General features: G+C 65.6%; 54 protein-coding genes and 1 riboswitch (1 of these 55 only partly in view). Of the genes, 41 read left to right on the top strand and 13 right to left on the bottom strand.

Annotation, left to right across the window (positions count from 1 at the left end; genetic code table 11):
- From accC to scpA, 4 genes are all read right to left on the bottom strand, one after another.
- On the bottom strand, positions 1–1,643 hold the 5' portion of the coding sequence (accC, locus tag VJ673_RS10285; protein WP_324126001.1) for an acetyl-CoA carboxylase biotin carboxylase subunit. The gene continues 349 nt to the left of window position 1, outside the view; the window shows 1,643 of its 1,992 coding nt (coding positions 1–1,643); the start codon lies at positions 1,641–1,643; the stop codon falls past the left edge of the window.
- 22 nt (positions 1,644–1,665) lie between these two features.
- The gene (locus VJ673_RS10280; RefSeq protein ID WP_324126000.1) at positions 1,666–3,198 is read right to left on the bottom strand and encodes an acyl-CoA carboxylase subunit beta; all 1,533 of its coding nucleotides are present in this window, start codon (positions 3,196–3,198) and stop codon (positions 1,666–1,668) included.
- 59 nt (positions 3,199–3,257) lie between these two features.
- A complete protein-coding gene (gene meaB, locus VJ673_RS10275) occupies positions 3,258–4,286 on the bottom strand; it encodes a methylmalonyl Co-A mutase-associated GTPase MeaB (protein ID WP_324125999.1) in 1,029 nt (342 codons plus the stop codon).
- Between the two features lie 144 nt (positions 4,287–4,430).
- The gene (scpA, locus tag VJ673_RS10270) at positions 4,431–6,596 is read right to left on the bottom strand and encodes a methylmalonyl-CoA mutase (RefSeq protein WP_324125998.1); all 2,166 of its coding nucleotides are present in this window, start codon (positions 6,594–6,596) and stop codon (positions 4,431–4,433) included.
- Positions 6,597–6,968: 372 nt separating this feature from the next.
- Between scpA and VJ673_RS10265 the strand changes: the two genes are divergently transcribed.
- A complete protein-coding gene (locus VJ673_RS10265) occupies positions 6,969–7,640 on the top strand; it encodes a GntR family transcriptional regulator (RefSeq protein ID WP_324125997.1) in 672 nt (223 codons plus the stop codon).
- Positions 7,641–7,643: 3 nt separating this feature from the next.
- On the opposite strand, the gene fumC is transcribed toward VJ673_RS10265, so the two are convergent.
- Positions 7,644–9,044: a class II fumarate hydratase gene (fumC, locus tag VJ673_RS10260; RefSeq protein WP_324125996.1), complete on the bottom strand. Its 1,401-nt coding sequence runs from the start codon at positions 9,042–9,044 to the stop codon at positions 7,644–7,646.
- 184 nt (positions 9,045–9,228) lie between these two features.
- On the opposite strand from fumC, the gene VJ673_RS10255 reads away from it, so the two are divergent.
- Positions 9,229–10,932, top strand: a complete 1,704-nt coding sequence (locus VJ673_RS10255; protein WP_324125995.1) for a sensor histidine kinase — start codon at positions 9,229–9,231, stop codon at positions 10,930–10,932.
- Positions 10,933–10,945: 13 nt separating this feature from the next.
- On the top strand, positions 10,946–11,629 hold the full coding sequence (locus VJ673_RS10250) for a response regulator transcription factor (protein ID WP_324125994.1): 684 nt from the start codon (positions 10,946–10,948) through the stop codon (positions 11,627–11,629).
- A 147-nt stretch (positions 11,630–11,776) separates the two neighbouring features.
- Here VJ673_RS10250 and VJ673_RS10245 read toward each other — a convergent pair whose 3' ends face one another.
- The gene (locus VJ673_RS10245; RefSeq protein ID WP_324125993.1) at positions 11,777–12,202 is read right to left on the bottom strand and encodes a GNAT family N-acetyltransferase; all 426 of its coding nucleotides are present in this window, start codon (positions 12,200–12,202) and stop codon (positions 11,777–11,779) included.
- A gap of 71 nt (positions 12,203–12,273) precedes the next feature.
- Here VJ673_RS10245 and VJ673_RS10240 point away from each other — a divergent pair, with 71 nt between their 5' ends.
- The 16 genes from VJ673_RS10240 to VJ673_RS10165 all read left to right on the top strand — a co-directional run bounded on the left by VJ673_RS10240 (position 12,274) and on the right by VJ673_RS10165 (position 27,051).
- Entirely contained in the window at positions 12,274–12,696 is a 423-nt protein-coding gene (locus VJ673_RS10240; RefSeq protein ID WP_324125992.1) for a response regulator, read from the top strand.
- A gap of 242 nt (positions 12,697–12,938) precedes the next feature.
- The gene (locus VJ673_RS10235) at positions 12,939–13,118 is read left to right on the top strand and encodes a Flp family type IVb pilin (RefSeq protein ID WP_324125991.1); all 180 of its coding nucleotides are present in this window, start codon (positions 12,939–12,941) and stop codon (positions 13,116–13,118) included.
- 97 nt (positions 13,119–13,215) lie between these two features.
- Positions 13,216–13,395 (top strand): Flp family type IVb pilin, encoded by a 180-nt coding sequence (locus tag VJ673_RS10230; protein WP_324125990.1) that lies wholly within the window; start codon positions 13,216–13,218, stop codon positions 13,393–13,395.
- 99 nt (positions 13,396–13,494) lie between these two features.
- Positions 13,495–14,064 (top strand): A24 family peptidase, encoded by a 570-nt coding sequence (locus tag VJ673_RS10225; protein WP_324125989.1) that lies wholly within the window; start codon positions 13,495–13,497, stop codon positions 14,062–14,064.
- A 23-nt stretch (positions 14,065–14,087) separates the two neighbouring features.
- On the top strand, positions 14,088–15,395 hold the full coding sequence (locus tag VJ673_RS10220; RefSeq protein ID WP_324125988.1) for an ATP-binding protein: 1,308 nt from the start codon (positions 14,088–14,090) through the stop codon (positions 15,393–15,395).
- Positions 15,396–15,519: 124 nt separating this feature from the next.
- Positions 15,520–16,383, top strand: coding sequence for a Flp pilus assembly protein CpaB (gene cpaB / locus VJ673_RS10215; protein WP_324125987.1), 864 nt, complete (start codon positions 15,520–15,522; stop codon positions 16,381–16,383).
- A 35-nt stretch (positions 16,384–16,418) separates the two neighbouring features.
- Entirely contained in the window at positions 16,419–18,155 is a 1,737-nt protein-coding gene (locus VJ673_RS10210; protein ID WP_324125986.1) for a type II and III secretion system protein family protein, read from the top strand.
- Between the two features lie 11 nt (positions 18,156–18,166).
- The gene (locus VJ673_RS10205; RefSeq protein ID WP_324125985.1) at positions 18,167–18,448 is read left to right on the top strand and encodes a pilus assembly protein; all 282 of its coding nucleotides are present in this window, start codon (positions 18,167–18,169) and stop codon (positions 18,446–18,448) included.
- A gap of 23 nt (positions 18,449–18,471) precedes the next feature.
- The gene (locus VJ673_RS10200) at positions 18,472–20,046 is read left to right on the top strand and encodes a pilus assembly protein TadG-related protein (RefSeq protein WP_324125984.1); all 1,575 of its coding nucleotides are present in this window, start codon (positions 18,472–18,474) and stop codon (positions 20,044–20,046) included.
- 12 nt (positions 20,047–20,058) lie between these two features.
- Entirely contained in the window at positions 20,059–20,550 is a 492-nt protein-coding gene (locus VJ673_RS10195) for a TadE/TadG family type IV pilus assembly protein (protein ID WP_324125983.1), read from the top strand.
- Positions 20,551–20,559: 9 nt separating this feature from the next.
- Entirely contained in the window at positions 20,560–21,120 is a 561-nt protein-coding gene (locus VJ673_RS10190; protein WP_324125982.1) for a TadE/TadG family type IV pilus assembly protein, read from the top strand.
- 34 nt (positions 21,121–21,154) lie between these two features.
- Entirely contained in the window at positions 21,155–22,324 is a 1,170-nt protein-coding gene (locus tag VJ673_RS10185) for a CpaE/TadZ family protein (RefSeq protein ID WP_324125981.1), read from the top strand.
- A gap of 36 nt (positions 22,325–22,360) precedes the next feature.
- Positions 22,361–23,716, top strand: a complete 1,356-nt coding sequence (locus tag VJ673_RS10180; protein WP_324125980.1) for a TadA family conjugal transfer-associated ATPase — start codon at positions 22,361–22,363, stop codon at positions 23,714–23,716.
- A gap of 9 nt (positions 23,717–23,725) precedes the next feature.
- A complete protein-coding gene (locus VJ673_RS10175; RefSeq protein WP_324125979.1) occupies positions 23,726–24,700 on the top strand; it encodes a type II secretion system F family protein in 975 nt (324 codons plus the stop codon).
- A gap of 27 nt (positions 24,701–24,727) precedes the next feature.
- A complete protein-coding gene (locus VJ673_RS10170; protein ID WP_324125978.1) occupies positions 24,728–25,681 on the top strand; it encodes a type II secretion system F family protein in 954 nt (317 codons plus the stop codon).
- Between the two features lie 17 nt (positions 25,682–25,698).
- Entirely contained in the window at positions 25,699–27,051 is a 1,353-nt protein-coding gene (locus VJ673_RS10165; RefSeq protein ID WP_324125977.1) for a LytR C-terminal domain-containing protein, read from the top strand.
- A 95-nt stretch (positions 27,052–27,146) separates the two neighbouring features.
- Here the strand turns inward: VJ673_RS10165 and VJ673_RS10160 are convergent, their stop codons facing one another.
- Both VJ673_RS10160 and VJ673_RS10155 read right to left on the bottom strand, forming a co-directional pair.
- Positions 27,147–28,823: a cation acetate symporter gene (locus VJ673_RS10160; RefSeq protein WP_324125976.1), complete on the bottom strand. Its 1,677-nt coding sequence runs from the start codon at positions 28,821–28,823 to the stop codon at positions 27,147–27,149.
- The gene (locus VJ673_RS10155) at positions 28,823–29,143 is read right to left on the bottom strand and encodes a DUF485 domain-containing protein (protein WP_414635645.1); all 321 of its coding nucleotides are present in this window, start codon (positions 29,141–29,143) and stop codon (positions 28,823–28,825) included. The genes VJ673_RS10160 and VJ673_RS10155 overlap by 1 nt, the downstream gene beginning before the upstream one ends.
- A gap of 207 nt (positions 29,144–29,350) precedes the next feature.
- Between VJ673_RS10155 and VJ673_RS10150 the strand changes: the two genes are divergently transcribed.
- Positions 29,351–30,133: an enoyl-CoA hydratase/isomerase family protein gene (locus VJ673_RS10150; RefSeq protein WP_324125975.1), complete on the top strand. Its 783-nt coding sequence runs from the start codon at positions 29,351–29,353 to the stop codon at positions 30,131–30,133.
- 12 nt (positions 30,134–30,145) lie between these two features.
- Here the strand turns inward: VJ673_RS10150 and VJ673_RS10145 are convergent, their stop codons facing one another.
- Positions 30,146–31,612, bottom strand: a complete 1,467-nt coding sequence (locus VJ673_RS10145) for a cobyric acid synthase (RefSeq protein WP_324125974.1) — start codon at positions 31,610–31,612, stop codon at positions 30,146–30,148.
- 58 nt (positions 31,613–31,670) lie between these two features.
- Between VJ673_RS10145 and cbiB the strand changes: the two genes are divergently transcribed.
- From cbiB to VJ673_RS10130, 3 genes are all read left to right on the top strand, one after another.
- Entirely contained in the window at positions 31,671–32,606 is a 936-nt protein-coding gene (gene cbiB / locus VJ673_RS10140; RefSeq protein ID WP_324125973.1) for an adenosylcobinamide-phosphate synthase CbiB, read from the top strand.
- Between the two features lie 89 nt (positions 32,607–32,695).
- Positions 32,696–33,688 carry a tRNA modification radical SAM protein MnmL/YtqA gene (gene mnmL / locus VJ673_RS10135; protein ID WP_324125971.1) on the top strand — a complete coding sequence of 331 codons (993 nt, stop codon included), beginning with the start codon at positions 32,696–32,698 and terminating at the stop codon, positions 33,686–33,688.
- Entirely contained in the window at positions 33,670–34,587 is a 918-nt protein-coding gene (locus VJ673_RS10130) for a cobalamin-binding protein (protein WP_414635644.1), read from the top strand. The genes mnmL and VJ673_RS10130 overlap by 19 nt, the downstream gene beginning before the upstream one ends.
- Here VJ673_RS10130 and VJ673_RS10125 read toward each other — a convergent pair whose 3' ends face one another.
- Positions 34,588–35,721, bottom strand: a complete 1,134-nt coding sequence (locus VJ673_RS10125) for a M48 family metallopeptidase (protein ID WP_324125970.1) — start codon at positions 35,719–35,721, stop codon at positions 34,588–34,590.
- A gap of 308 nt (positions 35,722–36,029) precedes the next feature.
- Here VJ673_RS10125 and VJ673_RS10120 point away from each other — a divergent pair, with 308 nt between their 5' ends.
- On the top strand, positions 36,030–37,571 hold the full coding sequence (locus VJ673_RS10120; RefSeq protein WP_324125969.1) for a DEAD/DEAH box helicase: 1,542 nt from the start codon (positions 36,030–36,032) through the stop codon (positions 37,569–37,571).
- Positions 37,572–37,592: 21 nt separating this feature from the next.
- On the opposite strand, the gene rquA is transcribed toward VJ673_RS10120, so the two are convergent.
- Positions 37,593–38,282 (bottom strand): rhodoquinone biosynthesis methyltransferase RquA, encoded by a 690-nt coding sequence (gene rquA, locus VJ673_RS10115; RefSeq protein ID WP_324125968.1) that lies wholly within the window; start codon positions 38,280–38,282, stop codon positions 37,593–37,595.
- 147 nt (positions 38,283–38,429) lie between these two features.
- Positions 38,430–38,651, top strand: a riboswitch (cobalamin riboswitch).
- 181 nt (positions 38,652–38,832) lie between these two features.
- Between rquA and cobM the strand changes: the two genes are divergently transcribed.
- From cobM to VJ673_RS10030, 17 genes are all read left to right on the top strand, one after another.
- Positions 38,833–39,639, top strand: coding sequence for a precorrin-4 C(11)-methyltransferase (gene cobM, locus VJ673_RS10110; RefSeq protein WP_324125967.1), 807 nt, complete (start codon positions 38,833–38,835; stop codon positions 39,637–39,639).
- Entirely contained in the window at positions 39,639–40,589 is a 951-nt protein-coding gene (locus VJ673_RS10105; RefSeq protein ID WP_324126041.1) for a sirohydrochlorin chelatase, read from the top strand. The genes cobM and VJ673_RS10105 overlap by 1 nt, the downstream gene beginning before the upstream one ends.
- 3 nt (positions 40,590–40,592) lie before the next feature.
- On the top strand, positions 40,593–41,279 hold the full coding sequence (locus tag VJ673_RS10100; RefSeq protein ID WP_324125966.1) for a precorrin-8X methylmutase: 687 nt from the start codon (positions 40,593–40,595) through the stop codon (positions 41,277–41,279).
- A 24-nt stretch (positions 41,280–41,303) separates the two neighbouring features.
- Positions 41,304–42,467, top strand: coding sequence for a cobalt-precorrin-5B (C(1))-methyltransferase (locus VJ673_RS10095; RefSeq protein WP_324126040.1), 1,164 nt, complete (start codon positions 41,304–41,306; stop codon positions 42,465–42,467).
- Positions 42,446–43,768 carry a precorrin-6y C5,15-methyltransferase (decarboxylating) subunit CbiE gene (cbiE, locus tag VJ673_RS10090; protein ID WP_324125965.1) on the top strand — a complete coding sequence of 441 codons (1,323 nt, stop codon included), beginning with the start codon at positions 42,446–42,448 and terminating at the stop codon, positions 43,766–43,768. Before VJ673_RS10095 ends, cbiE begins: the two co-directional genes overlap by 22 nt.
- A complete protein-coding gene (gene cobI / locus VJ673_RS10085; protein WP_324125964.1) occupies positions 43,761–44,576 on the top strand; it encodes a precorrin-2 C(20)-methyltransferase in 816 nt (271 codons plus the stop codon). Before cbiE ends, cobI begins: the two co-directional genes overlap by 8 nt.
- The gene (locus VJ673_RS10080) at positions 44,573–45,346 is read left to right on the top strand and encodes a cobalamin biosynthesis central domain-containing protein (protein ID WP_324125963.1); all 774 of its coding nucleotides are present in this window, start codon (positions 44,573–44,575) and stop codon (positions 45,344–45,346) included. The genes cobI and VJ673_RS10080 overlap by 4 nt, the downstream gene beginning before the upstream one ends.
- Positions 45,343–45,771 (top strand): cobalamin biosynthesis protein, encoded by a 429-nt coding sequence (locus tag VJ673_RS10075; protein ID WP_324125962.1) that lies wholly within the window; start codon positions 45,343–45,345, stop codon positions 45,769–45,771. Before VJ673_RS10080 ends, VJ673_RS10075 begins: the two co-directional genes overlap by 4 nt.
- A gap of 40 nt (positions 45,772–45,811) precedes the next feature.
- Positions 45,812–45,997, top strand: coding sequence for a CbtB domain-containing protein (locus VJ673_RS10070; protein WP_324125961.1), 186 nt, complete (start codon positions 45,812–45,814; stop codon positions 45,995–45,997).
- Positions 45,998–46,011: 14 nt separating this feature from the next.
- Positions 46,012–46,806, top strand: coding sequence for a CbtA family protein (locus VJ673_RS10065; RefSeq protein ID WP_324125960.1), 795 nt, complete (start codon positions 46,012–46,014; stop codon positions 46,804–46,806).
- 115 nt (positions 46,807–46,921) lie between these two features.
- Positions 46,922–47,887, top strand: a complete 966-nt coding sequence (cobJ, locus tag VJ673_RS10060) for a precorrin-3B C(17)-methyltransferase (RefSeq protein WP_324125959.1) — start codon at positions 46,922–46,924, stop codon at positions 47,885–47,887.
- Between the two features lie 79 nt (positions 47,888–47,966).
- Complete coding sequence (locus VJ673_RS10055; protein WP_324125958.1) at positions 47,967–48,311, top strand: (2Fe-2S) ferredoxin domain-containing protein; 345 nt, start codon at positions 47,967–47,969, stop codon at positions 48,309–48,311.
- Positions 48,312–48,481: 170 nt separating this feature from the next.
- Positions 48,482–49,777 carry an acetyl-CoA hydrolase/transferase family protein gene (locus tag VJ673_RS10050; protein ID WP_324125957.1) on the top strand — a complete coding sequence of 432 codons (1,296 nt, stop codon included), beginning with the start codon at positions 48,482–48,484 and terminating at the stop codon, positions 49,775–49,777.
- A gap of 388 nt (positions 49,778–50,165) precedes the next feature.
- Positions 50,166–50,306 (top strand): hypothetical protein, encoded by a 141-nt coding sequence (locus VJ673_RS10045; RefSeq protein WP_324125956.1) that lies wholly within the window; start codon positions 50,166–50,168, stop codon positions 50,304–50,306.
- Positions 50,307–50,316: 10 nt separating this feature from the next.
- Positions 50,317–51,198, top strand: coding sequence for a TraB/GumN family protein (locus VJ673_RS10040; protein WP_324125955.1), 882 nt, complete (start codon positions 50,317–50,319; stop codon positions 51,196–51,198).
- Between the two features lie 11 nt (positions 51,199–51,209).
- Positions 51,210–52,352 carry a DNA polymerase IV gene (dinB, locus tag VJ673_RS10035; RefSeq protein WP_324125954.1) on the top strand — a complete coding sequence of 381 codons (1,143 nt, stop codon included), beginning with the start codon at positions 51,210–51,212 and terminating at the stop codon, positions 52,350–52,352.
- Between the two features lie 128 nt (positions 52,353–52,480).
- The gene (locus tag VJ673_RS10030) at positions 52,481–53,239 is read left to right on the top strand and encodes a carbonic anhydrase (RefSeq protein WP_324125953.1); all 759 of its coding nucleotides are present in this window, start codon (positions 52,481–52,483) and stop codon (positions 53,237–53,239) included.
- A 48-nt stretch (positions 53,240–53,287) separates the two neighbouring features.
- Here VJ673_RS10030 and VJ673_RS10025 read toward each other — a convergent pair whose 3' ends face one another.
- Positions 53,288–54,793, bottom strand: a complete 1,506-nt coding sequence (locus tag VJ673_RS10025; protein WP_324125952.1) for a YdgA family protein — start codon at positions 54,791–54,793, stop codon at positions 53,288–53,290.
- A 114-nt stretch (positions 54,794–54,907) separates the two neighbouring features.
- Complete coding sequence (gene scpC / locus VJ673_RS10020; RefSeq protein ID WP_324126039.1) at positions 54,908–56,371, bottom strand: succinyl-CoA:acetate CoA-transferase ScpC; 1,464 nt, start codon at positions 56,369–56,371, stop codon at positions 54,908–54,910.
- Positions 56,372–56,430 lie beyond the last annotated feature (59 nt).

Here is a 56,430-nt window from a genome sequence, read left to right as displayed (position 1 = left end):
GGCACGCCATTGACGGTGCCCTGGAACAGCAGGTCGCCGAAGGTCCAGTCGGAGACGATACGGTAGGTCTTATCGCCATAGGTGATTTCCATGCCGCTATCGATGCGATGCGCCGTGACCGGGTATTGCTTGTCACCCATCACGACCACCCACTCGCTGCCCACCTTGCGGCCGTGACCGGCGAGTTGGCCGTCGATCTGCACGGCGCGGTCGATGTAGCGCAGGCGCGTGAAGGTCGCGACCGCGGCGAGCAGCGCCGGATCGTCGTGCGGCACCATCGACGCGTCGAAGCCCTGCGGGTACTCCTCGGCGATGAAGCCGGTGTTGAAGTTGCCCGAGCAGAAGCGCGGATGCTGCAGCAGCGCCGCCTGGAAGGGGATGTTCGAGCTGATGCCGCGGATCACGAAGGCGTTGAGCGCATCACGCATGCGCTCGATCGCCTGTTCGCGGTTCGCGCCGTGCACGATCAGCTTCGCGATCATCGAGTCGTAGTACATCGAGATCTCGCCGCCTTCATACACGCCGGTATCGACGCGCACCTGGCCCGGGATCTCCTTCGGCGCCTGGAACTTCACGAGGCGACCGGTGGAGGGCAGGAAGCCACGGAACGGGTCTTCGGCGTTGATGCGGCACTCCATCGACCAGCCGTTGATGCCGACATCCTTCTGGGCAAGCGGCAGCTTCTCGCCGTTGGCGACGCGGATCATCTGCTCGACGAGATCGAGGCCGGTGATGAGTTCGGTGACCGGATGTTCCACCTGCAGGCGCGTGTTCATCTCGAGGAAGTAGAACTCCTTGGTCGCGCCGCTGACGACGAACTCGACCGTACCGGCCGATTCGTAGTTCACCGCGCGCGCCAGCGCCACCGCCTGCTCGCCCATCGCCTTGCGCATCTCGGGATCGACGAAGGGGCTCGGCGCCTCTTCGATGACCTTCTGGTGGCGGCGCTGGATCGAGCAGTCACGCTCGTTCAGGTACACATAGTTGCCGTGCGAATCGCCCAGCACCTGGATCTCGATGTGACGCGGCTCGAGCACGTACTTCTCGATGAAGACGCGGTCGTCGCCGAAGGAGTTCTTCGCTTCATTGACGCAGGACGAGAAGCCTTCGAAAGCCTCCTGGTCGTTGTACGCAACGCGCAGACCCTTGCCGCCGCCGCCGGCGGAAGCCTTGATCATCACCGGATAGCCGATCTTCTTCGCGATCTCGACCGCTTCAGCCGGACCGGCGATCGCGTCGTTGTAGCCGGGGATGGTGTTCACGCCGGCTTCGATCGCGAGCTTCTTCGACTCGATCTTGTCGCCCATCTTGGCGACCGAGTAGTGCTTCGGCCCGATGAACTTGATGCCTTCCTCTTCCAGCCGGCGCGAAAACTCCGCGTTTTCCGACAGGAAGCCGTAACCGGGATGGACCGCCTCGGCGCCGGTCTGCTTGCAGGCGGCGATGATCTTGTCCATCACGAGGTAGGACTCTTTCGACGGCGCCGGGCCGATGCATACGGCTTCATCGGCGAGCTCGACGAAGAGCGCGTCCTTGTCCGCCTCGGAGTGCACGGCGACGGTGGCGATGCCCATCTTGCGGGCGGTCTTGATCACGCGGCAAGCGATTTCGCCGCGGTTAGCAATGAGAATCTTCTTAAACATATTCCTCAGTCTCCCTGGGCGATCAGAGCGGGATGTTGCCGTGCTTGCGCCACGGGTTTTCGAGTTCCTTGTTCTTCAGCATCGACAGCGAGCGGCACACGCGCTTGCGCGTCTCGTGCGGCATGATCACGTCGTCGATGAAGCCACGCGCGCCCGCGACGAACGGATTCGCGAAGCGGGCCTTGTACTCGGCCTCACGCTGGGAGAGCTTCGCCGGGTCGTCCTTCTCGCTGCGGAAGATGATCTCCACCGCGCCCTTCGGGCCCATCACCGCGATTTCGGCCGACGGCCAGGCGAAGTTCACGTCGCCGCGCAGGTGCTTGGACGACATAACATCGTAGGCGCCGCCGTAGGCCTTGCGGGTGATGATCGTGACCTTCGGCACCGTGCATTCGGCGTAGGCGTAGAGCAGCTTCGCGCCGTGCTTGATGATGCCGCCGTATTCCTGCGTCGTACCCGGCATGAAGCCCGGGACGTCGACGAGCGTCACGACGGGGATATTGAACGCGTCGCAGAAGCGCACGAAGCGTGCGGCCTTGATCGAGCTCTTGATGTCGAGGCAGCCCGCGAGCACCAGCGGCTGGTTCGCGACGATGCCGACCGGCGAACCTTCCATGCGCGCGAAGCCGATGATGATGTTCTTGGCGTAGTCGGGCTGCAGTTCGAAGAAGTCGCCGTCGTCGACCATCTTGACGATGACTTCCTTCATGTCATACGGCTGGTTCGGGTTGCTCGGCACCAGCGTGTCGAGCGACATGTCGAGGCGCTCGGCCGGATCGACCGCCGGCACCGTCGGGGCCTTCTCGCGGTTGCTCGACGGCAGGAAGCCGACGAGGCGGCGCGTCATCATCAGCGCCTCGACGTCGTTCTCGAACGCGAGGTCGGCGACACCCGACTTGGTGTTGTGGGTGATCGCGCCGCCCAGTTCCTCGGCGGTCACTTCCTCGTGGGTCACGGTCTTCACGACTTCCGGACCGGTCACGAACATGTAGGACGAATCCTTCACCATGAAGATGAAGTCGGTCATCGCGGGGCTATACACCGCGCCGCCGGCGCAGGGGCCCATGATCAGCGAGATCTGCGGCACGACGCCGGAGGCCATCACGTTGCGCTGGAACACGTCAGCATAGCCGCCGAGCGAATCGACGCCTTCCTGGATCCGTGCGCCCCCCGAGTCGTTCAGGCCGATCACCGGCGCACCGACCTTCATCGCGTGGTCCATGACCTTGCAGATCTTCTCGGCGTGGGTCTCGGACAGCGAGCCGCCGAACACCGTGAAGTCCTGCGAGAACACGAACACGAGGCGGCCGTTGACCGTGCCGTAGCCGGTCACCACGCCATCGCCCGGGGTGTGGTCGCCTTCCATGCCGAACTCGGTGCAGCGGTGCTCCTTGAACATGTCCCACTCTTCGAAGCTGCCTTCGTCGAGGAACAGTTCGATGCGCTCGCGCGCAGTGAGCTTGCCCTTCGCATGCTGGGCGTCGATGCGCTTCTGACCGCCGCCGAGGCGCGCCTTGGCGCGCTTCTCGTCGAGCTGGCGAATGATTTCGTGCATTGATGACCTCCTTAACGGTTCTGCTTGCTACGCCCGGCTTCATGCGGCCGGGCTTCAACTCAGTTCAGATAGCCGAGCAGGCGCAGCGCCGCGGCCGAAGGCGTGGTCGCGCCCTCCTCCACCGCGCGGGCGAGCCCCGGCAGTTCATGCTTCACTTGCGGATGGCTGCGGAAACGGCTGCGCAGCCCGGCATCGATTAGGTCCCACATCCACGCGAGCGCCTGGTGGCGCCGCTTGGCTTCGAATTCGCCGGATGCCGTCATCGCCTTGCGGTAGTCGCTCACCGCCGTCCAAAAATCGGCGATGCCCTGCTTCTGTAGTGCGGAGAGCGTCAGCACCGGCACGGTCCAGTTCGGGCTCGCCGGACGCAGCATGTGCAACGCGGTCTTCATCTGCGACTTCGCGCGCATTGCGGCGCCGGCGTCGATGTCGGCCTTGTTGATGACGATGAGATCAGCGATCTCCATGATGCCTTTCTTGATCGCCTGCAGGTCGTCGCCTGCGTTGGGCAACTGCAGCAGGCAGAAGATGTCGCTCATGCCGGCGACAGCGGTTTCAGACTGTCCAACCCCGACGGTCTCGATGATGATCACGTCGAAGCCAGCGGCCTCGCAGACGAGCATCGTCTCGCGCGTCTTCTCGGCCACGCCGCCGAGGCTGCCCGCAGACGGGCTCGGGCGGATGAACGCGGCGGTGTTCTGGCTCAACAGCTCCATGCGCGTCTTGTCGCCGAGGATCGAGCCGCCCGTGAGCGACGACGAGGGATCGACCGCCAGCACGGCGACGCGCAGGCCTTGTTCGATCAGGTAGAGGCCCAGCCCCTCGATGAAGGTCGACTTGCCCACGCCCGGCACGCCCGAGATGCCCACGCGCATCGCGCCGCCGGTCTGCGGCAGCAGCGCTTCGAGCACGTGACGCGCCCGCGCCTTGTGATCCTCGCGCTGCGACTCGATCAGCGTGATCGTCTTCGCGAGCGGGCGCAGCTGGCGCGCGAGCACGCCCTCGACCAGCGCGCGGTCGGCGGCGTCGAGCTCGGGCACGAAGTCGGCCATCGATTCGGGCAGGTGTTCGGGTTTGTTCATCGGCATCGATTCGTCGCGTACATCACTTCGCAGGACGGCAACAGTTCACGTAGGGCAGACGCCGAAGCGCGTCCCGCCGATCTCGGGGCGGGCACGGGTTCAACCGCCGCGCGGCGGGCGGCGCAGTGCCGTCCCGCCCTACACGAGCGTTCAGCCCTTGGCGCGCGCCGCGCGGATCTGCTTGAGCACTTCGCGGGCAGACGTCTGGATCGCCGTGCCCGGCCCGAAGATGCCTTTTGCCCCGGCAGCATACAACGCATCGTAGTCCTGCGCCGGAATCACGCCGCCGACGAAAACGACGATGTCGTCCGCACCCAGGCGCTTGAGCTCATTCACGATCTGCGGCACCAGCGTCTTGTGGCCCGCGGCGAGGCTGGAGCAGCCGACCGCATGCACGTCGTTCTCGACCGCGTGGCGCGCGGCTTCTTCCGGGGTCTGGAAGAGCGGGCCGATGTCGATGTCGAAACCCAGATCGGCGAACGCCGACGCAACCACCTTCGCGCCGCGGTCGTGGCCGTCCTGGCCGAGCTTGGCGATCATGATGCGCGGGCGGCGGCCCTCTTCTGCGACGAAGGCTTCGATGTCGGCCTTCAGTTCCTTCCAGTCGGCATCGTTTTCCACGACGGCTCCATACACGCCGGACACGGCTTGCGGGTTGGCACGGTAGCGGCCGAAGACCTTCTCGAGCGCGTCCGAGATCTCGCCGACGGTCGCACGCAGGCGCACCGCCTTCACGGCGAGGTCGAGCAGGTTGCCCTCATTGGTCTCCGCACACTTCGTCAGCGCGTCGAGCGCAGCCTGCACGGCGGCGGCATCACGCGTCGTGCGGATCTTGTTCAGACGCGCGACCTGCGACTCGCGCACCGCATGGTTGTCGATGTCGAGGATCTCGATCGGGTCTTCCTTCGCCAGCTTGTACTTATTGACGCCGACGATGACGTCCTTGCCCGAGTCGATACGCGCCTGCTTGTCCGCGGCGCACTCCTCGACCTTCATCTTGGCCCAGCCGGACTCGACCGCCTTGGTCATGCCGCCCATCGCCTCGATTTCCTCGATCAGGCTCCAGGCCTTGTCGGCCATGTCCTGCGTGAGCTTCTCCATCATGTAGGAGCCCGCCCACGGATCGACGACGTTACAGATGTGCGTCTCTTCCTGGATGATGATCTGCGTGTTGCGTGCGATACGGGCCGAGAACTCGGTCGGCAGCGCGATCGCCTCATCCAACGCGTTGGTATGCAGCGACTGCGTGCCGCCGAAGACCGCGGCCATCGCCTCGATCGTCGTGCGCACGACGTTGTTGTACGGGTCCTGCTCGGTGAGCGACCAGCCGGAGGTCTGCGAGTGCGTGCGCAGCATCATCGACTTCGGGCTCTTCGGGTTGAACTGCTTCATGATCCGCCACCACAGCAGACGCGCCGCGCGCATCTTGGCGATCTCGAGGTAGAAGTTCATGCCGACCGCCCAGAAGAAGGACAGGCGGCCCGCGAAGGTGTCGACGTCCATGCCGCTGTTGATGCCGGTGCGCACGTACTCCATGCCGTCGGCGAGCGTGAACGCGAGTTCGATCGCCTGGTTCGCGCCCGCTTCCTGGATGTGATAGCCGGAGATCGAGATCGAGTTGAACTTCGGCATGTGCTGCGCGGTGTACCCGAAGATGTCGGCGATGATCTTCATCGACGGCGTCGGCGGGTAGATATAGGTGTTGCGGACCATGAACTCCTTGAGGATGTCGTTCTGGATGGTCCCGGAGAGCTTGTCCTGAGACACGCCCTGCTCTTCGGCGGCGATGATGTAGCCGGCGAGGATCGGCAGCACGGCGCCGTTCATCGTCATCGACACCGACACCTTGTCGAGCGGAATCTCGTTGAAGAGGATCTTCATGTCCTCGACCGAGTCGATCGCCACGCCCGCCTTGCCCACGTCGCCGGTCACGCGCGGATGGTCCGAGTCGTAGCCGCGGTGGGTCGCGAGGTCGAACGCGACCGACACGCCCTGGCCGCCGGCGGCGAGCGCCTTGCGGTAGAAGGCGTTGGAAGCTTCCGCCGTCGAGAAGCCGGCGTACTGGCGGATCGTCCACGGCTTGACCGCGTACATCGTCGGCTGCGGGCCGCGCAGGAAGGGCTCGAAGCCGGGCAGCGTGTCGGAATGCTGCAGGTCGGCGGTGTCGGCCTTCGTATACAGCGGCTTGACCGCAATGCCTTCCGGAGTGACCCAGTTCAGATTCTGGACGTCACCCCCTGGTGCGTGCTTCGCCGCAGCTTTGTTCCAGGTATCGATATCCGTTTGCGGATACGCCGGCATCTTGGCGTTCGACATGACAAATCCTCTCTGTGAATCCGGTTGGCCGCGGGGGCGGCACGTGGCTCGGTGCGGTCGGGACGCAGTAGGCGCAGTCCCGTGCCCGCAGACTTATCCGATACTCGTCGGCTGCGACGACGAGACCGCCCGCGGGACTCACGCCCACGGACGGTCGCCGACGCCCCAGCTTGCGGCGTAGCTCCCTCTCCCTCAATCCGCCCGCGCTGACGAAGCAGCGCCGGCGGATTCTCCCATTCCTACGCCGTGCCGGGATGTTGACTTGTACTGGCGAGCGAATAATACTTTATCCATAATTATGAATGCAACTGCCTGTAAGGCGGTTTTTCAACGACAATCCCGGTCGCTCAAATTCAGCGAAACAGATCGCCAATGACTGCATCCCGCATCGCCCCGCTCGCGCTCTACCAAGAGGTAGCCGAAAGGCTGCGCCAGCGCATCTTTTCGCATGAATTACAGGCCGGCACCTGGATCGACGAACAGGCGCTCGCCGACGATTACGGCATCTCGCGCACGCCGCTGCGCGAAGCGCTGAAGGTGCTCGCCTCCGAAGGTCTTGTCACGCTGAAGCCGCGCCGTGGCTGCTACGTCACCGAAATCTCGGAACGCGATCTCGACGAAATCTTCAGCGTGATGTCGCTGCTCGAAGGCCAGTGCGCCCAGATCAGCACGAAGAAGGCGACCGACGCCGACCTCGACCGCCTCCGGCAGATCCACGCCCAGCTCGAAGAGGCCGCTAAGAAGGAAGACATCAACGGCTTCTTCGAAGCGAACCAGGCCTTCCACACGGCCCTGCAGGAGATCGCCGACAACCGCTGGCTGCTCCACTGCATCGAAGACCTGCGCAAGGTGATCCGACTGTCGCGCCATCATTCGCTCTTCAGCGAAGGTCGGCTGGAGCAGTCGCTGGAAGAGCACCGCGGCATCCTCGCCGCGCTGACCGGGCGCGAGCCCGATACCGCGGAATTGCGCATGCGCGAACACATCCTCAGCGGGCGCGCGGCGCTGGTGCGCATCGCGAAGGCGAAGAATAAGGTCGCCTGAACCTCACCCTCCCGGACGCGTCATCGCCTCCGGATCGACCCACAAGTCGAACTCCTCCGCCGCGACGTAACCCGACGCCAGCGCCGCTTCGCGCAGCGACAGGCCTTCGCGGTGCGCCTTCTTCGCGATCTCGGCCGCGCGGTCGTAGCCGATATGGCGGTTGAGCGCCGTCACGAGCATCAGGTTCTTCTCCAGATTCGCACGGATTCGCGGCAGGTTCGGCATCAGACCGCGTGCGCAGTGTGCGTCGAAGGCATCGCAGGCGTCGGCAAGCAGCGCGATGCTTTCCAGCACGTTGTGCGCCATCACGGGCTTGTAGACATTGAGCTGGAAATTACCCTGCGTACCGGCGAAAGCGACCGCGGCGTCGTTGCCGAACACCTGCACGCACACCATCGTCATCGCCTCGCACTGCGTCGGATTGACCTTGCCGGGCATGATCGACGAGCCGGGTTCGTTCTCGGGGATCAGTAGCTCGCCGATACCGCAACGCGGCCCGCTCGCGAGCCAGCGCACATCGTTCGCCATCTTCATCAGCCCGCCGCTCAGAGTGCGTAACGCCGCAGATGTCGCGACGAGCGCGTCGTGGGCGGCGAGCGCGAAAAAGCGGTCCGGCGCACTGCGGAAGGGCTGTCCGGTGAGCGTCGCGATCGCAGCCGCGGCGCAATCGCCGAAACGCGGATGGGCGTTGAGGCCGGTGCCGACGGCGGTGCCGCCGACCGCGAGGTCGTACAACGCCGGCAGGCTCGCACGCACCCCGCTCAGCCCGAACTCGATCTGCGCGACCCACGCCCCGATCTCCTGCCCGAGCGTAATCGGCGTCGCGTCCTGCAGGTGCGTGCGGCCGGTCTTGACGATGTCCTCGTAGGTCTTCGCCTTGTCGGCGAGCGTGTCGTGCAGCCGCGTGACCGCGGGCAGCAGGCGGTTCGTCAGCTCCCCGACGATCGCGATGTGCATCGCGGTCGGGAAAGTGTCGTTCGACGACTGGCCGCGGTTGACGTGGTCGTTCGGATGCACCGGCCGCTTCGAGCCGATCTCACCGCCGGCGAGCTCGATCGCACGGTTGGCGATCACCTCGTTGGCGTTCATGTTGGACTGCGTGCCGGAGCCGGTCTGGAACACGACCAGCGGGAAGTGATCGTCGAGCGTGCCGTCGATGACCTCGTCCGCGGCGCGTACGATCAGATCGGCGATTTCGGCCGGCAATTCGCCGAGCTCCGCGTTCGCCTGTGCCGCGGCCTTCTTCAGGATACCGAGCGCGCGGATCATCGGCCGCCCCCAGCGGAAGCGGTCGGTGCCGATCGGGAAATTGCCCACGGAACGCTCGGTCTGCGCTCCCCAGTAACGGTCCGCGGCGACCTGCACGGGCCCCATCGAATCGGTTTCGGTACGCGTCGCGCTCATCGCCTTCTCCCGTGTCGTCTGCGGATACATCGCGTTTGACGCGGCGGATCGTCCGGGATTCCGCGCATTTCGCACGTGCGGCAAATCGTGATTTTGTCACTTCGTTGCATTTGAAACATGCCGATAAGATGGCCGGCGTCGGTAGACACAAAATGTGTCAAGACCGAAGGGAGAGAAAACGAAAATGGATCGCGTCAGCACGACCGCAGAGTCGATGCCCGCTCCCGGCCAGATGTTCGCCCATGCGAGCAACAGCCCCGAGCTGCGTCGCGTCCTTGCGAACATTCGCGTGCTGGTCGCGATCGTCGCGGCGACCGAAGCGTTTTCGCTGTCGAACGAGACGCGCTCGCCGATGATATTTGCCGTGCTGGCCTACGCCGGCTGGGCGGGCTGGCTGTGCTGGGCCGAGCTGAATGGCCGCCACGCGTTTCGCTCGTCCCTCACGTGCTGGATCGACGCCACCTGGATCCTGCTCTTCGGTTGGATCGCCGGTACGCAAAGCAGCCTGTTCACGCTGCTGTTGCTCTTTCCGGTGCTCTTCGCGTCGCTGAGCTTCGGCTTCGTGTCCGGACTGCTGGTTTCGCTGTACTCGACGGTCGGGGCGGCCGCGATGCAAATCCTTCACGGCCAGCAAGCAGGCGTCACGGCGCCAGAGGTCCTCCTGCAACCGCTGTCCATCCTCGTTCTCGGGCCGCTGGTCGCAGGACTTGCTCAAGCCGGCGTGCAGATGAACGAACAGGTCCGAATCGCCGACCGCCTGCAAGGCCAGCTCGACCCGCGGCTCGGCGTGAAGCGCGTCGGCGAAACGATGCTGTCCTCGCTCGCCCGGCACTTCTCGGCCGACCTCGGACTTCTGCTGATCTGGCTGCCCGGCGGCGAGCCGCGCGTGTTCCGCTTCGACCGCAGCGGCAGAACAGCCGAGCTGTCGGGCGAACTGCACGCGAGCGTCCTCGAACTGTTGATCCGCCTGCCGCCCGACATCGCCAGCGTGCATCACCAGGCCCATTTCCTCGGCCGCTACCCGATCCGCTACCACGGCGGCTTCCACCTGGTCGGCAAGACGCCCTCCGGCGCGGCCCGTTCCCCGGTCCAGGCACTGGCCGAATCGCTCGATGCGCGTTCGATGATCGCGGCGCCCATCTGCCGGCGCGGGCCGCATCCCTGCCGGCTGGTACTCGAATCGGGGCAACGTCATTACCGGCTGCGCGACGCCGAACTGCTGTCGGGCGTGATGGAGCAGCTCGGGCCGATCATCGAGAATGCCGGCCTGCTCGAGCGGCTCGCCGATGAAGCGATGGCGACGGAGCGCGCACGCATCGGGCGCGACCTGCACGACACAGCCATCCAGCCGTATCTCGGGATCAAGTACGGCATCGAGGCGCTGGTGCGCAAGGCCGGTCCGAACAATCCGCTGCGTGAGGACATCCGCGCGCTGCAGGAAGTCACTGTCACGGAATTGCATGAGCTGCGCGAACTCGTCAGCGGCATGCGCACCGGCGCCAAGGGCGCGGACGATGCGCTGGGCCCGGCACTGCGCCGCCAGGCGCGACGCTTCTCCGAGCTCTTCGGGATCGAGGTCGGCGTGCGCTACGAAGGCGAACCCGCCGTCAGCCGTAAACTCGCCGCCGCGATCTTCCCGATGGTCAGCGAGGCGCTGACGAACATCCGCCGTCACACGCGGGCCACGCGCGCCGACATCGTCCTAAGCGAAGACGCGCACGATTACATCCTGCACGTCACGAACGCCCACGACCCGCTGTCGCCGCCGCAGTGCTTTATTCCACGCTCGGTCGTGGAACGTGCCGAAACTGTAAGTGGATGTGTAGTAGTCGACGTACAGCCATCCGGCATCACTGATCTAATCATCTCCATCCCGAAAACGTCCTGAGGGGCGAACGACCATGGTAGAGACCACCGAAAGGCCGATCCGCGTATTCCTCGTCGACGACCATCGCTCCACCCTGTGGGGCCTGGAACGCCTGATCGGCGCCACGGAGCGGATGAACCTCATCGGCAGCGCGACCAGCGTCACCGAACTCCTCTCCTCCCAGGCGAGCCGGGAGGCCGATGTGATCGTCGTCGATCTCGACCTCGGCGGATGCGATTCCACGGAATCCTTTGCCGAACTGCTGCACTCGCGCGATGCCAAGGTGCTGGTCCTGACCGGCGCCCGCGACCTCGACGCGCATCGGCGCGCGGTGCTCGCCGGCGCACGGGGCGTGGTGCGTAAGGAAGAGCCCGTCGACGTGCTGCTGCGCGCGATCGAGCGCGTGCATGCAGGCGACGTGTGGGTCAATCGCGCGCTAATCGGCGACATCATGGACATGCTGACCGGCAACAAGCCGAAGGCCGCCGCCGCCGAGGATTCGCGCATCGCCAGCCTCACGCCCAAGGAGCTCGAAGTCATTGCCGCCGTGGTCCAACACAAGGGCGCCAAAAGCCTCGTCGTCGCCGATGACTTGGGCATCAGCGAACATACGTTGCGCAATCATTTGACTGCGATCTACCACAAGCTCGAAGTGCATGGACGGCTGGAACTCTACGTCTACGCGAAGGAGCACGGGATCGGGGCGACCGTCGCGTAGGCGGTGGGGTGCAGGACGGCGCCTATCCCGACTCATCAACAGGACCGGCAGCGCCTTCCACACCCGCATGGTGTGCGAGGCGGGCATGGTCACGTGCTCGGACGGTCTTCTGACGTTGCAACGACACGAACAGGTTATGCGGATGATCTACCATCTGTTCAAAGCCGTATCGTTTTCAAAATCGACGGCTGATGACTTCGCATTTACCACGAGGCCAATGCCACCCACCTCGTGTGCAATGCGCGTCACGCGGTCAATGGCATCGAGAAGCATGTGCTCTCCGATGCCTTTGCCCCCGTGCCCTTTCGCGGTTGCCAACCTGCCAAGACGGAATACACGCACTTTGGTCGGCACCCGCTTCCGATATTGCGCGGGCAACTCCGTATTCACCAATTCAGCCAAGCTGACGGCGTAGAAGCCAAGCACTTCCGAACTGGCTTCGTCAGCCACGGCGACAAAGGTCGAAGAAACGCCCTTTTCCTTGTGTTGCCGGGCGACCTGAGCGAACCAACTATTCAGTTCCGCAGTTCCGCGCGACGCCCCGCTTGAAGCGGTCCAACTCGATTCAGGCACTTTGTCACGTTAGTACCGCGCGGTTCTTCCTATGGGCACGACTACCCGCTTTCCAGTATTGTGAAATCACCGTGGCCCATGCCGCTCGAGTGGAGCACGACATCGTGCCCTGCGACACCCTCGCCCCTCCGATCGAAGTCTTGCTCGTTGATGATCAGCGCGCGATTCTCGCCGGCGTGACGGCATTGATCGACAGTGAGGCGCCGACAATGCGGGTCGTCGGTCATGCCACTTCGGGTCGGCAAGCGGTCAATCTGGCATTGAATGCGCAACCGGACGTCATCGTTCTCGACATCGATCTCGGCGGAGAGGACGGACTGACTTTGATTCCGGAGCTACGCAGCCGCTGCGGCGCCCGAATTGTCATATTCACTTGTGGTGACAACCCCGACGCGCGTCGCCGTGCCCTCCGCCTGGGCGCCGCATCGGTCATCTCGAAGGCCGGCCCCGGTGAAGATCTGATCACCGCGATATGCGGGGCCTCTGCCGGGTGACTGGCAGCGCGACTTCCCCCTCTCCTGCCCAGTACCGGAAACATGCCGCACATGACCATCGTTCCGCGATGCCATGACGGCTGTGCCAGTTTCTGCCATCGACACGGTGGGTTTCCTCCCCATGACAAGTGTCACGAGTTCATCCCGTCTCATCCGCCTAGTGCATTTGGGCGCAAGCGCCGATGCCGGGGAAAGAGGGGAAGCCTAATCTGAACTCAACACGCACAGGACGGAGCAAGGCGATGAAAGAAGGTCGACTCAAGCAATCGCTCCTCTCGTTCTGGACGGAGCAGGATGGCGTTACCTCGATCGAGTATGCGCTGCTGGGAGTCCTCATTGCAGTTGCGATCGTCGGCTCAGTCAGCCTGCTGGGGCAGACGGTCAAGGGCCTGTTCGACAGCGTAGTAGCGGCGTTCCCTTGAGTTCCACTCGGACAAGCAGTGGAGCGCTAAACGTAGTGGTATTCCGGAACGGGCCTCCCGCTCCGGTTGAAGGCCGGGAGGTCCGGCGTTTTTTTCGATGAAGGAGATGATCATGTTGGGAATGCTCAAGCAATTCGTGCGTGAAGAAGAAGGCGTCACCGCAATCGAATATGGTCTGATTGCGGCGCTAATTGCGGTCGTCATCATTGTCAGCGTGCGGTTGGTCGGCACGAAGTTGGACGGCGTATTCGGAACGATCGCGGCCGCGCTTCCCTGATCGCAAACTGAATGAACGTTCGGACAATGTCCATCATTGTCCGAACGTTCTTTGCCATTGGCATTAGATCAATTTGGCGTGCACAAGAGGTAGAACAAAATGCATTTCGCACTCGCCGTCATGTTCGTTGCACTTGCGGCGTCAGTTCTGACTGATATACGTGCACGCAAAATCCCAAATCAGCTGATTGTCGCAACGCTGATTTCAGCGCTGGCCTTTCAGGCCCTTGCCAAGCCGGGCGACAGCTTTCTTGCGGCCGATGGGGGCGCCATCGGCCTCACGTCCGCCCTCGCCGGTATCGCCGTCGGCTTCGCGGCGCTGTTTCCTCTCTACGCCCTGCGCGCGATGGGAGCCGGCGACGTCAAGCTGATGATGATGGTCGGCGCCTTTCTCGGCCCGCTGCAGACGCTCGGCGTCGTCGTACTGACCTTCGCCGCCGGCGGCGTGCTCGCACTTGTCATGGCGTTGTGGCAACGCTCGTTCAAACAACTCGCGATCAACCTGCGCTTCATGCTGACGACCAGCGCAGTCAGCGCAGCAACCGGCAACAGCCCCAGATTCGAACCGCTGCAGCAGACCGCCGGCCGCATGCCCTATGCGGTTGCGATTGCAGCGGGCACCCTCCTGCAGCTCTTCCTGGTCCGCTCCGGAGGCTGGGCCCTGAGCTGATTCGACCGTCACGGAGCATCGCCATGAACGCACCCACGAGCGCCCAAGTCATCCCTTTCGATGAGCCGGCAACCTTCCCGCGCGCGCCACGCACGCTGGAAGACACCGGCCTGCCCTTGCTGTTTCTCGTCGAGCTCGCAACCAAGCTGCTGTTCGTCCGTGGCCAGATGCGCCTCACGGAGATCTCGCATCGCCTGCACCTCCCGGCAACCGTGCTCGAAAGCCTGCTGGCCTTCATGCGCGCAGAGCGGGTTTGCGAAGTGATGCGGCGGGGCGAAACCGATGGCGATATCTTGTTCGAACTGACCGACGGGGGCCGCGCGCGGGCCGCCGAATACCTCGGTCGCTGCAAATACGCGGGCGCGGCCCCGGTAAGCCTCGCGGCCTATGTCGCCCAGGTGGAGCGCCAGTCGGTGACGAAGATGTGCGTCACGCGCGAGCGTGTAAACGACGCCTTTCGTGGACTGGTCATCAATTCCGAAGTGCGCGACCAACTCGGCGCCGCGATGGGCTCGGGACGTGCGGTGTTCCTCTACGGCCCGGCAGGCGCCGGCAAGACCTTCCTCGCCGAACGCCTGTCGCTGCTCCTCGACGGCGACATCGCCGTGCCGCACGCGATCCTCGTCGACGGGGAGATCATCCAGGTGTTCGATCCGCTGATCCATGCCCCCGTGGACGCCGACGGGCACCAGGGCGGCCTGGACAACCTGATGCGACCGGACCTGCGCTGGGTGCGCTGCCGCCGCCCGATGGCCATCACCGGCGGCGAGCTGACGCTGCGCATGCTGGACCTCGACTACGACGCGAGCACCGGCTTCTACCAGGCGCCGCCGCATGTGAAGGCAAATAATGGCTTATTCATCGTCGACGACCTCGGCCGCCAGTTGATCAAACCCGAGCAGTTGATGAACCGGTGGATCGTGCCGATGGACCGCCGCCACGACTACCTCGCACTGCATAGCGGCACGAAGTTCACGCTTCCCTTCGACGTCGTCCTCGTGTTTTCGACCAACCTGATGCCATCCGAAGTGGCCGACCCGGCATTTCTTCGTAGGCTTGGTTACAAAATTCACATCGGCCCGATGAATGAGGACGAATACAGGAACATCTTCACGGCGGTCTGCGAAGAAAGGGGCGTACCCTTTAATCAAACGGCATTCACGACACTGCTCAACGAATACCACAAAGTTCATAGGCAGCCGCTGCTTGCATGTTACCCGCGTGACATCATCAACCAGATCGCGGACCTCGCCCGCTACCGCGGCGAACCGGCCAGACTGACTCCGGACGCGCTGCACTGGGCCTGGCATAACTACTTCGCGTCCCGATAGAGGTTGCGACAAGAGAGGGGGCGCCGGCCGCGGCATCGCGGCACCGGCGCCCAACCGCCCGCGCAAGCGGGCACTTGCAGGGCCGGCGGCGAACCACTGACGGTCCGGAAACTAGGGGACTCTCATGAAGACCAAAGGTCTCGTCTTTCTGTTCGTCGCGATGCTGGCCGGGCTTGCCGCCGTCGTGCTCGGAACCAAGTGGCTGCAGGCCCGGGCGACTCCCACTGACAACCGCATCGCGGTGGCGGCCGTCGAGCTGCCGTTGGGCGGCCGCATAGCACCCGATGCGATCCGCCTCGTCGAGTGGCCATCGGGCAGCGTTCCGAATGGTGCCTTCAATGACGTTTCGAAACTCGACGGCCGCGTTGCGATCACCGGCATCCAGCCCGGCGAGCCGATACTCGAATCACGCCTCGCTCCGGTCGGCACAAAGGGCGGGCTTTCCGCGGTGGTACCGGACGGTAAGCGCGCCATCACCGTGCGCGTCAATGATGTCGTCGGCGTCGCGGGCTTCGCGCTGCCCGGCAACTATGTCGACATCATCGTCAACACCGAAAAGGTGGGCGATCACGCAAACGACAAGGACCAGATGATCTCGAAGATTGTGCTCGAGCACATCCTGGTACTCGCCGTCGCGCAGGAAGCGAATCGCGACGAAACGAAACCGAAGGTCGTCAATGCTGTGACGCTGGAAGTGACGCCCGAGCAGGCCGAGCGCCTGGACCTCGCCCGCAGTGTCGGCAATCTGTCGCTCGTGCTGCGCAACCAGGTCGACGGCAAACCGACGGATACCGCCGGCATTACGAAGGCGATGCTGTTGCGCACCGCCGTCATGGCTCCCCCGACGCCGGCACCGGCCCCGGTCAAGGTTGCCACCACGCCGCGACGCGTCGCCGCGAAGCCTCAGTCCGCACCGGCTCCTGCACCGACCTCCCGCGTATGCGTCGAGGTGATCCGCGGAATCAACAAGGTCAACGAATGTTTCTAGCCACATTCAAACCCGACTGCACGCATGAGGACATCATGACCACGAAAAAGAACAAACAGAGGCTCAGGGTCGCAATGTATGGCACGCCGGCAATGCTTGCACTGCTGCTCTCCGGGACCGCGCAGGCAGCCGTCGCGACCGCGCCACCCGCGTCGAAGCCGGCTGCCGTGGCGGTCTCCAGCGGATCGCCCTGCGGACATGTCGAGATCGCGCCGATGGTGACGATTCCGGTCGGCAAGTCCTCGGTAATTCGGCCCCAGACACCGGTGACACGCATTCTGCTGGGCAACCCCGAGAATGCCCGGGCAGCGCGCCCGAGCGTCGAAGCCCCGAAGGACGACAAGGGAGCGCAGCAGCAGACACAGCAGGATGACGGCCGCCCCGGCGTCGCCCAGGTCGACGTGCTGCTCTTGAGCCCTAACGAAATTTACCTGCTCGGCAAGTCGGTCGGTGCGACCAACGTGGTCTTGGTGGACCGCGCCGGGGGCTGCACCGCACTGGACGTGACGGTCGCGATGGACGTGACCTCGGTACAAAGCGCGCTGGCAACGCTGCTACCGACCGAGACGGGCATCAAGGTGAGCTCGGCATACGATTCACTGGTGCTCAGTGGAACGGTCAGTGACGCGACGAAGGTCGATCGCGCCATCGAAATTGCTTCGGCGTACGTACGCGACACCGACACGAAGCAGCAGAAAGGTCGCAACCTGCGTGTACTCAACCTACTGCAGGTCGGCGCCCCACAGCAGGTGATGCTCGAAGTGAAAGTCGCCGAGGTATCGAAGGCAATGCTGGATCGCTTCGGGATCGATTTCAGTCGTGCCTTCGCTTCCGGTGACGGCCTGGCGATCCAGTTCCTGTCCGGCATCCTCGGCGGCCAATCCGGCACGCTTGGGCGGATCGCCGGCGCCGGCCCGAAGGGCGCACCGCTCAGCTCGGTGGGCACCGTCGTCGGCGGCACTGTTCCGAGCAGCATCGGCAGCGCGGGCAACGTGACTCAGGAACTGACCCAGGTGGGCGACCAGCTCGTTCCCAAGTTCACGACGACTTTCGGCACCGTTCCCGCACGCGGCGTAACCAACCTCGGGCTGGACATGCAGAAGACCGACGGCCTTGTGAAGATCCTTGCCGAGCCGACGGTAATGGCGATCAGCGGCCAGGAAGGGAGTTTCCTGGCGGGCGGCAAGATCTTCATTCCCATCGCACAGAACAACAATGGCGGCCAGACGATCACGCTGGAGGAGAAGGAATTCGGCGTGTCGGTGAAGTTCACGCCGACTGTGCTGGACGGCGGGCGCATCAACTTGGCCGTGCGGCCCGAGGTGTCGGAATTGAACCGCGAAGGCGTCGGCATCACGGCCCCGGGGGTCAACGGCTTGGCGATCCTGCCGTCCTTCACGACGCGCCGCGCCTTTACGACGGTGCAGCTCAACGACGGCCAGAGCTTCGCGATCGGCGGACTGATCAAGAACAACGCGACGACCAATATCAAGGCCTTCCCGGTCCTCGGCGAGTTGCCCGTCATCGGGGCGCTGTTCCGTAGTACCGAGTTCCAGACGGACAAGTCGGAACTGGTGTTCGTCATCACGCCCCGGCTCGTGAAACCACTGCCCCCCGGCTACACGCTGCCGACCGATAACTACGTCGAGCCCAGCCGAGCCGACGTCATCTGGCGCGGGAAGCTCGAAGGCGACCGTCCGGCGATCGCCGAGCCTATGGAAATGCCTGCAAACCCCGCCAACCCTGCCGGCGGCGGCTTCGATAACAAATGAGGACGCGGAACATGAAAAAGCAATGGAAGCTTCCCGCAGCGGTCGCAATCCTGAGCCTGAGCGGCTGCGTCGCAACCTCCCCGGACTATGACGCACGCTTCGGCGACGCCGTCAGAACGGTATCCGCCGAGCAGGTGATCGCCCCCAACGCGTCCCGCAACATGGACCCGGTCAAGGGCATCGACGGCAAGGCTGCCGAGGGCACGATGCGCGAATACGCGAAAGGCTATGCGCAGCCGCAGCAACAGTCGGGCGTCTTCACGATCGGGGTTGGCAGCGGATCGAGCCGCTGACAGCCACCTTCAGGAGAGCGGTCATGGCAAAGCATCCATCCCTGCGTTGTCGCCAGCGAGGTGTCACCGCTGTCATGACGGGCCTGATGGCCGTTGTGCTGTTCGCTTTCGGGGGCCTCGTGCTGGATCTGGGGCACCTCTATATCGGAAAGTCGGAGTTGCAGAATTCGGCCGACGCGGCAGCGCTGGCCGGTGCCAAGGAGTTGAATAACACCGCTGCCGGCATCACCGCCGCGGTAGACAAGGCAATCGCAATTTCCGGACAGCATCAGTACAACTTCTCCAGTCCGGTCACGATCACTATTGCGAACATCAGGGTTGGATCCTGCCCGAACGCGAGCAACGCAAATTCATTCGGCCGGCCGAATCTCCGCAACCCCAGCTGTACCTTCGTCCCCGCTGCGAGCGTCACGAGCGACGCTGCAGCAGCGGGCCTCAGCTTCCTCGAGGTAGACTCCGGCACCCGGACCCTGAATACATACCTGATGCGGGTCGCCGGCGCCGCATACAACACGACCAGTACTTCGGGCTACGCCGTTGCCGGACGCTTCGAGACCCTTGTGACGCCGATTGGCGTCTGTGCCGTCGATCCCGCCAATCGCACCAGCAAATACACGCACTCGAATGGTCAGACCGAACTGGTGGAACTGGGCTTCCGCCGTGGCGTCACCTATAACCTGTTCCAGCTCAACCCGCTTGCAAGCGGCCCGTCGGACCCCTATCTGATCAATCCGATCGATGCTCCCCCTAATGCGTGCGACCCGGGACATGCGAGCGCGAACTTCACCGCGCCCTTCATCTGTACGGGCAAGACACCCATAACGCTCGACCTTACCAGCGGAACCGGCAAGGTCTACACCAACACCGGCATGACCGCGTCGCTCGACAGTTCGCTCAACTCGCGCTTCGACGACTACAAGTCGCCCTCGGTCTGCGACCCTTCGAGCGCGCCGCCGGACGTGAATGTCCGCGAATACCGCTGCCATCCGAAATCGGCCGGCTCGGCGTGCGACAACAGCGGCGCAGACACGACGCCGACAGATTGGCTGGAACCGGGCGCGAGCACGCTTCCCGACCGCGAATTCGTCGATACCGACCCCACCAACAACAAGCCCCGCTATGCGCTGCCCCCCGGCCCGACCGGCATTTCCTTCGCCCAGTACGGCCCGTTGTGGTCCTATTCCCCGGCCTATCATGCCGACGGCAGTTCCCCGCCCAAGGCGGGTACGCCTTACGCGGTGGCCGACGCAAACGGCAGCAACATGTACCACACGACCACCGGCGTGAATTTCTTCGACACGACGGCAAATGGCTACCCGACGACCGGAACGCCGTACAGCCAGACCGCCGGCAAGTACTTCAAGGCGCCCAGCCATACGGGCACGAAGAACCGGCGCGTCCTCAATATCGTGATCGTCGACTGCCGGACCCCGCCGAGCGGATCGAGCTCTTGCGGCCTGATGACCGTACTGGGCGTCGGCAAGTTCTTCATGCAGACCAAGGCCGATTTCAGCGGCGGCCCCAATCGTTACCTGGATACGGAGTTTGCCGGGCTGGTCGATCCGGTGCCGCCCGGGGACATCCGGCTCTATCGCTGACGGGAGGCAAAGATGAATATGCCCATCGCCTTGACTCGCCAGCGCGGCGTCGCCGCCGTGGAGCTCGCGCTCGTCATCATCTTCCTGTTGCTGCTGGTGGCAGGCATCGTCGAGTTCGGGCGGGCGTTCTGGTACTACGATGCCCTGACCAAAGCCACGCGGGACGGCGCACGCATGCTCAGCGTCGCGGACCGGGCGACCTTTACCAGCGGTACTTTCATCGGCGACGCCAAGGACCGCGTGGTGCACACCGCGAATGCGGCAAACGTAAAACCGGCACTGACGAGCTCCCAGGTGTCGGTGACCTGTCTCGATGCCTCATTCAACGCCATCGGCTGCGCCAGCGGCGCCGGCGCACCGGCCAATGTGCGGGTGGCGATCAGCGGATATTCGATCACCATCGGTGGAATGATCCCCTTCCTGTCGCCGACTGGAGGGAGTCCCAAGGTGTATTCGGGCGTCGCGCTGGCTCCGCAAACCACCATGCGCTACATGATCGATTGAGGTGCGGCCATGAGGACGAATTTCCACAGTGCCGGAAGCAACGCCCGACAACGCGGCGCAACCGCCGTCGAGTTCGCGATCGTCGCGATGCTCTTCATTACCATTGTGCTGGGCATCATGGAGTTCGGCCGCGTCATGTACATCTGGAACACGGTCCAGGAGGTCACGCGACGCGCCGCACGAGAAGCCGTGGTCCGTGATTTCGCCGACGCCTCCAAGATTCAGCGTTCAGCCATATTTGCCGATGAAAATGGCACCGGTACCGCGAAATTGCCGGCCGGACTGGAAATCGCTAACACAAGCATCCGGATCAATTATTTGAACGGGGCCCTCGCCGTCGCGAGTCCGATGCCCTCCGACGCGACGGACAACGTCTCCGCCTGCAACGACATCACGCGCACGAGCAGTTGCGTCCGCTTCGTCGAGGCTTGCGTCGCGGCAGCCGGCAACTGTACTGGAACGATCAATTACGCCCCCATGGCGGGCCTCTTTCCCTTTCTGGCGATCGGCATCCCGATTTCGAGCGTGATCATGCCCGCAGAGAGCCTTGGCTTCACCTATACACCGTAGTCCCGGCGCATACAGCACTTAAGAGGTACCCGAAATGAGCAAGACAAGAATTACTGTCGTCTCTTCGGACGCGCAACATCTAAGCCAGATCACCAGCGTTCTCGAGAGGGATTCCAACGTCGGCGAAATCTCGGCAGTCCGTTGCGACGCCGCTCAATTGGAAGCGATTTCGGATATGCCCGACGTATTGATCGTCAATGGCGGATTGCCCGAGAACGGAGGTCTGGAGAGCCTCGCACGACTGCGGCAAAGCCATCCCGATGCCGCCTTCATCGTCGTCAGCGACAATCAGAGCCCGGAGTTCCTGCTCAAGGCGATGCGCGCCGGCGTGCGCGAGGTGCTACCCACCCCGGCGGTGAGCGATCTCCTGCATGACGCGATCGGCCGCATCGCCCCGAAGCGCAAGGCTGGCGGAGGCGGCCAGGACGGCAAGATCCTCGCCATGACCTCTTGCAAGGGTGGCAGCGGCGCGACCTTTCTGGCAACCAATCTGGCATGGGTGCTGGCAACGAATCACGGCAAGCGCGTGGCGCTGATCGACCTGAACCTGCAGTTCGGCGACGCAGCGATGTACGTCACCGACCAGACCCCGGCGAGCAACCTCGCGCTCGTCTGCCAACAGATACACCGGCTCGACGCAGCGTTCCTGGCCTCCGCCATGATCGACGTCGCACCCGGCTTCAGCCTGCTTGCAGCGCCCGACGATCCCGCCCACGCAACGGATGTTCGCGCAGAACACGTCGAAGCCATCCTCAAGCTTGCGCGTGCCAACTACGATTTCGTGATCGTCGACGTCGGCCGTTCGCTCGACGGCGTCAGCCTGCAGCCCTTCGACATGGCCGACATGATCTTCCCGGTGGTGCAGCTCACGCTGCCCTTCATCCGCGAAGCCAAGCGCCTGGTGCAGGTCTTCCTTTCGCTCGGTTATCCGATGAATAAGGTCGGACTGATCGTCAATCGCTATCAGAAATCGGGCGACATCAGCCTGGAGGACCTCGAAAAGACGGTCAATGCCAAGGTCTACAAGGCGGTTCCGAATGCTTACGAGGCCGTGGCGGCATCCGTGAATCAGGGCGAGCCGATTGCACGTCTTGCAAAGAACAGCCCGGTCACAAAGGCATTGCGCGAGATCGCGGAAAGTCTCGCCGCCGAACCGGAAAAGGCTGGCAAGGGCTGGCTTTCACGTCTGTTTGCCGCCCACTAAGCCCCATACAGGGGCCTCTGCAGAGAGGAGCAAGAAATGAGCTTGCGTCAGCGACTCGAATCGGTCTCGGCGGAACCCTCCCTGCGTACGCAGGCGACCGGTCCCGACGCCGGCGCTACCAAGGCTTACCAGAGCCTGAAGATGCGCATCCACCAATTACTGCTCTCGCGTATCGACCTGGAGGCGATGGAGAATCTTTCGCCCGAGCGACTGCGTGAAGAGTTGCGTCTGATGGTGGAGCGTCTGCTCGCCGAGGAAAACGTCGTCGTCAACACCAACGAACGTCGAGATCTTGTCCGTGACATCCAGTACGAGATGCTCGGTCTCGGGCCCATCGAACCGCTGCTCGCCGACCCGACCGTCTCTGACATCCTGATCAACGGGTCGCAACAGATCTACGTTGAACGCCGGGGCAAGATCGAACTGACGGACGTCACCTTCAGCGACGACGCCCACCTGATGAAGATCATCGACAAGATCGTGTCGCGCGTGGGGCGACGCGTTGATGAGTCGAGCCCAATGGTCGACGCGCGCCTGCCCGACGGATCACGCGTGAACGCGATCATTCCGCCGCTCGCACTCGACGGACCGGTGGTATCGATCCGGCGCTTCGCCGCGGTGCCCCTGACGATGGTCAAGCTGATCGACTACAAGTCTCTCACCGCGCAGATGGCCGACCTCCTCGCCGGGCTGGTGAGAGCCAAGGTGAACATCCTGATCTCGGGCGGCACCGGCAGCGGCAAGACAACGCTGCTGAACATCCTGTCAGGCTACATTCCCGCCGACGAGCGCATCGTGACCATCGAGGACGCCGCCGAACTGCAGCTTCAGCAGCCGCATATCGTGCGCCTCGAAACGCGGCCGCCGAACATCGAGGGCAAGGGAGAGGTCACGCAACGATCACTTGTCCGCAATGCTCTTCGCATGCGCCCGGATCGCATCATCCTTGGCGAGACGCGCGGCGCGGAAGCCTTCGACGTGCTGCAGGCGATGAACACCGGCCACGAAGGCTCGATGACCACAGTTCACGCCAACACGGCACGCGACGCGCTCGGGCGCATGGAGAACATGATCGGCATGGCCAGCGCAAACCTGCCGCCCAAGGTTGCACGCGCACAGATCGCGGGCGCCATCGGCGTCATCGTCCAGGCCAACCGCCTGACCGACGGCAAGCGCAAGCTGACCAGCATCCAGGAGATCACGGGCATGGAAGGCGACGTGATCACGATGCAGGAGGTCTTCGCCTTCCGCCAGACGGGAATCGCCGACAACGGCGTCGTTCAGGGCTACTTCGCCGCGACCGGGGTCCGCCCGCACTTCGCCGAACGACTGCGGTCCTTCGGCATCCGCTTGCCCGAAGAGATGTTCGACCCGGGCAGGCGCTTCGAGTAGGGGGTTGAAATGGACATCCTGACGCTGCTGTTTGCGCTGGCCACCTTCATCGCGGTGGTCCTGTTCCTCGAAGGCGCATATCTGTGGTGGGCGTCGGCCCACAGTGCAGAGGTCAAGCGCCTCAATCGCCGCCTGGAGGAAGTCGCAACCGGCGTCCAGGCTGCACAGAAGACCTCCCTGTTCAAGGGAGAGAGCGCCTCGGGCTCCGCCGCGGGAGACCGGTTGCTCGACATGGTCCCGCGGCTTGGCGGGCTGAATCGGCTGATCGTGCAGTCCCGGCTGAACCTGACCCTCGCTCAGTTCATCGGCTGGACGCTCGCGCTCGCAGCAATCGGTTTCACCATACCCCTGCTCTTGAATCGCCCCATCATCCTCGCGGTGATCGGGGGCGCCGTTCTCGCGGCATTGCCGACGATCCATGTCGCACGTGCCCGCTCGCGCCACATGCAGCAATTCGAGCGCCAATTGCCGGAGGCGCTGGACCTGATGGGTCGGGCACTCCGCGCGGGCCACGCCTTCCCGACGGCGATCAAGATGGTGGCCGAGGAAATGAAGGATCCGATTGGGGGCGAATTCCGCATCCTGTTCGACGAAATGAACTATGGCGTGCCGCAACAGACCGCGCTGCTGAATCTCGCATCCCGCACTGACAGCACCGATCTGAGCTATTTCGTCATCGCGGTACTGATCCAGCGCGAATCCGGCGGCAACCTGGCCGAGTTGCTTGACAACATCGCTGCCATCATCAGGGCGCGGCTCAAACTGTATGGGGAAATCCGCACGCTGTCGGCCGAGGGGCGGCTTTCGGCATGGATCCTGGGATGCCTGCCGTTCGCGACGGCGGCGATGATCAACATCGTGAATCCCGGTTTCATGAAGGTCCTGTGGGAAGACCCCGCAGGCATCAACTTCATCTATGGCGCACTGATGATGATGGTTCTTGGCGTCCTCTGGATGCGCAAGATCATCCGGATCAGGGTGTAGCTCTACGGCAAAGAGGAGAACGCAGACATGGATTACACGCAGATCGCGTTTCTCGGACTGCTGTTCATTGCAGTCACGGCCGGCGCATATTTCGTGATGAACCTGTTCACCCGCTCGGCGACGGCGGCGCGGCTCGAAGCCCTCGGGCCCGGAGGCAAGGCCAAGGCGACGTCGCCAGGCGCCGATGCCTGGATTGAACGCACCGTAAAACTCACCGGCCCCTTTGCGAAGCTATCCACTCCGGAAGACAACGAGGATGCCTCGACACTGCGGGCGCACTTCATGCACGCCGGCATTCGCAATCCATCCGCCCCACTCGCCTTCTTCGGGATCAAAACGGTGCTCGCGCTAGGCCTCCCGCTGCTGGCCTACTTCACGGTGCTGGTGTCCAGACCGGAGCTGGAGTTCCAGGGCACGCTCCTCGTCGTGCTGCTTGCGGCAGCCCTCGGTTACTACCTGCCGAACCTGGTCCTGAACCGGATGATCTTCGTTCGCCAGCGCGAAATCTTCGAAACTTTCCCGGATGCACTGGACCTGATGACGGTCTGCGTTGAAGCTGGACTCGGCGTCGAAGCGGCACTCGTGAAGGTTGCCGACGAAATGCAGCACAAGAGCGAGGCGCTCGCCGAAGAACTGCATCTCGTCACGCTGGAATTGCGTGCGGGCCTGGAGCGCGCCCGAGCCCTGCGCAACCTCGCCATGCGTACAGGAGTGGAAGAGGTCGAAGGGTTTGTCGCGATGATCGTCCAGGCGGAGCGCTTCGGCACCAGCATTGCCGCATCACTACGCGTGCATTCCGACATGCTACGCACTCGTCGCCGCCAGCGGGCAGAGGAAGCCGCCGCGAAGATCGCGCTGAAGCTTTTGTTTCCGCTGATTTTCTGCATCTTTCCGTCATTGATGCTGGTGCTGCTCGGACCGGCGATGATCCAGATCTACCGCGTTCTGCTGCCGACCTTTGCCGGCACCACCGGCGGCTGACAAGAGGAGAAACGGCCATGAAGAAGCTCGCGTTCACTCTGAAACCAGTGCTGGCCGCCCTCGTGCTGGGCGCCTGCAGCACTGGCCCAAGCATGCCCGAACGGGCGTGGAAGATTTCGCCGGTGCAGACCGTCAATCACGGCGGCTCGGCCGCCGCAGGCTACTTCGCTCTCGGCCGCGTCAAGGAAGGCCAAGGCGTGACCGAGCAGGCGATCGTCGCCTATCGCAAAGCCCTCGATGCCGACCCCACCTACACGGCCGCATGGAACGCACTCGGAGCCTTGCTCGCACAGCAAGGCAAGTACGAAGAAGGTCTGGCGGCGCTTGAAAGGGCCGTGAGCCTGTCACCAACCGCGAGCCATCTGCACAACAACCTCGGTTACGCTCAGCTACTTTCCGGTCGCGACGAAGCCGCCGCGGCATCGCTGCGCCGCGCTGTCGATCTGGACGCGGACAACCGCCGCGCATGGAGCAACCTTGCGACGGCCTACCGGCGTCTGGGCGCGAATGAGCGTGCGGAGTTCGCCGAAGCCCGCGCGAGCAATACCTGGGCCGCGATGCAACCTGCGGTGGCCGCGGCCGTTCCGCCGCAGCCGCGTGCAGATGCGGACACCGCCCAGCCCGCTCCACCCACCGCCCCGGCACCTGTCGTGTCTGAGCTTGCAGCCACCTCCGCGCCAGCGGCAGTAGCGGCGATCGCGCCAAGCACGCGCGTCACTACACCTCCGGTCCCGGCCGCAGAGCTCACGCCCGCTCCACGGACCACGCTCGTCAAGGTCGCCGAAAACGTCTTCGAGCTGCACAATGCGCCTCCGCCCCGCACGGTCGCCGTCGCCGAAGCCGCCGCCATCATTGCCGCGGCAACCAAGCCTGCCACGCCGCCGATCACGCAGGAACCGCGGCGCGCAGCGGCTGGACCAGTAACTCCCCTCACCGCCAACCCGGTTGCCTCGTCGAACCCGACCAATACCGCATCCGCACGCCCCGCCCGCTTCGAAATCACCAATGGCCACGGCGGCGAAGGACTTGCCCGCAGGCTCGCCGCACTGCTCGGCCAGCAAGGCATGACCCGCCCGCGGCTGACGAACCAGTTGCCCTACACTCAGACCGCGTCCTACGTCGAATATCGCAACGGCTACCGCGATGCAGCGGAAGCGTTCGCCGCACAGCTGCCGTTCCGACCCGCGGTTCAACCTGCTGCCGCCGGCAAGCTGCTGGTCGACGTCCGGCTCATGCTCGGCCACGACCTGACCACGAGCGACGCCTGCGCTGCACTCGGCGTCTGCACGCACGTCGCACGCGCCGCCCCCGTGCGCGCGGAGCCCGCACGCGTCGCCGCAGCATCGGTCCGCCGACCGTCCGGCGACTGATCCCCGCCCCAAAAACGACAACCCCCGCCTGGCCAACGCCGGGCGGGGGTTGTCGCGTGCCGCAACCAAAGCTGCGGCACCTGTTACTTCAAAGCTTAGTGCGATGCAGCCGTCGCCGCGCCGACACCGGTCTGCGCACGCACATACTGGTCCTCGAACGCTTCGATTTCCTTCTTCGCGGCAACGCTCGAATCGAGCTTCGACACGATGATCGCGAGCAGGAAGGCGATCGGCATCGAGAACAGCGCAGGCTGCGTGTAGGGGAAGATCGCCGCGGCGTTGTGTAGCACGTCGACCCACACCGACTTCGACAGCACCACGAAGGCCACTGCACTCGCGAGACCCGAGTAGCCGCCGAACAGCGCGCCGCGGGTTGTCAGGCCCTTCCAGTACATCGACAGGATCAGCACCGGGAAGTTGGCCGAAGCTGCGACGCCGAAGGCCAGTGCGACCATAAACGCAATGTTCATCTTCTCGAAGGCCATGCCGAGCAGCACGGCGACGATGCCCAGGCCGATGGTCGCGATCTTCGAGACCTTCAGCTCGGTCGTTTCCGACGCCTTGCCCTTCATGATGACGCGCGAGTAGATGTCATGCGAGATCGCCGACGCGCCGGCCAGCGCCAGGCCGGACACCACCGCGAGGATGGTCGCGAAGGCCACCGCCGACAGGAAGCCGAGCAGCAGGTTGCCGCCGACGGCTTTCGCGAGGTGCATCGCAATCATGTTGCCACCGCCGATGACTTTGCCGCCGAGCACGCCACCTTCGAAGAACTCAGGGTTGGTGCCGACGATCAGGATCGCGCACAGGCCCATGATGGCGATGACGTTGAAGAAGTAGGCGACGATGCCCGAGGCGTAGAGCACCGACTTCCGTGCTTCCTTCGCGTCGGTCACGGTGAAGAATCGCATCAGGATGTGCGGCAGACCAGCCGTGCCGAACATCAGGCCGAGGCCCAGCGAGATCGCGGTCACCGGATCGGCCAGCAAGCTACCCGGGGCGAGCAGTTTGCCACCCAGCTTGTGGATTTCCATCGCGCGGGTCGTCAACTCGTCGAAGCTGAAGCCGAACTGGCTGAACCCGAGCAGCATCACGATCGTGCCGCCGACCAGCAGCATGCAGGCCTTGATGATCTGCACCCAGGTCGTCGCGACCATGCCGCCGAAGGTCACATAGACCATCATCAGCGCGCCGACCACGAACAGCGCATAGACGTAGTCGAGACCGAACAGCAGCTTGATCAGCTGGCCGGCGCCGACCATCTGCGCGACGAGGTAGAAGCACACCACCGTCAGCGAGCTCACCGCCGCCATCGTACGCACCTTGCCCTGGTCGAGGCGGTAGGCGGTGATGTCGGCGAAGGTGAATTTGCCGAGGTTGCGCAGGCGTTCGGCCATCAGGAACAGGATGATCGGCCAGCCGACGAAGAAGGCGATCATGTAGATATAGGCATCGACGCCCTGGGTGTACATCATCGCGGTCAGACCGAGCAGCGTCGCGGCCGACATATAGTCGCCGGCGATCGCGAGGCCGTTCTGCCAGCCGGTGATGCCGCCGCCCGCGGTGTAGAAGTCGGCGGTCGACTTGGTGCGGCTGGCCGCCCAGTAGGTGATACCCAGCGTCATCAGCACGAACATGAAGAACATGCCGATGGCGGTGAGATTGAGGCCCTGCTTTTCCGTCTGAGCGATGGCATCACCGGCGAGCGCCGAGGCGGCAACCGACAGCGTGACCAGGCCCGTGGCAAGGCGCGACAGGAGAGACTTGTTCATTATTTTTCGTCCTTCCATGCGGCATGCACGATTTCGTTGTTGATGTCATCGAATTCCCCGTTGGCGCGACGCACGTAGAGCAGCGTGAGCACCCAGAAGAACACGAACTGGAACAATCCGGCGGCGACGCCGAAGGTCAGGTTGCTGCCTTCGGATAGGCGCTTCGCAATCAGCTCGGGCGCGAAGGCCACCAGCATCACGAAGCCGTAGAACAGCGTGAGCACCACGACCGACAAGATCGTCGCGAACCGCGTCCGCTTGGCGACCAACTCCGCGAAACGCGGATTGCGCCGGATATGCGCGTACATCGAACTAGACATTTCCTTCCTCCTCGAGAATACAACGTGAAACACGTCATCTCCTCCACTCTCCCAAGTGGAGTCGGCCCGACCGTCTGCGCAGTGGTGCCGGCTGATATATCATCTATATGACTCCATACCACACAGTATGGATATGTTTTTTGCGCAGTGCAACATATTGGCGCAAAACAAAAAGGCAGAAATATTCAAGTACTTGGGGAAATAGGCATGAGTGGCCAGATCACACTGACGAACGACGGGGGCATCGCCACCCTGACCCTTTCAAACCCCGACAAGCTCAATGCCATCGATTCGACGATGTGGATCGCGCTGCATGCGGCAATGGATGAAATCGCCGCTCGAGACGACCTGCGCTGCGTGATCCTGCGCGGCGCCGGTGACAAGGCTTTCGCCGCGGGCGGTGACATCGAGGAATTCCTGACCGTGCGAGCGACGGTCGATGACGCACTGCACTACCACGACACCCTGGTCGCGACCGCGCTCGACGCGATCCGCGCCTGCCAGATCCCGACCGTCGCCGCGATCCAGGGCGCCTGCGTCGGCGGCGGACTGGAAATCGCCGGCTGCTGCGACCTGCGCATCGCCGGCGAATCGGCACGCTTCGGCGCCCCGATCAATCGCCTGGGATTTTCGATGTATCCCGGCGAGATGGCGGGACTACTCGACCTCGTCGGTCCGGCGGTGCTGCTGGAGATCCTGCTGGAAGGACGGATCCTGGACGCGCGAGAAGCCATGCAGAAAGGCCTGCTGACGCGCGTCGTCGATGACGAGAAGGTGATCGACGAGGCAATCGGGGCGGCAAACCGCATCAGCGCCGGCGCGCCGCTCGTCGCTCGCTGGCACAAGCAGTGGGTGCATCGCCTGATGGACGGCCGTCCGCTGAGCGTCGCCGAGAAGCGCGCGGCCTTCGACTTCCTCGCGACGGACGATTACCGCGAGGGGCTGGAGGCCTTCTTTGCGAAGCGCAAGCCGCGGTTCACGGGTCGCTGACCAGCAGCGAATTCACTCCAGCCACTCGGCCGGCAACACCGAGCTGAGGTCGAGGTGCTGCACCATGCTGTCGGCGAGCCGATTGAGATCGGCCTCGCGCCGTGCGGCGAGATCGACCGCGTCGAGGCCTTCCGCGCCCGCCCACGCAAGCAGCGCGGACAGAGCCGCCGGGTCGTCGAACAGACCGTGCAGATAGGTGCCGAGGATCTGCCCGTCCTCGGACATCGCGCCATCGGAGCGCCCGTCGGCCAAGCGCACCGCGGGGTTCGCGAGCGCCGCACCGCGACTGACGCCCATGTGGATCTCGTAGCCGGCAACGGCAGGAGCGCCCGGCAGACACAGCTCGCCCGCGGCGTTCTCAAGGCGCTTCTCGGCTTCGAGCACGGTCTCCATGTCGAGCAGGCCGAGGCCGGGCGCAGTCGTCGGCACACCTTCGATTCCCAGCGGATCGGCAAGCGTCGCCCCTAGCATCTGGAAGCCGCCGCAGATCCCGATCACCTTGCCGCCGTATCGCAGATGGCGCCGGATGGGCGCCTCCCAGCCCTGCGCGCGCAGCCACGTGAGGTCCGACTGCACGCTCTTCGAACCGGGCAGCACGATCAGGTCCGCGGGAGGGATGGCCTGGCCGGGCCCGACCCAACTGAAATCGATCTGAGGATGCAGGCGCAGGACGTCGAGATCGGTGTGGTTCGAGATGCGCGGATAGACCGGCGCGACGACCCGCAGCCGCGACTCGCGCTTGTCGACGCTGGCCTTGCCGAGCGCATCCTCGGCATCGAGGAAGAGCCCGTGCAGATAGGGCAGCACACCGAGCACCGGCTTGCCCGTGCGCTCCTCCAGCCAGTCGAGGCCCGACTGGAGCAGACCGATGTCGCCCCGAAAACGGTTGATCACGAAGCCTTTTACGCGCGCCTGCTCGGACGGCGAGAGCAGTTCCAGCGTGCCGACGAGGTGTGCGAAGACGCCGCCGCGGTCGATGTCGGCGACGAGGATCACCGGTACGTCGGCCGCCTCGGCGAATCCCATGTTGGCGATGTCACGGTCACGCAAATTGATCTCGGCGGGACTCCCCGCGCCTTCGACCAGCACGCACTCATAGGCGCTCGTCAGGCGATCCCAGGACTGCATGACGGCTGCCATCGCGCGCGGTTTGTACGCGTGGTAGTCGCGTGCAGACAGGTTCGCGACGGCGCGACCGTGGATAATGACTTGCGCGCCGACGTCCGTCGAAGGCTTCAGCAGGATCGGGTTGAAGTCGGTGTGCGGAGGGACGCCCGCTGCGAGCGCCTGCAAGGCCTGCGCGCGGCCAATCTCGCCGCCATCGACGGTCACCGCCGAATTGAGCGCCATGTTCTGCGGCTTGAACGGCGCGACGCGCACGCCGCGGCGCGCAAGCATGCGGGCAAGCCCCGCGACGACGGTGCTCTTACCCGCATCGGAGGTCGTTCCCTGCACCATCAGGGTGATTGCTTGTGGCATCGCGTAAAATCCCGACTTTTTTCAACAGCGGCGGATTATCGCCGAAACCCCCTCAACGATGATTTCCCTGTGCGTCAAACTCGTATCTGGCATCGTCATCGACCGACTGCTCGGCGAGCCGCGCCGCTACCACCCCCTGGTCGGCTTCGGTCGCTGGGCCATCTGGATCGAAGGTCGGCTGCACGGACGCCTGCCGGGACGCACAGCCGGCATCGCGGCGTGGATGCTCGCCGTGCTGCCTTGGGTGGGGCTCGCCGTCGCCCTGCACGCCGCACATCCGGCGCTCGGCTGGATCGCGGATGTCGGTCTGCTGTATTTCGCGCTCGGCGCGCAAAGCCTCGCGCAACATGCCGAGGCGATCGCGAAGCCGCTCGCCGCCGGCGATCTCGACGCCGCCCGCAAGCGCGTCGGCTGGATCGTCAGCCGCGACACGCGCGCGCTCGACGCGACCGGCATCGCCCGTGCGGGCACCGAGTCGGTATTGGAGAACGGCAACGATGCGGTGTTCGGCGCGCTCTTCTGGTTCTGCGTCGCCGGCGGCCCCGGCGTGCTGCTCTTCCGTCTCGCGAATACGTTGGACGCGATGTGGGGCTACCGCAACGAGCGCTACCTCCACTTCGGCTGGGCCGCGGCGCGCATTGACGACGTGCTCAACTGGCTGCCTGCGCGCCTCACGGCGCTCACCTACGCGATCCTGGGCCGTACCCGCGAGGCCCTCGCCTGCTGGCGCTCGCAGGCACCCACCTGGGACAGCCCCAATGCCGGCCCGGTGATGGCCGCGGGCGCCGGCGCGCTGGGCGTGAGCCTCGGCGGGCCGGCGATCTACCACGGTCGCGAAGAGCAGCGCCCGCCGCTCGGCGGCGGCCCCGCTCCGGATGCGACAAGCTTGCGCTCGGCAATCGCGCTCGTTCGCCGCGGCGTGCTGCTGTGGCTCGGCGTCGTCGCACTTGCCGCTGTCGTGGTCACGTTCGTCGGAGCCGGCGGCCATGCTTGAACATCGCGGACGGCCGCACACGGTCGCGCAACGCTACGGCAGAACGTTGCACGCTCCATCACCGTGCCAAAGCGCCGCATAGGCTGATCATGCAACTCGACCACTACGTCAACACGATCGGCCGCCATCTGCGAGGCCGCTTCGGCGAGCGCGTGCACAAGCTGCCGCTGCACGCCCGCTTCACCTGCCCGAACCGCGACGGCACGCTCGGCCGCGGCGGCTGCACCTTCTGCAACGTGCGCTCCTTCAGCGACGCCTCGGAAGCCCCGATCGCGCAGCAACTCGCAGAGGGTCGTACGAAGATGGACCGGGCGCGTCGCTACCTCGCCTATTTCCAGGCCTACACCAGCACCTACGCGGAGGTCGAAACGCTGCAGCGCCTCTACGCCGAGGCACTGGAAGCCGCCGACATCGTCGGCTTGTGCGTCGGCACGCGGCCCGATTGCGTGCCCGATGCGGTACTCGATCTGCTCGCCGGCTACCGCGAGCAGGGCTACGAAGTGTGGCTCGAACTCGGCCTGCAGAGCGCCTTCGACGAGACCCTCGCCCGCGTAAACCGCGGCCATGGCTTCGCCGCCTACGCGGACGCTGTCTCTCGTGCCCAGGCGCGCGGTGTGCCAGTGTGCACGCACCTCATCGTCGGCCTGCCGGGGGAGCCGCTCGAACGTAGTTTCGACACCCTGGACCGCGTGCTCGAGCTCGGCGTCGCCGGGCTCAAGCTGCATCCGCTGATGATCGTCAAGGGCAGTCGCATGGCCGCCGCCTGGCGCCGCGGAGAGATCGCACCGGCCGAACTCGGCGCCTACGCAGAGATCGCCGCCGAAATGATCCGCCGCACGCCGGCAGCGGTCGTCTATCACCGCGTCTCGGCGACGGCGAACGCTCCAACGCTGCTCGCGCCGGCGTGGTGCGCGAGCCGCTTCGAAGGCATCCAGGCGGTCGCCCGGCGCTTGGCGGGAACCGGTACCCAGGGCAGCCTGACGGACAATCCGCTCGGCCCGCACGCCGCGGCGGACAAGGCGCACTACCTCCCCCACCCCGCGCCACCAGCTTCCGAGGCCCCATGCGCCCCCACCTGCTGACTCGACTTTCCGCCGCCCTCGCCACAGCCCTCGTCGCCTGCATGTGCCTCGCCCCGTCCGCATATGCGGACGTCGAGTTGCAGGACGACGCGGGCCAGCGCATCCGCCTTGCGCAGCCGGCACGACGCATCGTCAGCCTCGCGCCGCACGTCACCGAATTGCTGTTTGCGGCGGGGGCAGGAGATCGGCTCGTCGGCGCAGTGGACTACAGCGACTACCCGCCGGCCGCGCGCAAGCTACCGCGCGTCGGGGGCTACAGCAACATCGATATGGAGGCGGTCGCGGCCCTGAAGCCCGATCTAGTGATCGCATGGAAGAGTGGCAACCGTGATGCCCACCTCGACCGGCTGGCGGCCCTAGGCATCCCGGTCTTCATCAGCGAGCCGCACAGTCTCGACGACGTCGCACGCAGCCTCGAAAATTTCGGGAAGGCCGCCGGCAGCGAGCGCGAGGGGCGTGCCGCAGCGGATGCCTTCCGTCAGCGCAAGGCCGAACTCGCGCGGCGTTATGCCGGCCGCCCCCCGGTGCGGATGTTCTACCAGATCTGGGAGAAGCCGCTGATGACCGTCAACGACGAGCACCTGATCTCGGACGTGATGCGGCTCTGCGGCGGGGTCAACGTCTTCGGCAAGCTCGATCAACTGGCGCCGACGATCGGCGTGGAAGGGGTGCTTGCGGCGAACCCGGAAGTGATCGTCGCGAGCGGCATGGGGGACGCGCGGCCGGATTGGCTCGACGCGTGGAAGCGCTGGCCCAGGCTCGCTGCAGTCAGCAGTGGCAACCTCTATTTCGTGCCGCCGGAACTGATCCAGCGGCACACGCCGCGCATTCTGGAAGGCGCTTCGATGCTATGCGAACAGCTCGACACGGCACGGCGCAAGCGTCGCGGCGGCGGCTGATCAGGCGCAGCGCGCGCGCCGGTAGCGCTGACGCCAGTCGCGACGCGAATCCTCCCACCACGCGCGATCGAAGACCCACGACAGCGTGGGGAGCAAGGGGCCGAGGCAGACATTGGCCAGCGTGTTGGCGCCGGCGCGCGGCACGACCGGCGCAACGCGCAGCGCACGCAAGCGCTCGTTGAGTGTCGGATGGAAGTCAGAAGCAGACGCCTGCTGGCCATAGACGTGGCGGATATCGACGCTGCCCGGCATCGGGCGACGGAAACCGGCCATCACGCCGAGCCCCATCTCACGGAAGGGTCGGATCACCGGCCGCGGCTCGAAACTGCTCTGCTCCATGATCTTGCGCCAGTAGTCCTCGCTGAGGAAGCGCTCCTTCAGCGCGACCTCGACCAGCGCCTCGCCGACCAGCGGCGCGCCGACGACCTGGGCAGCGAGCGCATCGGCTTCGAACTCCTCCAGCCGCGACAGGCGCATCGCGTCGCGCAGGTCGGTGGACGACCAGCGCTCCAGCACGCCGCCGAGCCAGGTCGCATCCTCGACGCAGCGGTCGAGCGCGCGGAACCACCAGGCGCGCAGATGCCCCCACCACGCCTGCAGGCCGTGGCGCTGCAGCACCAGGTGCGCGAACTCGTGGGCGAGAATGGCGCTGAACTGGCGTCGCGAGACGCTGTGTGCGAGCGACAAACCAATCAGCAGATGCGTTTCCATCGGGCCGCCCCAACCCCAACGGGGCCGCTGCAGGATCGCGGCGTTCATGTCGTCGACGATCCAGACCGCGTCGATGCGCGCGCCGCCGAAACGGCGGCCCATGCGCTCGATCAGACGGTACAGCGGTTCCGCCGCTTCCCGCGGCAAGCGTACGCCGTCGGGGCGGGCAGCGGGCGCAAATAGCCAGCCGGCCGCCACCGCGCCCATCGCAACCGCCACCATGAAGGTCGCTGCGGCGAGCAGCGCATCCACGACGTGCCCCGCAACCAAGGCCTCCCAGGTTCCGGCCACCAGCGACGCGGCGATCCCGAAGAACCCCAGCGCGATCGACGTCAGCAGGAACAGCCCGGCGGCAGCGCGCAGGCCGAGGCGGCGAGCGAGTCGCGAACGGATACGGGACAGGTGGTTCGATTGTGTTGCCATGGGTAACACTCCGTAAAACCATGATGGCGACACGGACTATAGCGACCCCAATTTTGGGTGAAAATTGGACTTTAGTAATAGGCAACCCAACAATTTGCATGAAAATCAAGGCATAAGGCTTGTCGACACTGGAAAGTCACGCCGGAAAACTTTTTTTGCAGCGCGCAAAAAAAACGTACAATGCGCACAGTCGCGTACCTGGCCAATCGGTCGCGGCCTTTCCTTTCAGGACCATCCGGTCCCTTTTCCCCGCCCGCCTCGATTGGTGCCGCTCCGCAGGAGCGTCAGGCCGTCGCTGGAGCATCTTTTTGAACACACCCGAAGTTTCTTTCGCCGGCCTCGGCTTGGCCGAGCCGCTGCTGCGCGCCATTTCCGAATCCGGTTACACGCGTCCGACCCCCATCCAGGCCCAGGCGATTCCGCTGGTGCTCGCCGGGGGCGACCTGCTCGCCGCGGCCCAGACCGGCACCGGCAAGACCGCCGGCTTCACGCTACCGCTGCTGCACCTCCTTTCCACGAAGCCCGCCGCCACCCCGAAGGCCGGACGCCCGCGCTGCCTGATCCTGACCCCGACGCGCGAACTCGCCGCGCAAGTCGAGGAATCGGTGCAGACCTACGGCAAGCACCTGCCGCTGACCTCGATGGTCATGTTCGGCGGCGTCAATATCAATCCGCAGATCGCTGCGCTGAAGAAGCGCGTCGACATTCTCGTCGCCACTCCCGGCCGCCTGCTGGACCACGCAGGGCAGAAGACGATTGACCTGTCGGGCGTCGAAATCCTCGTCCTCGACGAAGCCGACCGCATGCTCGACATGGGCTTCATCCGCGACATCCGCAAGGTGCTCGCGATGCTGCCGAAGCAGCGTCAGAACCTGCTGTTCTCGGCGACCTTCTCGGACGAAATCCGCTCGCTGGCGAACGGCCTGCTGAACAATCCGGGCTGCGTCGAAGTCGCGCGCCGCAACACGACCACCGAACTCGTCGAGCAGTCGGTGTATTTCGTGCCGCAGAAGCAGAAGCGCGACCTGCTCGTGCATCTGGTGAAGGAGCACGACTGGCATCAGGTGCTGGTCTTCACGCGCACCAAGCACGGCGCGAACCGCCTCGCCGAATACCTCGGCAAGCATGGCATCCCCTCCGCCGCGATCCACGGCAACAAGAGCCAGTCGGCGCGCACCAAGGCGCTGTCGCAATTCAAGGACAACTCGCTGCCGGTGCTGGTCGCGACCGACATCGCGGCGCGCGGCCTGGACATCGATCAGCTGCCGCAAGTCGTGAACTTCGAGCTGCCGAATGTGCCCGAAGACTACGTGCACCGCATCGGCCGCACCGGGCGCGCGGGCTCGAGCGGCAAGGCGATCTCCTTCGTCGATAGCGAGGAGAGGTCCTACCTGACCTCGATCGAGCGCCTGATCAAGCGCACCATCGAGCGCACACCGGTACCGGAATTCGTGACGCACGCGCCCGATCCGGGCGACGACGCCTCGCGTCCGGCTCGCGATCCGCGCCAGTCCGGCCGCCGCAACGACAGCCGCGCACCGCGCCAGCCGCAGACCGAGCGTCCGGCCCCGCGCGCGCAAAGCCATGGACAAAATCGCCAGCCGGCACGGCAGGGCGAAGCGGCCTCGTCGGGGGGCCGTCCGGCGCGCCCCGAAGGGCAGAACAACCGCAACCCCCGCGGCGGCGAGGCGAATGGCAACCGCGCGCCGCGTCAGCAGGACGCCAGTGCCAACCGGGCGCCGCGTTCGACTGAGGCACCCCGTTCGCAGCAGCCCCGCTCGGACGCTGGTCGCCGACCGGCGCCGCGTGCAGCGCTATTCAACGCGAAGCCGGGTTCCCGCGGCGACTAAGCCTCCGTGTCACGGTGCGGCTCAACTGCGCCGCACCCCCACGAGCTTTTGATAAAGACCACCGAACAAGGTGGTCTTTTTCCATTCGAAGTCGCCCGAATGCGCGGACAGTGCCGGGATGTGCGCGTCCAGCAGCGAATCGGCGAAAGGTTCGAGCCAGCGGAACACCTGGGCCATGATCGGCCGCAGCGGATGCCACGGATGCGTGCGGTGGTAGTCGACGAACACAATCTTACCCCCGGGCCGCACCGCACCCAGCAGGTTGTGCACGATGCACGCGCGCTCGATGGGCGGCACTTCGTGCAGCAGGAAGAAACAGCACACGGCGTCGTAGGCTTCGGCAGCGACGGTGTCGGGCACAGCGAGATCGCCTTGTCGCACCTGCACCTGCGGCAGGCCGTCGAGTTTGCGGCGCACGTTGGCGATCTGGATCGGCGCCACGTCGACCACGTCGAGCATCCCCTCGGCGCCGACTTGGTCGGCCAGCATGCGCGAGAACGGGCCGTAGACGCAGGCTGCCTGCAGGAGTCTCTGGCCGGCCTGGAACTCCTCCACCGCCGCCTGCATCAGGCGCGCCGCGTTGCCCCACAGGATCGTCGACACGACGAGCGAACGATCCAGCCAAGGCAGCGTCCGGTGGTCGAGATAGGCCCAGTGATAGGTGCGCGAGAGGTAAAGCGGTACTGCACTGACGCGTGGCAGTGTTGGCATTAACGAATCCCGGTATCAGCAGTCTTCATCGCTACCAGCATAACCGTAGATTCGGCGGCTTGGAACGCCTTCTGCATACGCTAGCCAAATGTGCAGTGCAGCAAGCTCTCCGTGCAACTTGCATTGCGTAAAGCCGATCGCTATGCTCGCACTTGTTTTCGATCCGGGTTCCCCGCCATGCGACCGCGTGGAGGGGTGAAACGGGAAGTCCGGTGACGTCCGGGGACATGCTCCCCCGACCAGTCCGGCGCAGCCCCCGCTGCTGTAAGCCTGACGGATCCGCCACACGCCACTGAGCATTGCGCTCGGGAAGGCGGCGGAGTCCGGGAGAAGGCAAGCCAGAAGACCGGCCCGATCGAGTTAGTAGGTTTGTGCCCCGGGGTGAGGGCTTGCCGACTGGAATCCGATCGCGTCTGCCGCAGTCTTCTGCTCCACACGCCCTCATCGACCCAGCCACAAGTACCGATCCGACTACGTCCGCTTGGAGCGGCCACGGTCGGTCGTCGTCCTTCCCCGGAGCGCTCGTTCAACGCACTCGCGGGGAGTCGTCATGCATTCCGAAACCGCGTCGGGGACCGTCTGGTTCGTCGGCGCCGGTCCGGGCGATCCGGACCTGATCACCGTCAAAGGTCGTCGCCTGCTCGAACACGCGGGCGGCATCCTGTTCGCCGGGTCGCTCGTCGACCAGGCTGCGACGCTTTACGCGCCCGAAGGCTGCGCGATCCGCGACTCGAAGGACATGACGCTCGAGGAGATGAGCGCGTGGCTGATCGACGCCGCATTGCGCTGCGAAACCGTCGTGCGTCTGCAGACCGGGGATCCGGGCCTTTACGGCGCGCTGGTCGAGATGACGCGCCTGCTCGATGCGGCGGGCGTGCCGTGGAAGGTCGTGCCGGGCGTGTCCTCGGCGCTCGCTTCCGCGGCCGCGGCCGGCGAGACACTGACGCTGCCCGAAGTCACGCAGACGGTGATCCTGACGCGCGTCGCCGGCCGCACGCCGATGCCCTCGGGCGAGGAGCTCGACGCGCTCGCGGCGCACCGCACGACGCTGTGCATCTTTCTGTCGATCACGCTGCTGCACGAGGTGCAGGACGCGCTGCGCCGCGCCGGCTGGCCGGAGGATGCGCCGATCCTGGTCGTGCAGAAGGCGAGCTGGCCGGGCGAAGAGAAGATCGTCCGCGGCACGCTCGCCGACATCAAGAAGAAGTGCCAAGCGGAGAAGATCGCCTCGCAGGCGATGATCATCGCGAGCCCCGCGCTGGGCGCCCGCGACTGGCCCGAGATCGCCCGTTCCAAACTCTACGACCCGAGCTTCAGCCACCGCTTCCGCCGGGCCTCCGTCACGGAGAACGCATGATGCAAGACACCACGATCCTGCTGGTTGGCCACGGGTCGCGCAAGCGCGCGGGAAATGACGAGATCGAACGCTTCGCCGCCGAGTGGCGCGTGCGTCGCCCCGAATGGCGCATCGAGGCCTGCTTCATCGAGTACGCGGACGTGCTGCTCGACACGGGGCTCGATCGCGCAGCGCACGGGGCGAAGCGCGTGATCGTAATCCCCTTCATCCTCAACGCCGCGGGCCACGTGAAGATGGAGATCCCGGCCGCGATCGAGCATGCGCGCGAGCGGCATCCGGGCGTTGCCTTCGAATGCACGCGCCACCTCGGCATGGGGCGCGAGATCTTCGACGTGCTCGCGGGCCAGCTCGACCGCCTGATGCAAGCGCTGCACATGCCCGATCCTTGCACGACCGGGGTGATCCTGCTCGGGCGCGGCTCCTCGGACGCAGGCGCGAACGGCGAGCTGGCGAAGATGGCGCGCTGGATCTTTGAAGCGACCGACCACGAGTTGATCGACCTCGCCTTCACGGGCGTGACCTGGCCGCGGCTGGAAACGGCCGTACAGCGCCAGGTGCGCCTGGGGATGACGCAGATCGCGATCGTGCCGGTGTATCTCTTCACCGGCGTGCTGATCGAGCGCATCGACGCACAGCTCGAGCGGCTGCGTGCGCAATACCCGCAGATCGCCTTCGCACTCGGCACCCATTTCGGGTTCGACAAGGGGATTTTCGAACTGGTCGAGGCACGTGTCGCAGATGCGGAAGCCGGGGACGCCCCGCTGCTCGAATGCGACGGCTGCAAGTACCGCCTCGCCGCCGAGGCCGAGCATCTGCACGACCATAGCCATACCGCCGGTCATCACGGGCACGGCGGGCACGACCACGCGCACCACGGCCACGATCATGGCCATGCCTGCTCCCACAACCATGCGCCGCACGCCGGCTGCGCTCACCACGCCCACGCCTGAACCATGAACACGAACGTCGTCACCGAACAGCTCACCGCCGCCGGACGCGCGATCGAGCACGATTCCTTCGCGATCATCGACGCCGAGGTCGGCCGTCACGACTACCGCCCCGAGCAGTGGCCGGTCGTGCGCCGCATGATCCACGCCAACGCGGACTTCGAATTCAACGGGTTGACCGAATTCCACCTCGAAGCGGTCGCCGCCGGTCTCGACGCGATTCTCGCGGGTGGCACGCGTGTGGTCGCGGACGTCGAGATGATCTGCGTCGGGCTGTCAGCCTCGCGCCTCGCGCACTTCGGCATTACGACCCACCAGTTCATCTCCGACACCGACGTGATCGAGCAGGCGAAGGCCGAGGAGACCACTCGCGCCGTACAGGCGATGAGAAAGGCGCATCGTCAGGGCCTGCTCGACGGGGCGATCGTCGGCATCGGCAACGCGCCGACGGCGCTGATCGAGGTCGTGCGCCTGATCCGCGAGGAAGGCGCGCGGCCCGCGCTCGTGATCGGGATGCCGGTCGGCTTCGTGTCGGCGGCCGAGTCGAAGGACCTGATGGCCGAAGTGCTGGAGGTCCCCTGGATCGTGATCCGCGGCCGCAAGGGCGGCTCGACGCTGGTCGTCGCCGCGATCCATGCGCTGCTGGGGCTCGCCGAAGCACGCCAGCGCGAACAGCAGGCGCTGACGGCCTGATCGGGTAACGAGCGGAGTCGAATGATGGCAGCAGGCCACGTCTTGCCGGAGAAGGTCAGGAAGGGCGACGCGAAGCGCGAGCGCGGCAACCGCACGGGCTTCACGACCGGTGCGAACTCGGCCGCCGCGGCGACCGCGGCGACGCTCGGCCTCGTGCACGGCGAGGTGCCGGCCGAGATCGAGTGCGTGCTGCCGAACACAATGCACGTGACTTTCCGCATCAGCGACGGGCGAGTCGACGGCGACCGCGCCCACGCGGTGAGTATCAAGGACGCGGGCGACGATCCGGATGCGACCGACAAGGCGCATCTGACCGCCGACGTGCGCCGGATCCGCGATGGCGGGGGCGAGGTGATCCTGAAGGGCGGGCCGGGCGTCGGCGTCGTCACGAAACCGGGCCTCGGGCTCGAAGTCGGCGGGCCCGCGATCAACCCGGTGCCGCGCAGGAACATCTGCGAGAACGTCGCGCGGGCGGGTGCTGCGATCCTCGCCACGGGCGACAGCCTGGAGGTGACGATCTCGGTGCCGGGCGGCGAGGAGATGGCGAAAAAGACGCTCAACGCGCGCCTCGGCATCCTCGGCGGCATCTCGATCCTCGGCACGACCGGCATCGTGCGCCCGTTCTCCACGGCCGCGTGGCGGGCGAGCGTGGTGCAGGCGATCGAAGTCGCGGCGGCGCAGGGGCAGACTACGGTGGTTCTGACTACCGGCGGGCGTACCGAGAAAGGCGCGATGCGCGTGTTCCCCGAACTCGACGAAGCCTGTTTCGTCGAGTTCGGCGACTTCGTCAAGGCCTCCTTCACCACGGCGGTGAAGCTCGGCATGCGCCACATCGTGCTCGGCGCGATGGTCGGCAAGCTCACGAAGATCGCGCAGGGCCTGTCGGTGACGCATGCGTGGCGCGCTGAAATCGACCGCGCGCTGATCGCCGACGCCGCGATCGAAGCGGGCGCACCGCCCGAGGTCGTCGAGCAGATCCGCTCCGCCGAGACTGCGCGCTTCGCCGCCGAAAGCCTCGCCGAACTCGGGCTCACCGTGCCCTTCCATCGCGCGCTCGCGTTGCGCGCGATCCGTACCTTGCGCGAACGCTATCCCGGCCCACACCGCCTGACCGTGCTCGCGTTCAACTTTGAAGGCGTACCCATCGTCACCGTGGAGGACTCCGAATGTCTAAGCCCCGCTGCCTGATCCTGGGCATCCTCGACGACGGCTGGGAGGGGCTTTCCGCCACCGGCCGCGCACGCCTCGCCGCGAGCCGCGTCGTGATCGGCGCACGCCGCACGCTGGATCTCGTCTCGCCGCATCTCGGGGCCGACGTCGAACTGCGCGACATGGATGGCGCGCTCGGAAAGACGCCCGAATGGGTGCGCGCCGCGCTTGGCGACCATCTCGCGGTGACCGTGCTCGCGACCGGCGACCCGCTGTGTCATGGCATCGCGCGCTTCCTGATCGACAAGATCGGCGCGGATAAGGTCGAGGTACTGCCCGCGCCGTCGACGGTCGCACTCGCCTGCGCGCGGCTGAACAAGACCTGGCAGGAAACTGCGATTCGCTCCTGCCACGGCGCCGACGCCGGCGAATGGTTCAACGGTGCGACGCCCGGACATGGCCTTTACGGCATCGTGCGTGCGGTCGCCGAACATGCGCGCGTTGCGGCCTTCACGGGGCCGGCGAACAGTCCCGATCGCATTGCGCGCGCGCTTCTTGCTGCCGGTTACGGCGACGACGTCCGCATGTCGGTCGCGGCACGCCTGTGCCTGGCGGACGAAGCGATCTTCGCCGATCTCAAGCTTGAAGAAGCCGCTGCGCGTGAATTCCCCGATCCGAACATCGTCGTCATCGACCGCGCAGCCGCTTCCGCCCCACGCGCCGTGTTCGGCTTCGAGGATTCCGACTTCGTGCAGCGCCAGCCCGAAAAGGGCCTGATCACCAAGATCGAAGCGCGCGCGGTGTCGCTGGCGAAGCTGGGGCTGCGGACCGACAGTCTCGTCTGGGACATCGGCGCCGGGTCGGGCTCTGTCGGGCTGGAAGCCTCGCGCATCGCCCGCCTCGGCCACGTCTGGGCCATCGAGAAGAACGTGGGCGATGCCGCGAACGCGCGCGAAAACGCCCGCCGCCTGCAGGCGACGAACTACACGCTCGTCGAGGGCAAGGCGCCGGAGGGCCTCGACGCCTGGCCCGATCCGGACGCAGTCTTCGTCGGCGGGTCGGGCGGCGAGCTCGCGCACCTGATCGAACTGATTCTCGCGCGTCTAAGACCCTCCGGGCGGCTCGTGATGAACTTCGTGACGATCGAAAACCTCGCGACCGCGACCGCGGCGCTGGCCGCGGCCAGCGCCGCGTGGGAAGTGACGATGCTGTCGGCGGCCCGCAGCCAGCCGATCCTCGACATGCACCGGCTCGCCGCGCAGAACCCGGTGTGGATCGTCACCGCGTATAAGAACACCTCTAAGAACACCTCTTCCCAAGCAGAGAAGAACAATGAATGACGCGCTCCCCACGCCCCGCTACGGCCGCCTAATCGGCGTGTCGCTCGGCCCCGGCGATCCCGACCTGATTACGCGCCGCGGCTGGACCGCGCTGCAGTCGGACGCGCGCTGGACCTACCCGGTGAAGAAGGCCGAGGAACGCTCGTACGCGCTCGACATCGTCGTGCGTGGCGGCCTCGAGGTGCCGGCCGACGCCGTCGAACTGGTGTTCCCGATGACGCGCGACGCGGTCGCACTCGCGAAAGCGTGGGCGCGCGCCGCGGTCCGCACCGCCGAGCTCCTCGCCGAAGGGCGCGACGTCGCCTTCCTCGTCGAGGGCGACGCCTCGACCTACTCGACCTTCCGCCACCTCGCCCGCTCGGTGCGCGAGCTTGTGCCCGAGATCGAAGTCGAGACCATCCCCGGCGTGAGTTCCTTCGCCGCAGCGGCCGCCTGCGCCGACGTCGCGCTCGCCGAAGAGGACGAGACCGTCGCCGTGATCCCCGCGGCTTACGGCGTGTCGGTGATCGACCACCTCCTCGACGAGTTCGACACGCTGGTGCTGATGAAGGTGAAGCCGCTCCTCGACGAAGTGCTGGAGCTGCTCGAAGCGCGCGATCTCCTCGCGACGAGCTGCTTCATCGAGAAGGTCGGCTCGCCCGAGGAGCGCGTCGTCAAGGACGTCGCGAGCCTGCGCGGAGAGAAGGTCAATTACCTATCGCTGCTGCTCGTACAGAACCCCAAGCGCGCCCGCGGAGAGCTGCGTCGCGGCTGCCGCAAGCGTGCGGAGAACGGAACAGTTGTGACGACGGCGGAGGAAGCCGCATGAGCGTCCAGCTGCCCTTCCCCAACGAGCGTGTCGCGGTCGTCTCGATCACGAAGCACGGTATCGCGCACGCCGGCAAGGTCGTCGCCGCGATCCCCGGCGCGCAGCTCTTCGCCCCCGAGAAATTCCGCGCCGAGGCCGAAGCCGCGGCCCCCGGCGCCGCCACCTGCTACACGGGGAAGACCGGCGACCAGATCCCGGCGCTCTTCGCGAGCTTCGACGGCATCGTGGCGATCGTCTCGCTCGGGGCCATCGTGCGCCTGATCGCGCCGCACCTGAAGGACAAGGCGCAGGACCCCGGCATCGTCGTGCTCGACGAAGGCGGGCGCTACGCAATCCCGATGCTCTCCGGCCACCTCGGCGGGGCCAACGCGCTCGCCGGCGTGCTCGCCGCGGCGCTCGACGCGCAGCCCGTGCTCACGACCGCCTCCGACGCTCGCGAGACGCTCGCCGTGGATCTCCTGGGGCGCGAACTCGGCTGGACTTTCGACGCGAGCCATGACGAGATCGTGCGCGCAAGCGCCGCGGTCGTGAACGACGAGCCCGTCGCCCTCGTGCAGGAAGCCGGCAGCGGCGATTGGTGGGTGCGCCACGCCAACGGCCGCAGCGGCCCGCTCCCGGCGAATCTCAAGCGATTCGAACGCCTCGAGGACGTCGATCCCGAGAAATTCGGCGCCGTGCTGTGGATCAGCCAGCGCGATCTGCCTGCTGGCTGGCCCGAACGCCTCGCCGGGCGGCGCGTGATCTACCGTCCGCCCCAGGTGGCCGCGTGAACGCCTCACGCGCCCCCTCTCGTAATCCCGTTGCCCTCGGGCTCGGTTGCGACCGCGGCACGCCGACGGAGACGATCGCCCGCGCGATCGACGAGGCGCTCGCCCAGGCGGGCGCGTTCCTCACCGACGTACGCGCGGTCGCGAGCATCGACCTCAAGGCCGACGAAGCCGGGTTGCTCGAAATCGCAGCACGCCACGGGTGGGTACTGACGTTTCACCCGGCCGCCGTGCTCGCCACCGTCGATGTCCCCAACCCGTCGGAGACCGTGCTCCGATACACCGGCACGCCGTCCGTTTCGGAGGCCGCCGCCCTGATCGCAGCCGGGACTGACCTCACGCAACTCATCGTCGAAAAACACAAACTGCGCGGGCCCGACGGCCGCAATGCCACCGTGTCGGTCGCCCGCATGCCGGCATCGAACTGATTTTCAAACGCTGTCACACCATCAAAGAAGGAGAACCACCATGCAACAGCAAGCCACCCTGCAAATCGCCCGTCCGAAGAGCGCCCTGCTGGCCATCGCGATGCCCGTCCTGAGCGCTGCGTTGCTCGGCGCCGTGATCGTCTACGGCGTCGGCTTCAGCCACATCGCCGCCGCCCACAACGCCGCGCACGACACGCGCCACTCCAACGTCTTCCCCTGCCACTAAGCACGGAGCCGGACATGCTGTTCCGCCGTATCGTCCTGTGCGCCCTGCTGGTCGGGGCGCTCGCCGGCCTGCTCGTGAGTGCCGTCCAGCACTGGCAGGTCATCCCGATCATCGCCGCTGCGGAAGTGTTCGAAGGCTCGACCGAAGCCGCCGAAGCCCCCGAACCTGCTGCCGCGATGGCTCATGACCACGACGACGCCCATGGCGCCGCCCACGTCCATGAGGAAGCAGCCTGGGAGCCCGCAGACGGCACCGAACGGCATGTCTGGACCGCGATCGCCAACGTGATGACCGCGATCGGCTTCAGCCTCGTGCTGATCGCCGCGATCACGACCTGGGAACATCTGCGTGGCCGCCGCGTCGCCTCGGCACGCGCGGGCCTCCTGTGGGGCGCCGCCGCCTGGCTGTGCGTCTTCGCCGCGCCCTCGCTGGGTCTGCCGCCGGAAATCCCCGGCACCGCCGCTGCGGCGCTGGATGCTCGCCAGACCTGGTGGCTCGTCGCCGTCGTCTGCTCGGCAGTCGGCCTTGGCGTTCTCGCCTTCGTGCCCGGCCGTTTGCGCTGGCTCGGGATCGCCCTGCTGGCCCTGCCCTACGCGCTCGGCGCCCCGCACATCGACGGCGCCTTCGCCGCCTACAGCGACGAAGTGGCACGCCAGATGGAAGCGCTGACCGGCCAGTTCGCGATCGCCGCCGCAATCTCGAGCGCGATCGAATGGCTTACCCTCGGCGGCCTCGCCGGCTGGGCCGTCGCGCGCTGGGTGCGCCCGGCGCTCGCCACGCTCGGTTCCCCAACGACCGCGCACGTCTAGGACGGAAGCGCGAAGCGGATAAGGTTCCGGCACCCCATTTGACACGCGGCTGCCGGCCACCCGGCGCAAAACGGCGGGTTCATCCCGCCAGCGCCCTCAACAAAGAGAGAACACCATGAGCACAGGCAAGATCATGCTGGTCGGCCTCGGGCCCGGCAGCGTGGAACACATGAGCGGCCGCGCGCGCGCCGCGATCGCCGAAGCCGACACCGTCATCGGTTACGTCACCTACATCCGCTTGGTCGCCGACCTCGTCGAAGGCAAGGAAGTCGTCAAGAAGTCGATGACCGAGGAGCTCGACCGCGCGATCGAAGCGCTCGACCGCGCCAAGCAGGGCAAGAAGGTCGCGCTGATCTCGTCGGGCGACGCAGGCGTCTACGGCATGGCCGGTCCGACCTTCGAAGTGCTGTTCCAAGCCGGCTGGACGCCCGACTCGGACATCGAAGTCGAGATCATTCCCGGCGCGTCCGCGCTCAACACCTGCGCGGCACTGGTCGGTGCACCGCTGACGCACGACTTCTGCGCGATCTCGCTCTCCGATCTGCTGACGCCCTGGCCGGTGATCGCACGGCGCCTGCACGCCGCAGCGGCCTCCGATTTCGTCGTCGCGCTCTACAACCCGAAGAGCGGACGCCGCGCGCGCCAGATCGTCGAAGCGCAACGCCTCTTCCTCGCGCACCGCCGTCCCGACACGCCGGTCGCGATCGTGAAGTCCGCTTACCGGCCGAAGCAGCGCATCGAGTTCACTACCCTCGAAAAAATGGCCGAATCCGAGATCGGCATGCTCAGCACCGTGCTGATCGGCAACTCGAACACCTTCGTCCGCAACGGCCTGATGGTCACGCCGCGCGGCTATGCGAACAAGTACGACGTCGAATCGGGCACCACCCGCGACGGCGAAAAGGCCGGCCGCTCGCTGTCGACCGGCCTCAACGGCTGGCTCGAGAGCCTGCGCGAGAGCGGTGAAAGCGCCGAGGAACTCGCGCGCCGCTACGCGCTGCCGGTCGACTACATCACCGCGGCACTCGCCGACGACGCCGTCGAAGACGACGCCACAGCCGAAGGGGAGACGTTCGCATGAGTAGTGCCGCCCGACGACCCGAAGACGGCGCTCTTGCCCCCGCGGGACAATGGTCGCGCAGCGATCGGAAGGAGATCCAATGAGCGAGGTCGCAAAACCCAAGCTCGGCACCTACCGCCGCCACCTGCTGGTGTGCACCGGCCCCCGGTGTACACAGAACGGCGAATCGCAAACCCTCTTCGACAGCCTCGGCGACACCTTCAAGGCGGCCGGGCTCGACAAGGGGGAATTGCGCGTCAAGCGCACGCGCGTGTCCTGCTTCGCCGCCTGCAAAGGAGGCCCGGTGGTCTGCGTGCAGCCGGACGGCGTCTGGTACTACAACGCCACGCCGGACAACATGCAGCGCATCGTCGATCAGCACCTCGCCGGCGGCGAGCCGGTCGAGGACCTCATCTTCCACCGCGGGCCCAGCACCGGTCGCTGAGCGCGCGAGCGCACTTCGTTCCGCCTTGCTCTGCACGGCCTCCTCTCCCCAAAACGGGGACGGAGGGCGTCCCATACGCATGCGTATGTTTACCATACGCACCAGTATGGTTATGGGTATAATCGCGCCGCAATTTGGCCATGACAAGTCAGGAAACGGAGAGAGACGCCATGAACGCACACACCCTGTACCAGAAAAAGCGCATGAACGCGGCCGACGCGATATCCCTCATCAAATCGGGTGACACCATCGTTGTACCGACCGGCGTGGGCGAACCGCCGACCCTGCTCGAAGCGCTGTCCGAACAGCGTCATGGCCTCGAGAACGTCGTCGTCAGTCAGATCCTGCCGCTGCGCAAATACGGCTATTTCGACCCCGAAACCGTCCGCAACGTCCGCCACAGCGCGTACTTCTTCGGCGGCGCCTCGCGCGCGGGCGGCCAGGCGGGCTGGATCGACTTCATGCCGAACTACTTCTCCGAAATCCCGCAGCTCATCGACCGCGGCCTGACGCCCGCCGACGTCGTCTTCTCGATGGCCTCACCGATGGACGAACACGGCTACTTCGCGCTCTCGCTCGGCCCCGACTACACGATGGCAGCGGTGAAGAAGGCGCGGGCCGTCATCCTCGAAGTGAACCCGAACGTCCCCTTCGCCTACGGCGACTGCCACGTCCACGTCTCTCAGGTTGCCGCGATCGTCACCAGCGACGGCCCACTGACCGAAGTGGGCCTGCCGGCGATCGGCCCCGTCCAGGAAGCGATCGGCAAGTACGTCGCCGACCTGATCGACGACGGTTCGACGTTGCAGATCGGATATGGCGGCATCCCCGACGCCGTCGTGATGCAGCTCAAGCACAAGCACGACCTCGGCATTCACACGGAGATGATCGGCGACGGCATCCTCACCCTGATCGAATCCGGCGCCGTCACCAACCGCAAGAAGACGCACAAGCCCGGCAAGATGCTCGCGACGTTCGCGCTCGGCTCGAACAAGCTCTACCAGCACATGCACCGCAACCCGGCGCTCGAGATGCACCCGGTCGACGTCACCAACGACCCGTATCTCGCCGCGCAAAACGACAAGCTGATCGCGATCAACGCCACGATGCAGGTCGACTTCCTCGGCCAGTGCGGCTCGGAAAGCCTCGGCTTCGCGCCCTACTCCGGCACTGGCGGACAGGCCGACTTCGTGCGCGCGGCAAACCGCTCGAAAGACGGCAAGGCCTTCATCGTGCTGCCCTCGACCGCCAAGGACGGCACCATCTCGCGCATCGTGCCGACGCTGACACCCGGCACCCACGTCACGACGAGCAAGAACGACATCAACTACGTCGTCACCGAATATGGCGTCGCCCAGCTGCGCGGCAAGAGCGCCAAGCAGCGCTGCGAGGCGCTGATCGGCATCGCCCACCCCGACTTCCGGGGCGAGCTGCGCGAAGCGGCGAAGCGGATAAACCTGCTCTAAATCGGCCGCCAAGTACGTCCGTTCGCCCCGAGCCCTTCGGCTTGGCTCACGGCCGGCGTGCCGAAGAGTGGTGGTAGGGCTTCGACACCGAACCATATGGGCTGCCGGCCCGACGACCGGTTCGCAGTATTGGGCACAGCGGCGAAGCACGGCGTTGGATTCGCCCGCCGGGCTGTCGTGAGCGCCGCCGCGTTGCGACCCGCGGGGGAAATAAGGCGACGCATGTCTGAGCCCCCGCAGGGGGCGAGTTTGCGTCGCAGCCCCCGCGGACCGTAACGTGGCGGGGAGCCGAAGGCCGCGAGCGTCTGCCCGGCGGGCGAATCCAAGGCCGTGCCCCCCGCGGCCCCCGGATGCCCCACAATATCGGGGCTCGAAACCGAGGACCGCCATGCTCCCGCACCGTCATCCCGACCACTTCAACCTCGACGAACGCCTCACTGCTGCCACCATAACGCCGTCAGATGCGCAGATCATCGACGTCGCGGTCGTCGACCACGTCACGAAACGCATAGAGACTGCCGCCGAGTAGGCCTGCAGGCATGATGCCCTTCACGCGCCTCCTGTACGTCCTCGCGAGCTTCCTGCTGATGCTCGCCGGCAGCGCGCAGGCGGCGCCGTTCGAGCACGGCCTGCTGTGGGAGATCACGCGTCCCGGCGTCGCGCCGAGCTACCTCTTCGGCACCATGCACATCGCCGATCCGCGCGTCCTCAAACTGCCACCTCCGGTCGCCGAAGCCTTCTCGAAATCCCGCACCTTCGCGCTCGAACTCTACCCGGACGAAGCCGTCGCCCAACGCTTCAGCGAAGCCAGCCAACTCGAGAACGGCGGCCGGCTGTCGCGGCTGCTCTCCCCCTCCGCCTACGCCGAACTCGAATCGCTCCTCGCGCAACGTGGACTCACCCACGAACGCCTCGACCACCTCAAGCCCTGGGCCGCCTTGCTGCTCGCCACCGCCGCCGCGATCGAGGGCGGCGAAAGCCTCGACATCTCGCTCTACGTTCGCGCGCGCTACGCCAACAAACGCGTCGAGGAACTCGACAGCGTCGAAGAACAGATCGCCGTCTTCGACGACCTGCCCGAGGAAACCCAGCTCGCGCTGCTCACCGTCGCCCTCGAGCGCTACGACGCACTGCACGACGAACTCGAAGACAGCATCCGCGCCTACCTGCGCCGCAACCTCGCCGAACTCACGACGCTCGCGCGCCGCAATGCCGGCACCAGCGCGGAGGAACAACGCCACTTCGCCATATTCGAGAAGAAGATCATCGAAGACCGCAGCGTCACGATGGCCTACCGCCTGCAGACCCACCTGCGCCGCGGCCACACCTTCGCCGCCGTCGGCGCGCTGCATCTGTACGGCAATAAGGGCATGCTGAAACTGCTGCAGAACGACGGCTGGCAGGTCCGCCGCATCTACTGATCCGCCTCCCCATGTCACGTCGCATCGCCCACCTCGACATGGACGCCTTCTACGCGTCTGTGGAACTGCTGCGCTACCCGCAACTCACCGGCCAGCCCGTCGTCGTCGGCGGGCGCCGCGGGATGCTTTCGCCGGAAGAAGGCTTCCCCCGCCTGCGCGACTATGTCGGCCGAGGCGTCGCGACCACCGCGAGCTACGCCGCACGGGCGCTAGGCGTGCATTCCGGCATGGGCCTCATGAAGGCCGCCGCGCTCGCCCCCGACGCGATCCTGCTGCCGGCAAACTTCGACGACTACATCCGCTACTCGCGCCTCTTCAAAGCGGCTGTCGCCGAGATCGCGCCTCACATTGAAGACCGCGGCATCGACGAGATCTACATCGACCTGACCGACGTCGCCGGCGAAACCGTCGAACTCGCCCAACGCATCAAGGACGCCGTGCGCGCCGCAACCGGCCTGGCCTGTTCGATCGGCATCACGCCGAACAAGCTCCTGTCGAAAATCGCCTCCGACCTACAGAAGCCCGACGGCCTCACCGTCATCGACGAGATCGACATCCCGACCCGAATCTGGCCCTTGCCTGCCCGCAAGATCAACGGCATCGGTCCGCGGGCGAACGAACGCCTGGAGGCGCTCGGCATCCATAGCATCGGCGAACTCGCCGCGGCTGCGCCCGACTTCCTGGTCGACGAATTCGGCCAGCACTACGGCCGCTGGCTGCACGAAGCCGCGCACGGGCGCGACGAGCGGCCGGTCGTCACCGAACGTGAGCCGAAGTCCATCAGCCGCGAAACAACCTTCGAACGTGATCTCGACGTGCGCGCCCATCGGGACGAATTGACGGCGATCCTCGTGAAGCTGTGTGAGCGCGTCGCCGGGGACCTCACACGCAAGGGCTACGCCGGCCGCACGATCGGCGTCAAATTGCGCTACGCGGACTTCCGCACCGTCACGCGTGATGTGACGCTGGATCGCGCCACCGACGACGCGGCCGCGATCCTCGCCGCCGTGCGCAGCTGCCTCAAGCGCATCCGCTTCGAACAGCGCCTGCGGCTACTCGGCGTCCGCGTCGGCTCGCTGCTGCGACCGGGAGAGCCGGGCTCGCCGGAAGGCCACGCACCCGACGTAGGCGTCAATCTTCGTCTCTTCGACTAAGATCCCGTCCGTTTTATTAACAATCATTAATTTGACTGACATCAAACCGAAACGGATTCCGCGTTGAAGCGGATGCTGCAGGGCAACATAATACGATCACCTCGTATTTATGCCAAAGGAGTAGTCCAATGCAATCTGCCCTGCGTCTTGCCTTGCTTCTTTCCCTGTCCGCCGCGCCGTGCGCGTTCGCCTCCGACGCAGGTCACGCCGGCCATGCGCCCCACTGGACCTACGACGGCCATTCGGGCCCCGAGCACTGGGGTGAGCTGGAACCTCATTTTGCGATGTGCGCCGGCGGCAAGAACCAGTCGCCCATCAATGTGGATTCGACGATCAAGGCCGAGCTCGAGCCGATCGCCTTCTCCTACACGCTCGAAAGCCGGGAAATTCTCAACAACGGCCACACGGTGCAGGTGAACTTCGCGCCGGGCAGCACGATCAACGTCGCCGGACACCAGTACGAACTGAAGCAGGTGCATTTCCACACGCCGAGCGAAAATCTCATCGCCGGGCGCAGCTTCGCAGCCGAAGCGCACTTCGTGCATGCGGACAGCGACGGCAATCTGGCCGTCGTGGCGGTGATGCTCGAGGAAGGCGCGAAGAACGATGCCATCGCATTGCTGCAGGACAAGGCCCCGAAGGTCGCCGGTGAGCACGTCGCATTCGGCGACGGTCCGGCGCTGAAGTCGCTGCTGCCGGCGAGCCGCGACTACTTCCGCTACAGCGGTTCGCTGACGACGCCGCCGTGCACGGAAGGCGTCGCCTGGCTCGTGATGCAGCAGCCGCTCACGATCGCCCGCAGCCAGGTCGAGGCGCTGACCCAGGCAATGAACGGCCCGAACAACCGCCCGGTCCAGCAGTTGAACGCGCGCCTCGTTCTGAAATAAGGGTGGGATGAGGCCGGGCAACCCTCGGGAGCCCGGCCTTCCGACGAATTACTGCGCCGGCGCCGTCAGGCTGCCGGACTGCGCGTGTGCTGCGCTGTCGCTACCCGCGGCGGCACCGAGCGCGAAGGGATTGACCGGCTTGCCGTTGATCTTCAACTCGCCGCCGCGGAATTCCAGCGCCGATTTCACGAAGCCCTGCTCGCGCTGCACGAGCCCCTGGGCAGCGTAGCCCGCGAGCTGCAGGTCGACGCGGCGCGCAGCTTCCTCGGCCGAACCAGCTTCGTCCTTCTGCATGTCGGCAATCAGGCCCTCGGGCAGCGATGCATTGCCAGTCACGTCGAGCTTGCCGATCAGCACGAACGGGTTCTGCAGGTCGTCGGGCGAGAGCTGGTTGGTGCGCACACGCAGCGCCATCGTCGCATCGCCGTGCGGGCTGCGGAAGCTGATGCGGTCGATGCTGATCTCGGGATCGTGCGCCAGCAGCTCGCGCGCAGGCTCGGCGAGCGCCGCCAGAGCGAAGGCCGTCTGGCCTTGCTTCGCCTGCCGCAGTGCCTCCTCCGAATACATGCTCATCACCGCACGGGACAGCTTGGCGAGGGTGCGGGCATGCAGATGGTTCAGGCTCAGGTCGTAGTGCGCCGGTCCGTAGTCCTGCGCGCCGACCTGCACCGTCTCGGCACCGAACTTTGCGCTGATGTCGATGAACTCGCCTTTCGCGGGGGAACTCACGTCATAGGCCACCTGTTTGAGCAGCAGCGGCTCCGCCTTCTCGCCGCCTTCGCCGGCCGCGGCCGCCGCGCGCGGCGTCATGCGGACTTCGTCGATCGTGATCTTCTGGGTGCCGGCGTACAGCAGGGGCTCGTCCTCGAAGACCCGCGACTGATCGCCGCTCATGCGGATGCCACTGACGACGACATGCGCAGCGCCGTCCTCGATCTCGAGGCCGGGCGCCTCGCCCTGCATCGAGTAGCGCTGCATGTGGCGCGTGAAATCGACGGTGAACTTCAGGCCCTGCCAGCTGACGTGGCGCTCGCCGCCGTCCTTCGCCGGCACCGTCGTCTTGAAGCCCGGGCTCGTCAGCGTCGTGCTGCCGCCGCCCGAGAATCCATAGACCGTCTTGAGCTGCAGCGGCGCGGCATCGCCGAACACCTTCGCCAGTTGCGCCTTCGCGGCCTCGTCGAGCACGAGACCGGCTTCGGCGGTGGCTGCCCCGATCGTCCGCAGTCCGGGCAGCGGCCCGTGCGCGATTTCCGAGCGCACCGTGAAGCGCACCGGCTCCACCGGTGCGTCCGTCGTCGCTGCCTCTTCCTCGCCCGCACGCGCCAGCGCGCTCAGCAGTTCGCCGTTGAGTTCGAAGGTCACGAGTTCGGTCGAATGGAAGACGCCGCGCTCGAAGCTGCGCTCCACGACCTTGATGTAGGGCTGCTCGCTCAGCTGCTGGTATTGGGCGTCGAGAGCACTTTCGACCTGCTTGCCCAGCAGCCAGGCAGTGGCCGGATAGGCGAGACCGAGCGCCACGGCGACGGCGGTGGCGATCTTGGCGGGTTTGTTCATGTCGGGAGGATTCCTGGTTCTTGGAGGTGCGCGGAAGTGACCATGGTATATGCAATCGGCAGGCGCGCGAAAGCCTGCCGCTTAGCGCCACTCACCTTTCCGCGCACCCGCCCCTTACATCGGCTCGCCGCGCAGTGCGCGCAGGTGCCAGTCGAACACTTCCTCCAGCAGGTGCGGCGTCTGCCGACCGGGCGAGCGCTCGAGCGCTCGCTTGGAGTAGTCGCGCAACGCCGGGCGGAAATCCGGATGCGCGCAGTTCTCGATCACGACGCGCGCACGCTGCTTCGGCGACAGACCGCGCAGGTCGGCGAGGCCCTGCTCGGTGACGATGACCTGCACGTCGTGCTCGGTGTGGTCGACGTGCGAGGCCATCGGCACGATGCACGATACGGCGCCGTTCTTCGCCTGCGAAGGCGTCATGAAGATCGACAGGTAGGCGTTACGAGCAAAGTCGCCCGAGCCACCGATGCCGTTCATGATCTTGCTGCCCATCACGTGCGTCGAATTGACGTTGCCGTAGATGTCGGCCTCGATCATGCCGTTCATCGCAATCACGCCCAGGCGGCGGATCACTTCCGGGTGATTGCTGATCTCCTGCGGGCGCAGGATGATGCGCTCGCGGTAGCGTTCGAGATCCGCGTTGAGGCGGGAGAGCGCGTCATTGCTGAGCGAGAAGGCGGTTGCCGACGCGCAGGCGAGCTTGCCGGAGCGGATCATGTCGAGCATGCCGTCCTGCAGCACCTCGGTGTAGGCCGTCATGTTCTCGAAGGGGCCGTCGTTGAGGCCGGCCATCACCGCGTTGGCGATATTGCCGACACCCGACTGCAAGGGCAGCAGGTCCTTCGGCAGACGGCCCTTGCGAACTTCGTGCTGGAAGAATTCGAGGATGTGGGCGGCGATCAGACGCGAATTCTCGTCGGGCGCCGAGAAGGCCGAGTTGCGGTCCGGGCTGTGCGTCTCGACGACGGCGATGACCTTGTTCAGGTCGCAGCGCAGATAAGGTTCGCCGATGCGGTCGGACGGCTGCACGATCGGGAGCGGCTTGCGATGCGGCGGCAGCTGCGTGCCGTAGTAGATGTCATGCATGCCTTCGAGGTGCGCGCTCTGCCAGGAGTTCACCTCGAGGATGATGCGGTCGGCCTGGTCGAGCCAGGTCTTGTTGTTGCCGACCGAGGACGAGGGCACGAGCCGCCCGTCCTCGAGGATGCCGGCGACCTCGACCACCGCGACGTCCAGTTTGCCGAGGAAGCCCGACCAGACGAACTGCGCGACGTGCGACAGGTGGATGTCGACGTACTCCATCTCGCCGGCATTGATGCGGGCGCGGCAGGTGGGGTCGGACTGGTAGGGCAGCCGCATCTCGATGCCGCCCACCTTCGCGAGCGCGCCGTCCAGCTCGGGCGCGGTGGACGCGCCGGTCCACACGCCTATGCGGAACGTGTTGCCGCCCCCGTTGGCCTCCTCGATGCGCCGCGCGAGCGCCGGGGGCACGGCTTTCGGGTAGCCCGCGCCGGTGAAGCCGCTCATGCCGACGTTGTCGCCGTTGCGGATCAAGGCGGCGGCCGCGTCGGCCGGCATGATCCTGCTGCGCAGGCCAGGGTGCAGGACGCGGGAGGGCGGGGTGGAAGCGGCAGGGT

The sequence above is a fragment of the Aromatoleum sp. genome (assembly GCF_035254505.1).
Taxonomy (GTDB): domain Bacteria; phylum Pseudomonadota; class Gammaproteobacteria; order Burkholderiales; family Rhodocyclaceae; genus Aromatoleum.
Note: the sequence above shows the minus strand (reverse complement) of the source record. Positions and strands in the feature narration are given on the sequence as shown.

What these genes read in the sequence shown, in the direction of transcription:
- VJ673_RS10280 (WP_324126000.1), bottom strand. Translation starts at nt 3,198, where the DNA reads ATGCACGAAATCATTCGCCAGCTCGACGAGAAGCGCGCCAAGGCGCGC.
- meaB (WP_324125999.1), bottom strand. Translation starts at nt 4,286, where the DNA reads ATGCCGATGAACAAACCCGAACACCTGCCCGAATCGATGGCCGACTTC.
- scpA (WP_324125998.1), bottom strand. Translation starts at nt 6,596, where the DNA reads ATGTCGAACGCCAAGATGCCGGCGTATCCGCAAACGGATATCGATACC.
- VJ673_RS10265 (WP_324125997.1), top strand. Translation starts at nt 6,969, where the DNA reads ATGACTGCATCCCGCATCGCCCCGCTCGCGCTCTACCAAGAGGTAGCC.
- fumC (WP_324125996.1), bottom strand. Translation starts at nt 9,044, where the DNA reads ATGAGCGCGACGCGTACCGAAACCGATTCGATGGGGCCCGTGCAGGTC.
- VJ673_RS10255 (WP_324125995.1), top strand. Translation starts at nt 9,229, where the DNA reads ATGGATCGCGTCAGCACGACCGCAGAGTCGATGCCCGCTCCCGGCCAG.
- VJ673_RS10250 (WP_324125994.1), top strand. Translation starts at nt 10,946, where the DNA reads ATGGTAGAGACCACCGAAAGGCCGATCCGCGTATTCCTCGTCGACGAC.
- VJ673_RS10235 (WP_324125991.1), top strand. Translation starts at nt 12,939, where the DNA reads ATGAAAGAAGGTCGACTCAAGCAATCGCTCCTCTCGTTCTGGACGGAG.
- VJ673_RS10230 (WP_324125990.1), top strand. Translation starts at nt 13,216, where the DNA reads ATGAAGGAGATGATCATGTTGGGAATGCTCAAGCAATTCGTGCGTGAA.
- VJ673_RS10225 (WP_324125989.1), top strand. Translation starts at nt 13,495, where the DNA reads ATGCATTTCGCACTCGCCGTCATGTTCGTTGCACTTGCGGCGTCAGTT.
- VJ673_RS10220 (WP_324125988.1), top strand. Translation starts at nt 14,088, where the DNA reads ATGAACGCACCCACGAGCGCCCAAGTCATCCCTTTCGATGAGCCGGCA.
- cpaB (WP_324125987.1), top strand. Translation starts at nt 15,520, where the DNA reads ATGAAGACCAAAGGTCTCGTCTTTCTGTTCGTCGCGATGCTGGCCGGG.
- VJ673_RS10210 (WP_324125986.1), top strand. Translation starts at nt 16,419, where the DNA reads ATGACCACGAAAAAGAACAAACAGAGGCTCAGGGTCGCAATGTATGGC.
- VJ673_RS10205 (WP_324125985.1), top strand. Translation starts at nt 18,167, where the DNA reads ATGAAAAAGCAATGGAAGCTTCCCGCAGCGGTCGCAATCCTGAGCCTG.
- VJ673_RS10200 (WP_324125984.1), top strand. Translation starts at nt 18,472, where the DNA reads ATGGCAAAGCATCCATCCCTGCGTTGTCGCCAGCGAGGTGTCACCGCT.
- VJ673_RS10195 (WP_324125983.1), top strand. Translation starts at nt 20,059, where the DNA reads ATGAATATGCCCATCGCCTTGACTCGCCAGCGCGGCGTCGCCGCCGTG.
- VJ673_RS10190 (WP_324125982.1), top strand. Translation starts at nt 20,560, where the DNA reads ATGAGGACGAATTTCCACAGTGCCGGAAGCAACGCCCGACAACGCGGC.
- VJ673_RS10185 (WP_324125981.1), top strand. Translation starts at nt 21,155, where the DNA reads ATGAGCAAGACAAGAATTACTGTCGTCTCTTCGGACGCGCAACATCTA.
- VJ673_RS10180 (WP_324125980.1), top strand. Translation starts at nt 22,361, where the DNA reads ATGAGCTTGCGTCAGCGACTCGAATCGGTCTCGGCGGAACCCTCCCTG.
- VJ673_RS10175 (WP_324125979.1), top strand. Translation starts at nt 23,726, where the DNA reads ATGGACATCCTGACGCTGCTGTTTGCGCTGGCCACCTTCATCGCGGTG.
- VJ673_RS10170 (WP_324125978.1), top strand. Translation starts at nt 24,728, where the DNA reads ATGGATTACACGCAGATCGCGTTTCTCGGACTGCTGTTCATTGCAGTC.
- VJ673_RS10165 (WP_324125977.1), top strand. Translation starts at nt 25,699, where the DNA reads ATGAAGAAGCTCGCGTTCACTCTGAAACCAGTGCTGGCCGCCCTCGTG.
- VJ673_RS10160 (WP_324125976.1), bottom strand. Translation starts at nt 28,823, where the DNA reads ATGAACAAGTCTCTCCTGTCGCGCCTTGCCACGGGCCTGGTCACGCTG.
- VJ673_RS10155 (WP_414635645.1), bottom strand. Translation starts at nt 29,143, where the DNA reads ATGTCTAGTTCGATGTACGCGCATATCCGGCGCAATCCGCGTTTCGCG.
- VJ673_RS10150 (WP_324125975.1), top strand. Translation starts at nt 29,351, where the DNA reads ATGAGTGGCCAGATCACACTGACGAACGACGGGGGCATCGCCACCCTG.
- VJ673_RS10145 (WP_324125974.1), bottom strand. Translation starts at nt 31,612, where the DNA reads ATGCCACAAGCAATCACCCTGATGGTGCAGGGAACGACCTCCGATGCG.
- cbiB (WP_324125973.1), top strand. Translation starts at nt 31,671, where the DNA reads ATGATTTCCCTGTGCGTCAAACTCGTATCTGGCATCGTCATCGACCGA.
- mnmL (WP_324125971.1), top strand. Translation starts at nt 32,696, where the DNA reads ATGCAACTCGACCACTACGTCAACACGATCGGCCGCCATCTGCGAGGC.
- VJ673_RS10130 (WP_414635644.1), top strand. Translation starts at nt 33,670, where the DNA reads ATGCGCCCCCACCTGCTGACTCGACTTTCCGCCGCCCTCGCCACAGCC.
- VJ673_RS10125 (WP_324125970.1), bottom strand. Translation starts at nt 35,721, where the DNA reads ATGGCAACACAATCGAACCACCTGTCCCGTATCCGTTCGCGACTCGCT.
- rquA (WP_324125968.1), bottom strand. Translation starts at nt 38,282, where the DNA reads ATGCCAACACTGCCACGCGTCAGTGCAGTACCGCTTTACCTCTCGCGC.
- cobM (WP_324125967.1), top strand. Translation starts at nt 38,833, where the DNA reads ATGCATTCCGAAACCGCGTCGGGGACCGTCTGGTTCGTCGGCGCCGGT.
- VJ673_RS10105 (WP_324126041.1), top strand. Translation starts at nt 39,639, where the DNA reads ATGCAAGACACCACGATCCTGCTGGTTGGCCACGGGTCGCGCAAGCGC.
- VJ673_RS10100 (WP_324125966.1), top strand. Translation starts at nt 40,593, where the DNA reads ATGAACACGAACGTCGTCACCGAACAGCTCACCGCCGCCGGACGCGCG.
- VJ673_RS10095 (WP_324126040.1), top strand. Translation starts at nt 41,304, where the DNA reads ATGGCAGCAGGCCACGTCTTGCCGGAGAAGGTCAGGAAGGGCGACGCG.
- cbiE (WP_324125965.1), top strand. Translation starts at nt 42,446, where the DNA reads ATGTCTAAGCCCCGCTGCCTGATCCTGGGCATCCTCGACGACGGCTGG.
- cobI (WP_324125964.1), top strand. Translation starts at nt 43,761, where the DNA reads ATGAATGACGCGCTCCCCACGCCCCGCTACGGCCGCCTAATCGGCGTG.
- VJ673_RS10080 (WP_324125963.1), top strand. Translation starts at nt 44,573, where the DNA reads ATGAGCGTCCAGCTGCCCTTCCCCAACGAGCGTGTCGCGGTCGTCTCG.
- VJ673_RS10070 (WP_324125961.1), top strand. Translation starts at nt 45,812, where the DNA reads ATGCAACAGCAAGCCACCCTGCAAATCGCCCGTCCGAAGAGCGCCCTG.
- VJ673_RS10065 (WP_324125960.1), top strand. Translation starts at nt 46,012, where the DNA reads ATGCTGTTCCGCCGTATCGTCCTGTGCGCCCTGCTGGTCGGGGCGCTC.
- cobJ (WP_324125959.1), top strand. Translation starts at nt 46,922, where the DNA reads ATGAGCACAGGCAAGATCATGCTGGTCGGCCTCGGGCCCGGCAGCGTG.
- VJ673_RS10055 (WP_324125958.1), top strand. Translation starts at nt 47,967, where the DNA reads ATGAGCGAGGTCGCAAAACCCAAGCTCGGCACCTACCGCCGCCACCTG.
- VJ673_RS10050 (WP_324125957.1), top strand. Translation starts at nt 48,482, where the DNA reads ATGAACGCACACACCCTGTACCAGAAAAAGCGCATGAACGCGGCCGAC.
- VJ673_RS10045 (WP_324125956.1), top strand. Translation starts at nt 50,166, where the DNA reads ATGCTCCCGCACCGTCATCCCGACCACTTCAACCTCGACGAACGCCTC.
- VJ673_RS10040 (WP_324125955.1), top strand. Translation starts at nt 50,317, where the DNA reads ATGATGCCCTTCACGCGCCTCCTGTACGTCCTCGCGAGCTTCCTGCTG.
- dinB (WP_324125954.1), top strand. Translation starts at nt 51,210, where the DNA reads ATGTCACGTCGCATCGCCCACCTCGACATGGACGCCTTCTACGCGTCT.
- VJ673_RS10030 (WP_324125953.1), top strand. Translation starts at nt 52,481, where the DNA reads ATGCAATCTGCCCTGCGTCTTGCCTTGCTTCTTTCCCTGTCCGCCGCG.
- VJ673_RS10025 (WP_324125952.1), bottom strand. Translation starts at nt 54,793, where the DNA reads ATGAACAAACCCGCCAAGATCGCCACCGCCGTCGCCGTGGCGCTCGGT.
- scpC (WP_324126039.1), bottom strand. Translation starts at nt 56,371, where the DNA reads ATGCCGGCCGACGCGGCCGCCGCCTTGATCCGCAACGGCGACAACGTC.